General features: G+C 64.2%; 31 protein-coding genes and 2 pseudogenes. 18 read left to right on the top strand and 15 right to left on the bottom strand.

Annotated elements, in window-relative coordinates:
* Positions 1-628: MAB_1171c family putative transporter (locus tag ABT025_RS30935; RefSeq protein ID WP_351001658.1), on the bottom strand; the 628-nt coding region annotated here is incomplete at its 3' end.
* 3 nt (positions 629-631) lie between these two features.
* Positions 632-1,051 (bottom strand): hypothetical protein, encoded by a 420-nt coding sequence (locus ABT025_RS30930; RefSeq protein ID WP_351001656.1) that lies wholly within the window; start codon positions 1,049-1,051, stop codon positions 632-634.
* 838 nt (positions 1,052-1,889) lie between these two features.
* Here ABT025_RS30930 and ABT025_RS30925 point away from each other — a divergent pair.
* A complete protein-coding gene (locus tag ABT025_RS30925; RefSeq protein ID WP_351001655.1) occupies positions 1,890-2,327 on the top strand; it encodes a pyridoxamine 5'-phosphate oxidase family protein in 438 nt (145 codons plus the stop codon).
* Positions 2,328-4,223: 1,896 nt separating this feature from the next.
* On the opposite strand, the gene ABT025_RS30920 is transcribed toward ABT025_RS30925, so the two are convergent.
* Positions 4,224-4,763: a VUT family protein gene (locus tag ABT025_RS30920; protein ID WP_351001653.1), complete on the bottom strand. Its 540-nt coding sequence runs from the start codon at positions 4,761-4,763 to the stop codon at positions 4,224-4,226.
* A 150-nt stretch (positions 4,764-4,913) separates the two neighbouring features.
* On the opposite strand from ABT025_RS30920, the gene ABT025_RS30915 reads away from it, so the two are divergent.
* From ABT025_RS30915 to dpdD, 9 genes are all read left to right on the top strand, one after another.
* Complete coding sequence (locus ABT025_RS30915; RefSeq protein WP_351001650.1) at positions 4,914-5,120, top strand: hypothetical protein; 207 nt, start codon at positions 4,914-4,916, stop codon at positions 5,118-5,120.
* 202 nt (positions 5,121-5,322) lie between these two features.
* On the top strand, positions 5,323-8,601 hold the full coding sequence (dpdE, locus tag ABT025_RS30910; protein WP_351001648.1) for a protein DpdE: 3,279 nt from the start codon (positions 5,323-5,325) through the stop codon (positions 8,599-8,601).
* A complete protein-coding gene (gene dpdF / locus ABT025_RS30905; RefSeq protein ID WP_351001646.1) occupies positions 8,591-11,191 on the top strand; it encodes a protein DpdF in 2,601 nt (866 codons plus the stop codon). The genes dpdE and dpdF overlap by 11 nt, the downstream gene beginning before the upstream one ends.
* Positions 11,191-12,123, top strand: a complete 933-nt coding sequence (gene dpdG, locus ABT025_RS30900) for a protein DpdG (RefSeq protein WP_351001644.1) — start codon at positions 11,191-11,193, stop codon at positions 12,121-12,123. The genes dpdF and dpdG overlap by 1 nt, the downstream gene beginning before the upstream one ends.
* A complete protein-coding gene (gene dpdH / locus ABT025_RS30895) occupies positions 12,116-15,214 on the top strand; it encodes a protein DpdH (protein ID WP_351001642.1) in 3,099 nt (1,032 codons plus the stop codon). The genes dpdG and dpdH overlap by 8 nt, the downstream gene beginning before the upstream one ends.
* An 8-nt stretch (positions 15,215-15,222) precedes the next feature.
* Entirely contained in the window at positions 15,223-15,900 is a 678-nt protein-coding gene (locus ABT025_RS30890) for a hypothetical protein (RefSeq protein WP_351001640.1), read from the top strand.
* Positions 15,897-20,399 carry a protein DpdJ gene (dpdJ, locus tag ABT025_RS30885; RefSeq protein ID WP_351001638.1) on the top strand — a complete coding sequence of 1,501 codons (4,503 nt, stop codon included), beginning with the start codon at positions 15,897-15,899 and terminating at the stop codon, positions 20,397-20,399. Before ABT025_RS30890 ends, dpdJ begins: the two co-directional genes overlap by 4 nt.
* On the top strand, positions 20,396-20,914 hold the full coding sequence (dpdK, locus tag ABT025_RS30880) for a phospholipase D-like domain-containing protein DpdK (protein ID WP_351001636.1): 519 nt from the start codon (positions 20,396-20,398) through the stop codon (positions 20,912-20,914). Before dpdJ ends, dpdK begins: the two co-directional genes overlap by 4 nt.
* Complete coding sequence (dpdD, locus tag ABT025_RS30875; protein ID WP_351001634.1) at positions 20,911-22,947, top strand: protein DpdD; 2,037 nt, start codon at positions 20,911-20,913, stop codon at positions 22,945-22,947. The genes dpdK and dpdD overlap by 4 nt, the downstream gene beginning before the upstream one ends.
* 61 nt (positions 22,948-23,008) lie before the next feature.
* On the opposite strand, the gene dbpB (ABT025_RS30870) is transcribed toward dpdD, so the two are convergent.
* From dbpB (ABT025_RS30870) to ABT025_RS30855, 4 genes are read right to left on the bottom strand one after another with little or no spacing between them, the layout of a single operon-like run.
* On the bottom strand, positions 23,009-24,103 hold the full coding sequence (gene dbpB, locus ABT025_RS30870) for a DGQHR domain-containing protein DpdB (protein WP_190874357.1): 1,095 nt from the start codon (positions 24,101-24,103) through the stop codon (positions 23,009-23,011).
* A gap of 48 nt (positions 24,104-24,151) precedes the next feature.
* On the bottom strand, positions 24,152-25,396 hold the full coding sequence (gene dpdA, locus ABT025_RS30865) for a tRNA-guanine transglycosylase DpdA (protein ID WP_351001631.1): 1,245 nt from the start codon (positions 25,394-25,396) through the stop codon (positions 24,152-24,154).
* Positions 25,393-26,535, bottom strand: a complete 1,143-nt coding sequence (gene dbpB / locus ABT025_RS30860; RefSeq protein WP_124282443.1) for a DGQHR domain-containing protein DpdB — start codon at positions 26,533-26,535, stop codon at positions 25,393-25,395. Before dbpB (ABT025_RS30860) ends, dpdA begins: the two co-directional genes overlap by 4 nt.
* On the bottom strand, positions 26,532-26,960 hold the full coding sequence (locus ABT025_RS30855) for a hypothetical protein (protein ID WP_351001628.1): 429 nt from the start codon (positions 26,958-26,960) through the stop codon (positions 26,532-26,534). Before ABT025_RS30855 ends, dbpB (ABT025_RS30860) begins: the two co-directional genes overlap by 4 nt.
* A 571-nt stretch (positions 26,961-27,531) precedes the next feature.
* Here ABT025_RS30855 and queC point away from each other — a divergent pair.
* From queC to ABT025_RS30835, 4 genes are read left to right on the top strand one after another with little or no spacing between them, the layout of a single operon-like run.
* Complete coding sequence (gene queC / locus ABT025_RS30850) at positions 27,532-28,239, top strand: 7-cyano-7-deazaguanine synthase QueC (protein ID WP_351001626.1); 708 nt, start codon at positions 27,532-27,534, stop codon at positions 28,237-28,239.
* Between the two features lie 2 nt (positions 28,240-28,241).
* Complete coding sequence (gene queE / locus ABT025_RS30845; RefSeq protein ID WP_351001624.1) at positions 28,242-28,877, top strand: 7-carboxy-7-deazaguanine synthase; 636 nt, start codon at positions 28,242-28,244, stop codon at positions 28,875-28,877.
* Positions 28,877-29,233: a 6-carboxytetrahydropterin synthase QueD gene (gene queD / locus ABT025_RS30840; protein ID WP_351001622.1), complete on the top strand. Its 357-nt coding sequence runs from the start codon at positions 28,877-28,879 to the stop codon at positions 29,231-29,233. The genes queE and queD overlap by 1 nt, the downstream gene beginning before the upstream one ends.
* Before the next feature lie 2 nt (positions 29,234-29,235).
* Positions 29,236-30,003 carry a GTP cyclohydrolase I FolE2 gene (locus ABT025_RS30835; RefSeq protein ID WP_124282448.1) on the top strand — a complete coding sequence of 256 codons (768 nt, stop codon included), beginning with the start codon at positions 29,236-29,238 and terminating at the stop codon, positions 30,001-30,003.
* 630 nt (positions 30,004-30,633) lie between these two features.
* Here the strand turns inward: ABT025_RS30835 and ABT025_RS30830 are convergent.
* A pseudogene (locus ABT025_RS30830) lies at positions 30,634-32,010 on the bottom strand (IS1380 family transposase).
* Positions 32,011-33,002: 992 nt separating this feature from the next.
* Here ABT025_RS30830 and ABT025_RS30820 point away from each other — a divergent pair.
* Entirely contained in the window at positions 33,003-33,599 is a 597-nt protein-coding gene (locus ABT025_RS30820) for a transposase (RefSeq protein WP_351001620.1), read from the top strand.
* A gap of 541 nt (positions 33,600-34,140) precedes the next feature.
* Here the strand turns inward: ABT025_RS30820 and ABT025_RS30815 are convergent.
* The 6 genes from ABT025_RS30815 to ABT025_RS30790 form a co-directional block, all read right to left on the bottom strand.
* On the bottom strand, positions 34,141-34,395 hold the full coding sequence (locus tag ABT025_RS30815) for a hypothetical protein (RefSeq protein WP_351001618.1): 255 nt from the start codon (positions 34,393-34,395) through the stop codon (positions 34,141-34,143).
* Positions 34,396-34,585: 190 nt separating this feature from the next.
* On the bottom strand, positions 34,586-34,825 hold the full coding sequence (locus ABT025_RS30810) for a PadR family transcriptional regulator (protein WP_351001660.1): 240 nt from the start codon (positions 34,823-34,825) through the stop codon (positions 34,586-34,588).
* A 120-nt stretch (positions 34,826-34,945) separates the two neighbouring features.
* A complete protein-coding gene (locus tag ABT025_RS30805) occupies positions 34,946-35,512 on the bottom strand; it encodes a hypothetical protein (RefSeq protein ID WP_351001616.1) in 567 nt (188 codons plus the stop codon).
* Positions 35,509-36,765 carry a DUF7224 domain-containing protein gene (locus tag ABT025_RS30800; RefSeq protein WP_351001614.1) on the bottom strand — a complete coding sequence of 419 codons (1,257 nt, stop codon included), beginning with the start codon at positions 36,763-36,765 and terminating at the stop codon, positions 35,509-35,511. Before ABT025_RS30800 ends, ABT025_RS30805 begins: the two co-directional genes overlap by 4 nt.
* Entirely contained in the window at positions 36,762-37,508 is a 747-nt protein-coding gene (locus ABT025_RS30795; RefSeq protein WP_351001612.1) for an ABC transporter ATP-binding protein, read from the bottom strand. The genes ABT025_RS30800 and ABT025_RS30795 overlap by 4 nt, the downstream gene beginning before the upstream one ends.
* A gap of 71 nt (positions 37,509-37,579) precedes the next feature.
* Positions 37,580-38,005 carry a hypothetical protein gene (locus ABT025_RS30790; protein WP_351001610.1) on the bottom strand — a complete coding sequence of 142 codons (426 nt, stop codon included), beginning with the start codon at positions 38,003-38,005 and terminating at the stop codon, positions 37,580-37,582.
* Between the two features lie 325 nt (positions 38,006-38,330).
* On the opposite strand from ABT025_RS30790, the pseudogene ABT025_RS30785 reads away from it, so the two are divergent.
* Both ABT025_RS30785 and ABT025_RS30780 read left to right on the top strand, forming a co-directional pair.
* Positions 38,331-38,813: pseudogene (locus tag ABT025_RS30785) on the top strand (IS5 family transposase); the annotation flags it as partial.
* 7 nt (positions 38,814-38,820) lie between these two features.
* Complete coding sequence (locus ABT025_RS30780; protein WP_351001608.1) at positions 38,821-39,429, top strand: N-6 DNA methylase; 609 nt, start codon at positions 38,821-38,823, stop codon at positions 39,427-39,429.
* A gap of 630 nt (positions 39,430-40,059) precedes the next feature.
* On the opposite strand, the gene ABT025_RS30775 is transcribed toward ABT025_RS30780, so the two are convergent.
* A complete protein-coding gene (locus tag ABT025_RS30775; protein ID WP_351001606.1) occupies positions 40,060-40,716 on the bottom strand; it encodes a GNAT family N-acetyltransferase in 657 nt (218 codons plus the stop codon).
* 531 nt (positions 40,717-41,247) lie between these two features.
* On the opposite strand from ABT025_RS30775, the gene ABT025_RS30770 reads away from it, so the two are divergent.
* The gene (locus ABT025_RS30770) at positions 41,248-42,075 is read left to right on the top strand and encodes a glycoside hydrolase domain-containing protein (RefSeq protein WP_351001604.1); all 828 of its coding nucleotides are present in this window, start codon (positions 41,248-41,250) and stop codon (positions 42,073-42,075) included.
* Positions 42,076-42,232 lie beyond the last annotated feature (157 nt).

Genomic DNA, 42,232 nt, shown 5'->3' with positions numbered 1-42,232 from the left:
CCACCGGCTGAAGCCCTTCCGGCCGGCTGCTCGATTCCGCACCATGACTGCTCGGCCTCTGTATGCCGGGATCCATTTTCGATACACGGCCTAGACCGATGGCGGTCATCCAGAGCCCGGTGGAGTGCGGGCGTCGGGACATGCGGGCGTATCGGCGAGTCCACCGAAACGCCATGCCGAGGGCATACATGAGGTAGAGGCCAGCGCCGCCGTAGAAGAAGGCGATCTGGGGAATCGTCATGTCGGCTGTGCTGAAGCTGCCGGCAAAGACCTCGTGCGGCACCGACAGCGCAGCCACGGTGATCGCGACTGCGACGACCCCAATGAGCACGGCTTCCCTGCGTGCCCGCCGACGCCCCGCTTCTTCGTCAGCGGCGGAGTAGAGGTAGAAGCACATGAGGAAGTAGACCGTCAGGAGCAACAGGACGTTCTGGATCAGCTTCGCCGTCCCGTGGCCGGCGACGGTGTCGACTCCGGACGCGCCGCCCGGCATCGCTACGGGGTACGAGAGCGCAGCGCAGAACAGGCAGAGGGTGACCGAGCGAAGAGGTGCGTCATGCGGGCTTCGCTTCCACTGGTAGAGCTTCCAGACCAGTGCGGCCAGGAGCCCCAGGAGCAGGAGTTCCACGAGTTACAGCCATCCTCGCCGGTCGCCAAGAGCCGCCTCGACCCGGCGCAGGGCGGGATCATCAGCCGGAGGAGTGGAGTTTGCGAGCAGGGCCGACCACTCCAGGATGATCGTCGCCACGAGTTCGACGGAGCACTCCTCGCCGTCGTCGTACGAGCAACGCTGGGCGACACGCTTGACCGCCTCGGTCCCGAAGACCGGCAGCAGGGTGGCCCACCCCTCCACGTCGATGGCCGCCGCGTCTTCGTCAGGGGCGGTATCCGGCGTACCCGCCTCCACCTCGCGAGCGGAGTCCTCGGCTGCCTTCTCGTTCTCCGCCACGAGGATGTGTCCGACCTCGTGCAGGATGATCCCATCCTGGTGCAGCTCGGTCGTCTCCTGCTGGTACAGAATCACGTCGTAGGTGTCGTACTCCGCCCACATGCCCGAGGGGCCGGGCTTGGGCAGCGGAGCTGCACGCAGAAACAGCGGGCGCCCGCGCCGCCGGCTCAGCTTCTTGCAAAGGTTGTGAACGTCGAGCGGGGGAGTTACCCCGAGGTCTTGCAGCTCCCGCCGAATCAGACGGTGCAGATCCTTCTCCACCGTCCGGGCCGTGGCTGTACGCCAGCGCCCAAGGCGACGGCGTTTGACTCCGTCCTGAGCGGGAACCTTGGGCTCCGAAGTGGCTCGACCACTCTTATCCGACCACACTGAGTAATGCCTCCAACCGGCTGTTATGGCTCCCCCGAGCCGGGCGACACCGCGCCCATGTCGATGACGACCGGCTCCCGGCGCCGGAACCGACCGCGGTCGGTGCTCCTGCGCCCCACCAAGCCCCCTCGCAGGGGGAAGGGATGCCAGGGCATCCAGGGCTTCCCACCGCGCTCGGATGTCACGTACGCGAATACGCGCTGACACCCCGAGCGGGGCTGCCCCGTTGAGCTCCCGGGAACCTCTTTGGACAGTACGTGACGCTTCAGACAAGACATGGCCTGAAGAACATGATCGATTCGTGTAGACGGCAGGTAACTTCGCCCGGTCAAAGTGACGTAAAACAACCTTGTTTAATCCCGTACGAGGCCTTGAACTGCAGTTTTAAGGTCTGGCGTGAACGGATCAACTTTTTCGAGCCGTTGGGTGACTCCGTTATCAAGCCGAGACTTTAGGCGAGGCGAAGGGGTGCGCAAACGGCAGCGAAGTGGAAAAAATGGCTGCCGGGAAGGGGAGTGGCGGCGGTCACTCTGGGGCGGTTCGGGCAATTGAGGCGTTTACGCTTTCAGTCATGTCGAACGCGATATCCACCCAGCCGGACAGTTACCTGGAGTTCTGGAGTGAGCACCATCTGTGCACATTGACCACGCTGCGGCCCAATGGGCGACCGCATGTCGTGCCCGTCGGTGTGACGGTGGATGTCGACGCTGGAGTGGCCCGAGTTATCACCCACAAATCGAGCCGTAAAGTGGCCAACATTCTCGCGGGTGGGGGCGAAGCCCGCGTAGCCGTCTGCCAGGTCGACGGCGGCCGGTGGGCCACGCTCGAAGGGGTCGCGGAGGTGCGCACCGACGAGGCTGTGGTCGAAGAGGCGGTTGCCTGTTACGGAAAGCGATATGGCCGTACGCCAGCCCCGGACCCTGAGCGGGTGGTCATCCTGGTCTCGGTCGAACGGGCGCTGGGTCAGACCTTGGGCGCCCGACCTCAGACAGCCCAGGCCGCTGCGTAGCGTCAAGTGGCTTGCGGGATGGCAGGGGGCGTGAGTCTGCGTAGATCATGGAGTCGCCGTGGCTGTGCGCATCGGACGATGCCACAGCACAACGAGCCTTTCCGTCAGCAACTCGGCCGCGAACATCCGCTGTCGCCTGGCAACCGCGTGCCGCCGAGTCTTCAGGGAACCGGGCTCAGTGGCTTGGGCTGACACCATCTTCTGTGCGCGCTCAGCGACCTGCGCGGGCAACCCAGGCCTGGTCAAGGAGACGAGCCTCTTCTTCGCCATGGACACCGTCCTGGAGATGCTGCCTGAGTCGCCGGCCGTCGTTCTCACCCGGGCGCGCATCGGAATGGCTTCCTCATTTGCCCGAGGCCGGCTCTGGGAGCGATGGTGCTACGGCGACCGCGACGCACAGGTTGCCGCGACGGCCCTTGCACCGGGGTGGCGTACGGTCTTTGCCCCGCTCCTTGGATGAGGAGTTACTGCTGTTGTGCAGCCAGCCGCTGAGCGGCTGACTGCACAACCTTGATATGGCCAGCCGAGTCGGGCAGTTGAGTGATTCTTCCGCGACCTACTGGCCAACGGCACCCCGCACCAGCCAATAGCGTCCAGCCGTCATTCCACAGCCGCCAGGGTTGTTACTCCGCATCCGATCCTGACTCAGGATCCCGCTACCAAGGCCAGTAGCCCCAGCCCGCTAGCCCGAGCAGGAGGGATGCACCCGCCGCGATCACCGGCGAGACGTACACCGCCAAGACGGTGCGTCCGCCGATCTGAATGTGCACGCCTTCGCGTGGCACGACCGAGGCCGTGCCGGTCGGAACGTCCGAAATCAGACCGTTGGTAGCCGGATTCCTGGGGGATGACTCCCCGCTAGACGGTGTGCCATGGTAGGCAGTCACGAGATGTCCCTTCTTCGAAGCGCAACCACCGTCTCCCCGGCCTAGGAACCTGAAGACGGCGGTGCGCGACACTCGAGTCCTCCCGGATCCGGGAGGACGCAAAAGGGCCCCACCATTGGCATGGTGGGGCCCTCGTTGCTGCGACGACGCTATCGGAGATGGATGGGCAAGAGCAAGTGACTCAGACAGGTGCCGGGGCGTCACATAGCTTTGCTGCCAAGCGAGTTGTTTCTAGCTCCGATCATCTGGCGAATCTCTGGACCGCCGCATCGTTCGTGCTCAACCTCGTGCCGGCAGTAGAAACGAAATCAGCGTTCCCGTCCACGTCGAGGCCGAAGCCGTGGCTGCGCGCCTCGGGTATGAGGGGAACGTCCATGCCGCCGTCCCTTCTATCCGTGCACGAGTACTGCGCCTAGCTCCTTGGTTTGCTGGCGGCTTGTACAAGGAGACTCCACCTCGGACTGGAGGCGCCCCATGTACGTGGCAGCTACTCGCCACACCTCGTCCTTCCACATCTCGACAGTAGCTTGGCCACCCCCTGACTCGTGTAGCTCTTGTGGAACAGCCTGCCGATCAGGGTCTTGATCCCGGGCCCAGCGTCCACCGCTGTCATCGGTAAGCCGTGGGCCAGCGGACCCCGTTTCAGCTCCACCTCCAGACTCTCCCACTCCCGGGCCGACAGTCGTTCCCGCGACACCGGCCCCTTCGACTTCAGCGCCGCGATCCCGCCGTCGCGCCAGCGCAGATCGGCCGCGAATACCGCAGCATCATCACCGCGCTCAAACCGCTCGGCCGCCTCCAGCCTCAGTCGTTCCCGCTTCTCCTGCTCGACGGGTACCCACCCCGCTGCGCGTACCTCGTGATCCGTCGTACCGCAGGGGTCACGAACCGTCAGGCTCTACGAGTTCAACCTGAGTACTGTGCTGTCGCTGGAGCGGGGGCCGGATGGAAGAAGCGGGATACTCCATCCCCGAGGTGCAGGAAGAAGCGCCTCGGGTCCTGGCCAGGGTCAGTGATGCGTAGCCTCAGGAAGGACGGCCGCAGCGCGCTTTCGGCGACGGAGAAGCGTCAGGGCCGCTACCGCTGCGAGGGTCATCCACGCCTTGCCGAGGATCTGTCCCGGTAGGTACTCCAGGGAGTCGAATGCAAGCTTGAGGAACAGCAGGCTGTCCGACAGCAAACCGACTGCGTTCGAGGCGAGCATTGCGATCAGCAGGCCACGTTCCCGCAGAGGCTCATAGACGGCGAAGTCCATGCTTTCGGCAACGGCGAATGCCGCGGCTGACGCCATCGCGAGCGCGGGGTCTGCAAGGAAGTACGACAGGACGGTACCGATGACTATCGCCGCGAGGACCGCCCTGCGGCCGGCGGTCTCCCGCGCAAGGTCACGGAGGACGAGGGCCAGTCCGACCATGTAGACACCGGCTGGGGCCGCGTAGCCGAAGCCCACCGGGACGGCTCCGAAGTGTGTAACAGCAAGATTGGCCGCGGGAATGGTCGCGACATAGGCGACCAGGGTCGCGATAGGGGCAGGAGCGGGGACGTTCACGATCTTCTCTCTGTCTGGTGAAGCACGAGTTGCGCCAAATCCCTCCGTGAGCGGACGGCGGGGTAGGCGCCCAGACAGTACAACCCGCCACTGACGTCAGGTGTGTATCCCGCCCTCAGAACTCTGGCTGGAATCGCTCCCACGCCGAGGGTGCAGACAGCCCGCGCGGGCCACCGGGTCGGCATCCTGGAACAGACGGATCGCGCCAAGACGGATGAATCGCTGCAGTTCATCTGGCTCTCACTCTCTCGCTGCGGCGAGCGGCTGGAGCGGCCGCCGGAATCTGACGACCTTCTGTACCTGGCTCGCCCCGACCTTTCGAAGGTGTTCTTTCGGCCGTCTTCGATCGCCGCCTAGGACGTCAGACGAGATCAAGCGCGCTTCATTTGCCCGGTATTGACCCTATACGTCACGCGAGGGGTACCCGGAGGACGCTACCCCCTCACTCCATTTCGAATGTGCATACGAATTTCGAGCCTTGTCCGTTGAACCTGTTGTCAGAGCCTGCGCATAGGCTCATCCCCGTTGGTAAACGAGCAGGTGGGGGGCGAGAAGAAGGATGTCTTCGGGCTTCACAGTCGGACACCTCGTTGCATTTCGGGGGGCTCCTGGGATAGGACGGGTCGGCGCGGTAACCGGCGGCTCGCTGCGCGTGGACTTCTTCGAGTCCACGGCCGAGCCCGAGGTAGAGTCACAGACCGTCCCGGTAGCCGCTTGCGAGCGCGTGCGACTCAAGCCGGAGACCCGCGTATTCCGGCGCAACCCCAGCACCGGAGAGTGGCTGGCCGGGCGGGTAAGGGACCACACAGGCGGCCAGTACTACATCCGGTTTCCCAACACCGACTTCGACATGCCGCTACCCGAGTCCGAACTCCGCGTGCGGTGGAACAGGCCGGTACGCGACCCTCTTCAGGTCCTGGTGTCTGGAGGCAACGAATCCGGACACCTCTACAACGCGCGCATCCCAATGCTGCACAACCTGGTCACCCAGCGCGCAGCCAGCGCCAGCACCCCGGCTCTCCTGGCGGCCGCTGTCGAGACCTATCCTCACCAGGTTCGCGCCGCGCTGACCGTGCTGTCCGACCCTGTCCAGCGGTATCTCCTCGCAGACGAAGTCGGACTCGGCAAGACCATTGAGGCCGGGTACGTGATTCTGCAGACCTTGATCGACGATCCGCAGGCGCGCGTGGTCATCCTCACCTCTGACTCGCTGCGCCGACAGTGGGGAACCGAGCTGCGCACGAAGTTCTTCACCGATGACTTCCCGAGGCGCGTACGGATCACCTCGCATGAATCCCCCGAGAAGTGGGAGCAGTACCAAGAGAGTGCTCTTGTCGTGGTCGATGAAGCTCATCTACTGGTGCAAGACCGTGACGATACAGATCCCACATATCGGGCACTGCGCGATCTCGCGCACTCAGCGTCGAAGCTCTTGCTGCTGTCCGCCACGCCAGTTACTTCCAGCCACACCACGCACCTGGGCCTCCTGCATCTGCTTGATCCCGACGTATACAAGTGGAGCGAGCGAGAGGCGTTCGAGCAGCGGTACAGCCACCGCGCCGAGTTGGCCGACCACGTCCTCAGCCTGAACGCAGACTTCCACCCACTGCTGCCGTCCACGATCGACATCACCAAGGCGCTGCTGCCTCAGGAAGACACCCGCTTCGAGCACCTGGCGGGCCAGGTGCTCGACCTCCTCGACGCGGAGGGGAGCCTCCTCGATGAGACGGGGATGCCGGAGCTCTCGGCTCGCGTCACCGCGCTTCGGGCGCACATCAGTGAGACGTACCGACTGCACCGCCGCGTGATCAGGCACCGCAGGTCGAACGTCCTGCGCCAAAACGACGACTCGGCGGCCGTCCCTTACGAGGTGCGCGGTCGTGCCGAGCCGGCAAAGCTGACGGCCGAGTCATACTCCCCGGCCGCGGACAGCCTCCTGGAGTGGCAGACCCAACTGTGGGGCCATCTCCTCGATGAGGGGCTTGAGAGTAAGCGCAACGACTATGCGCTTGCCCTGGCCGTGCTCGCGTCCCGTCTCGGTGGCGCGTCTGCTGACTATCTCGACGCCCTTCGATGGCGGGTCCGTGGTGACGAAGGCGCCGCTGACCGCGCCGGCCTGAGTGCCCGCGAGCGGAACCACGTCTCCAACGTGCCAGTGGCGCCCCACGAGGCAAAGAACCTGGCGAGTCTCGAATCAGAGATCGCGGACGAGGATCGCGCTTCTGAAGTCGACGCTCTGATCAACACCCTTCTCCCCGCGCTGCGTAAGGGAGGACACATCATCGTCTTCTGTGGCCCAGGCTCACTCGCTTCGGCGCTCGCCACACGCCTGCGCGCACGCTTCTCCAAGGTCGGCTTCTTTGAGCACACCCGAAGCGCGGGCCCTCACGTGTCTGAGTTGGCCACTGCTGCATGGCGGAAACCCAGCGAAAAGGCTGCCGTTCTCATCGCGGACGACACTGCAGAGGACGGGCTGAACCTCCAGGCCGCCCAGACCGTAATCCACGTGCGGTTGCCATGGTCACCCAATCAACTTGAGCAGCGCCTCGGCCGCACCGACCGCTACGTTGAGTCCCACCAGCAGCGCCAAGCACCACGCCAGTTCGTGCTCACGGACACTGAAGCACACACCGAAGCGTGGCTGTCCCTGCTCACTGATGGGTACCGCATCTTCGACGGGTCGGTGTCCACGCTCCAGGATGCCATCGCGGAAGGTCTCGCTGATGTCTGGGCGGAGGCGCTCGAGCATGGGCCGGAAGGCTTGCCCGGTTTCGCCGAGACTGTTCACGAGAAACTCGCCAAAGCCCGCCGTGAGATCGACAGCATGGACACCCTTGAGTCGATCTTCGACACATCCCCTCACGACATCGACTTCGCCGAGCGGCTGGCGACGTTCGAGGCCAGCTGGGGCGCCACCCGTACAGACATGCTCGGATACACCGGACAAGACGGCTCGGACGGGATCAAACTCCGCCACGCCGAGCGCAAGATCAATGACGTGATGTGCGAGGTCTTCGACCTAAAGTCGCGCACGCTCATCTCCCCTCACCTCTACGACCGCAAGAACCTCACGGATGAGATGGCCAAGGGCACGTTCAGTCGGTCTGAGGCGCTCAAAGCCCCCGGCACACGTCTATTCCGTATCGGGAGTCCGCTCGTCGACACACTTGCCAACGTTGTTTGGTTCGACGACCGCGGTCAGGCCACGGCCTTCTGGCGCGCTGATGTGAATCACCGGGGAGAGCCGGAGCCCTACTTCGGCTTCGACTACCTCGTCGAAGCCGACATCTCCTCGGCGCTCACGCTGGCGCTGGCGCTCGTGCAAGAGCCCCGCGACGCGGAAGCAGCTTTGAGGCGCCAGGCTGAGCAACTCCTCCCACCGTTCACGCTGAAGGTATGGGTGCCGGCCGGAGCTGCCGAGGCCCTGGCCAACGGAGACACTCAGAAGTGGCTGGATGCCCGCTACAGGGCCACGGACCACAACTACAACTCCGGAAACATCCACGAGTTGATGGACCTGTTCGACGGGCAGCCCGGATACGAAGCATCTGCACGTGGTGCTGAAACAGTCGCCCGAGCGGAACTCAGGCGAGTGACCAACCTGGCCGACAAGTGCGACCTGGCCCAGCAACAGGGACGGGCACGCCTCACGGTCACGAGGGCACAGGCGGAAGCCCGCCAGGCAGCGGGTCGACTCTTGGGAGGCGAAGAGAGCTACCTGCTAGATGTTGATATCACTGACGCGCTGGTGCAGGGACTGAGCGACCCGAAGGTTCGGCTCGTTTCTGCGACGTGCTTGGTGAAGACGGGGCTCAGGAGGATCCGTCGTGGCGACTGACAATTGGACCGGCGCCAAGAGGCTCTTCAACCACCTGTCGGAGCACCGGGACCTTCAGCACCTCCCAGAACTTCCCGAGGCGAAGGGGACGCTGCGCAGGCTCCGTGATGCTCTGGCCAGTGAGTCCAGCGGGTGGAAAGACGTTGCCTCGCTGGCTCGGCAGATCTTGCTCGAAGCTCAAGCACGAGAGAACACAACGGGGTTCACGGTTCCTCTCCTCCCACGGCTGCCTACCCGCGAACAGTGGGAGGAAATGCGCTGCCAAACCGGGATGCGCGATGGCGGCGCCGACTTGTGGGTAAGCGCGCTGCCGTGGCATCCGCCCGTCCCCGACGACGTTTCCCGCCATGCGGCTCAAGAGGATTTTCGCCAGGTCCATCTCGGCGAGGACTCGCCACACCGTCGCAAGCTGGAGTCATATCCGGCCGACCCGTTCTTCGCGACCGCCCTCGGTGATGATCATAGTCACTATGTGTCAACCGGCCAGCGACAAGCCGCCAGGGCTATCGCGCTTGCCGAACCGGGGAGCACCACGGTCATCTGTCTCCCCACGGGACATGGGAAGACCGCAGTTGCGATGGCCCCCGCGCTTCTGGCGAGCACGAGCAGCGGCGTGTCGGTAGTCGTCGTGCCTACGAGCGTTCTCGCAGCAGACCTGGAACGGCGCGCCTTCAAGATCCTTGAACGGTACGGACAGCACAGCCCCACACGCCGGTACGCGTACACCAGCGGCCTGTCTCCCGAAGACAAACAACAAATGCGGGACGACATCGCCGCAGGCCGCCAACGGCTCGTGTTCACTTCGCCTGAAGCGCTCGTGCGGAGCCTGAAGGGACCTCTAGAGGACGCCGCTGAGGCCGGGTTGTTCAACTACTTCGTGATTGACGAAGCACACCTGGTCGAGCAGTGGGGCAACAACTTCCGTACCGAGTTCCAGACCATGTCGAGCCACCGTCGCATCTGGCTCAGCAAGGCCCCGGCAGGCCGGCAACCAGTCACCGTCGCGATGAGCGCGACACTCACTGGGCAACAGGTGGAGACACTCGACACACTGTTTGCCTCGCCACAACGGGCGAGGATCGTCTGGGCTTCCCAACTTCGCCATGAGCCGAGCTACTACATTGACGCCTTCGAGAGCGAAACCGACCGGCAGACCGCAGTCCTTGATGCCGTCTCGTACTTGCCGAAGCCGATGATCCTCTACACAACCAAGGTCGAACATGCGCAGGAGTGGGCGGGCCGTCTTCACGGCCACGGGTTTCGCCGCGTAGCGAGCGTCACCGGTGACTCCACCGATGCCGAGCGCCGCGACGCCTTGGAGGGATGGGGCGGCAAGACAGCCGAAGACGACGTGGAGACACGCTTCGACATCGTGGTTGGTACTTCTGCCTTTGGCCTGGGCGTCGACCTCGACGACGTAAAGACGATCGTGCACGCTTGCCTGCCAGAGACGGTGGACCGCTACTACCAAGAAGTCGGCCGAGCAGGACGCAACGGAAGCCCTTCAATCGCGTATCTGGCCACCACGCGCAATGACGAAGAGATCGCCAACTACATGAGCGACGAGGTGGTCATCGGCGCCCCGCGCGCGTGGCAGCGGTGGGAGGCAATGTTCCACAGCAGGACTACGATCCAAGATCGTCACCGCGTCAGTCTCGATTCCTACCCCCCTGACATGAACGAGGGCTTTCAACGGAACCGGCAATGGAACATCCGGATCCTCAACCTCATGGTGCGATCAGGGATTGTGGCCGTCCACCCACCAGAGCCACCCGGAAGGGATGAAGGTGAGTCGGATGTCGTCTGGAAGGCACGACTTGACCAGTTCTACACGACAGCTGATGGCTACGCAGACGTGGAACTCCTCGACTCCGACGCAAGAAACAGCGAGTACTTCCTTGCTCGCTTTGAAACTGAGCGCCAAAAACTGCTACGCGGTCGCGCTTCGGCCCTGCGAGAACTGAAAGTAGCTCTGCGAGGCAATCAATGCATCGGCGAAGTGCTGGGGTCGTACTACCGGGTCCCGCATGGCGAGGGCTTTCGCCGCACAGGTATCACCTGCCGTGGATGCCCTCACTGCAGGGCCACTGCCAAGCTTCTGCCTGCAGGCTTCTACCGGCTCGCTGGGGAGCCGCGCCCTCTGCTACCCACATCCGAGCACCATGGGCGTCTCCCCCTGATGCCGTACTTCGGGGACCATCAGTGCTTGAGCCTGTGGTGGCAAAACGCCGACTACCAGGCCTTGGCGGCACGTCTGGTAGAGAGCCTTGTCCGTCGCAGGATCGCCGTGGTCGGGGGGCCGGGCATGGATACCCACCTCAGAAGCCAACTGCAGACAACAGCGCGGACTCGCACCGTGATCGTTGACGATGACGGCGCTCTCCTGTCGGACTGGCATGGCCCTGTTATCTGGATGGCGGACGCGAACGCAGTGTCACCCGGGCCTGAAATTGCGACGCGATTCGCCTGGGATGCACCGACCTACCTGATCCATCCACGGATCATGCACCACCCCGAGCGCCGAGATACGCCACTCGTCGATGTCCACCCGGCGAACTTGTCGATCCGCCGTGCCTTGGAGGAACTCTGATGACTCTCCTGAACGTAGACGCAGCCATTCCCTCTCAGACATGGGCTCTGGTGCGCCTTCTTTCCTACCTGGGGAAGAGCATCGCCATGGACGAGGCACGGGCGCTGGTCAGTCCTCCTTCTTTGCGCTCAGAGGACACGTCGACCAAGCCGCCCTTCGACTGTGCCCTCAGCTCCCTGCAGGTCCTGGGGTTGGTGCAGGTCGATGCCGATCGGCAAGAGCTATCACTGGCCGGCTCGACCAAGACTCTCGCCAGCAGCGATGATCTGGAGACCTACACGCGTATCCTGCGCCACGCAGTCCTCAAGGCGGACTACAACGCAGAGTTGGGGGCTGACAACGACGCGACAGGGCCTCGAGACCTGACTCGTGCACTGGCCTGGTTCCTGGTGCACGACCCCATGGGGAAACCGATTGATTGGGTCGCCGCGCAACAACTCCTGGATGAGAAAGACGGTAAGGACCGCAGGCTGTTGAAGGCCGACGTGCTGCCGCTCTTTGCCAACAACACCCGATGGGTCCGTTTCGGGTATTGGGCAACTGCCGTTGGCCTTGCCGCTGCTCCTGTCATTCGCACTGAAGGCAGCGGCCCACTGGTCCCGGACTGCACCCTTGCCGTCAAGCAAACAGTGCTCGAGTTGTGGCAGCCAGCCCAGCGCGTCAATGCCGTTGAGGCATTGCAGGTTCTGCGAGAGCACTTGCCGGTGCTGCCTGGCGGAGCACACTCGCTCGCGGTGGGGATCCCCAGTCCGGGCGACAGTGTGGCCGGCACTGCGCTCTCGTTTGCTCTCCTGCGTGGCCACGACGAGAAGTGGCTTCGCTTGGAGCATGACGATGATGCTCGGAAGATCCTTCTCCTGCACGATCCTGAACGGCCCGCGAGTCCACGCCCCGTTAGCGACATCACGATCCTGGAGCCCACCGATGGCTGACTTCCGCAGGATGCTCTGCTGGGAACCAGCAGTGGCAGCCTCCACCATCAACACTGAGGCGGTCAGCCCTTCGCGGTCGGTCTTCTTGGCCACTCATGCGCCGTTGCGGATCAAGCGCGCCCGGATCATGGACGGGAAAGAACTCGCCATCGAGGGCGACCCGATCGGTGAGAAGGCAGTCCTCAAAGACTTCATGGCGCTCCGAGCGGACAGCGGAGCCCTGCTTATGCCGGTCGTCGGTGAGTCTGGCTCAGGTAAGTCGCATCTAGTCCGATGGGTGCGCGAGCAACTGGCCGTGATGGAGGAGGGCGCGGACAAAAGAGAGGTCATCTACCTCGAGAAGTCCAAGACCAGCCTCAAGGCAGTCGTCAGCACCCTGATCGCGAAGGCTGAGAGTAACGAGCTGGCTCAGCTCAAAGAGGACATCAACCGGTTTACCGAGGACGTCGACGAGGAGTCCCTGGCGAGGCGCATCCTCAATGAACTGAGCGAGGCGCTCGAAGGTACTTCCCCGAACTCAGAGTCACGCCCTTTGGCTCGAATGCTTGTGGGTCCCGGCAAGCTGGCTGCGGTGCTTCTCGATCCCCACGTCCGTGCGGAGTTGCTCGCCCCCGGGAAGTTTGTGCCTGAACTGGCTCATCAACTGATTCACAATCGCCGGGACGGGCAGGCGGACCGCCCCGAAGGGTTCAGCGTCAGCGATCTTCCGCTCGATATTCGAGACATCCAATCCGCGTCGGGAATGGCGCAACGGCTGCTCGGCACAATGAGTACACGCGGCGACCTTCAGGGCATTGCGGTAGACCTACTCAACAGGCACCTCGAAGCTGCTATCAAGAGTGCTGCTAATCTTGGGGCAGGTCGGCTGCTCGATGCGATGAAGCAGGTTCGAGAGGAGTACCACCGGCAGGGCAAGGAGATCGTCCTACTCATCGAGGACTTCGCTCTTATCCAAGGTGTCCAGCGAGACCTCCTAGATGCCGTGGTAGAAGCGGCGAACCGTGAGGGCAAGACGACTCTCGCCCCCATCCGCACACTCATGGCCGTGACCACGGGCTACTTTCAATCCTTGGATGAGACAGCCCTAACCCGCATCCAGGCCGGCACGGGCTACGTCTACCATCTGGACGTTCCTTTCAGTCCGGAGGAGACAGGACGCACAGAAATCGCCTCGTTCGTCGGCCGCTACCTGAATGCTGGGCGTTTGGGCCGCGATGAACTGGAGCGTGCGGGCAACGACGAGGTCCCCAACAAATGCGCGACCTGCCCGTTGCGAACGGAGTGCCACGAGGCATTCGGAGTAACCTCTGACGGCTACGGCTTGTACCCGTTCAACGAGTCATCTCTCGTAAGGGCCGTCCACTCAACGGCAGACCAGGCCAAGCCTTGGTCCTTCAACCCCCGTGTCGTGCTGGGCAGTGTCGTGCGACCGGTCTTGGTTGAACACGCCACTGCCATGCAGCAGGGCGAGTTCCCCGACCCCATGTTCCGGCAACGGTTCAGGCCGACCAAGCTCGACAAGTTCGTCAGCCGCGACGCGCTCGGCTTCGTAGCCGAGAATGATCACGACCCTGCCTCTGCGGAGCGGCGGAACCTCGTGCTCGAGTTCTGGGGAGACGCCCCTGAGCATGCGAACAGCCTCAACCCAACCATCCTGGAGGCTTTCTCCCTGGAGCCGCTGGGTGGTGAAGAAGGGCAAAGCCGTCCGCCTGCTTCTGCAACCGTCCGGGAGCAAACGGGTGCCAGCGAGTCGAAGCCTGAGACAGGAGCGAGTGGCAAACGCGACGAGTTTCCCAGGGAACTTCAGCGAATGCTGGGGACGGTGGACGAGTGGCTCACCCGCGAAGGCGGCCTGGATACTGCCACCGCAAATCGGATCCGAGTCGTTGTTTCCACTGCGGTCTTGCAGAGGTACCAGTGGAACTCACCTCTGATGCGGGAGGTGGGTAGCACCGAGTTGCGGAGGGCGGCCTGGCCGACCAAGGCAACCATCGTCTCCATCGAGGGCGCGAAGGAAAACTTGCCCGGCGTCGAAAATGCCCCTATCACTTTCTCTCGTCGCCCAAAGGACAGTTGGTTCTTCGACAGCCTGCTGAAAGCTGAGCGGGAGCTCCCGGCGCGAGCCGAGGACATCCGACGGCTGGCGTTCCTGGCAGAGAAGTACGGCCGAGATCTCACTGCACGGCTGCAGCGGCACATGGAGGTCACCGACCATCACCTCGTTGCGGGCTTCCGCGCATCGCTTCTTGGCGCGGCACTGGCTGGCAAGGCATGGCCCGGAATGTCTCTTTCGCGGCTCATTGCCGCCGCGCTTGATGACGGGCAAGAGTGGCGTCGTGAGGACGGTGGTATCCGTGGAGAGAAGTGGATGGACGTGCTCCGTGGGCACCTCAGAGCGCGTCCTGAACTTGTGAAGCAACTCCGTTACGCCGTCGGTATCGCCCAGGGCACCGGTGCGGTGAACATGGTTGATGCCGCACGCGTTCTTCCTCTGCTCGACAGGGCCGCGTCATCGTGGAACTGGGATGCCGAGACGCTGGACATCCCTAAATGGGTGAAGCCGGCCGTCACCGGGTTCGCGTCCTGGACAACCATCCTCGAGGACCAACTCAACCGCCACGAAGAACTACTCAACTCGATTCGAAGCTGTCAGCCTCGGGGTACCACTGGCGTACAGACCATGGCTGCAATCCGCGACGTTCTCGGTGCTGCGCGAGAAGTGGGACTGCCGCTGACGGCCGAACAGACACGTCAGTTCGATGCCCTGCTTCAGGGTGCCCAGAACGCGGACTGGAAGGTCATCTCTGCACTCGAAGACGACCTGGCCAAGGGAGGCGACGACAGCCGCGACTCCTCAACTCGTTATCACGCGCAACTGGTTGCCGTTGTCAAGGACCGTGGTGACTCGCTCAAGCTGATTCAACAACTGCTCATTGCCAGTAACGACTGGCTGGACGCTGCTCTTGTCAGCGCCGAGTCACGGTCTAGTGGCTCCGCAGGTGACAGTGCCGCGGAAGACGTGGGGCAAATCTGTGTGGAGTGGCAGGCGCTCACCGCTGTCCCGTCCGCCGAAGACGACGGGGAGGACTAGTGACCAACTTGTCTGTGTACGACAAGGCCGTACAGCTGCAAAACCGTGCCCGCCAGATTGCTGCAGGCGCCGTCGGGGAGAAGGAGGCCGCTCGGGTTCTGAGCCGCTCGAAGGAACTCCGCGCGGGGCTGGCCGAACTCAGAACCCAAGTTGGACTAAGTCATACGCTTGCGGCCTTGGGGGCAGCGCACAAGCCCGACCTATCAGGCATCGATGCCGCCCGCACAGCCTTCGAGCGGAAAGCCCTCAACGGGTTGCCCAGTGACGCGGTCTTCAACACGGCCAGGAAGAAGGTTCAGGAACTCGCGGGCAAGCTGAAGGGTGATAGCAGCGCGGCATGGGTCACCTGGGCAACGGTACAGGTCGCCGCCCTTCCCCTGGCCCGGATCCCCATGCTCTCGCACGACGAGCGCGAGGCCGCACGCAACCGGGAGAGGGAACTCCGTCAGGCGGTGGCAACCAAGAACCTGTCTAAGGCGGACGTCACGCTCTTCACCAGCACGTACGCCCTCCTCGCGGAGTCCCTGCACGACAAGAGTGATCCCCCCAGTGAGCTATTGAGACTCCTGGAAGTGCTTGAGAAGCGCCCCAGTCCCACGCTCCGCGACGTCACAGACGACGACATTGCGCTGCTGCGTCAGTTCGAGATGGACATCCACATCACCTTGCAGAGGACGGGCGCGTGACAGAGCACCTCGACGTACGCTTCGCGAACGAACTCCTGAACCATTTGGAAGACCGTGAACTGCCACTGCTGGCCTGGGGCGTCACGGAGGCGGCCCTCTCTAAGGCCGAGGTGATAGAGACCATAGACAGTCTCTTGCACAGTCACGAGGCTGCCCCGGCCGACATGTCCGTCGACGCTGTGCTGGAAGAGTTCCTGCTCCGTGCCTTGCTGTTCGAGGTGCCGGTGCCTGTGACGTCGCCGCCGCGGTATCGCACCCGCTTGGCGGAGTCACTCAGGCTCACAACTGGTCTTCGGCAGCTCTTTGCCCGAGGTGGCTGGGCGCAGGAGGAACGGCCTGGCTGGTGGCAGCATCAGCGGCGCCTCGTCGCTGACTACCGACTGCACGTAGCGCCGCGACGCTACCCACACCGAGATATACCGGCATCCGACGCTCTCCGCGAACTCGCGCAGCTACCCCACTGGGGGGAGGCGCAAGAGCGCGTGGCGGCAGCCCTGGTGAGGGGCCGCAAACTGGCTCGCTTCCAACTGGACGCCACTTGTTGCGTGTTCACCTCGCTCAGCTCTCAGAGGTCCAAGGGAATTATCGTCGGCGCTGGCACGGGTAGCGGCAAGACACTCTCGTTCTACTTGCCGGCCTTCGCAGCGATGGCGGAACACGCGCACCCGGGTGGGGCAAAGCGCGTTCACACGCTGGCGCTCTACCCCCGCAAGGAACTGTTGCGCGACCAGCTTCGAGAGTCGATCCGCTCTGTCGAAGACGTCGAGGAGGCGCTGCACGAGAGCAGGCGACGTCCTATCCGCGTTGGCGCACTCTACGGTGACACCCCGTGGAATGCCCAGGACCGGAGGTTGGAACCGAACTCAGGGCTCGCCACTGCCTGGAAGCGCACTCCCCACGGCGTCGTGTGCCCGTTTCTGCCCTGCCCCGCCCAGGACTGCGGAACTGGGGAACTCCAGTGGACAGACGAGGACCGAAGGCGAGGCCGGGAGCGGCTGACCTGCACCAGGTGCGGCTACACCTTGAAGGACGGGCGCCTGGCGCTCACCCGGGAGTCCCTCAAGAAGAGCCCGCCGGATCTGCTATTCACCACTACGGAGATGCTGAACCGCTGTAGCGGTGACAGCTACCTGGAGTGGTTGCTCGGGTGGCGCGGCAGTAACTCCGCTCCCTCCCTCGTGCTGCTCGACGAGGTCCACACCTATAGCGGTCTTCACGGCGCGCAGGTGGCATTACTGTTGCGACGCTGGCGTGAGGCAGCACGCCGCCCCATGACGTTCGTCGGTCTCTCTGCGACCCTTCGTGACGCGGATAAGTTTTTCGCTCAACTTGTCGGCCTTCGTCCGAGCGATGTCGACCCAATTGAACCGGCCGACGAGGCCATGAAGTCCGAGGGCCGTGAGTACGCCCTGGCGCTGCGCGGCGACCCGGTGTCCGGAACAAGCCTGCTGTCTACGTCGATCCAAACGGCCATGCTCCACGGCCGCATGCTCGACCTGGTTAGGAAGCAATACCTGTACGGATCCACGGGCTTCCTTTTCACGGATGATCTGGACGTCACCAACCGCTTCTACAATGACTTGCGCGATGCGGAAGGCGGGCAAAACCGGGCAGGCCGCCGCAACGGCCGCAGGCCAGTACTTGCGGGCCTGCGTTCTTCGGAACGTAACGAGCATGCTGCGCGCTACATGGACGGTCAGTCCTGGGACATCGCCGAGAAGATCGGGCATGACCTCGACCCGACCCTGCAACTCCACCACCTGCATGTCGGCCGTACGTCCTCTCAGGACGTCGGGGTCGACCATGACGCGAACCTGACCGTAGCGACAGCCGCCCTCGAAGTCGGCTTCAACGACCCACGCGTAGGCCTGGTACTCCAGCACAAGGCGCCCCGTGATGCAGCCGCGTTCATCCAGCGCCGCGGTCGCGCAGGCCGCGAGCGCGGCACAAGGCCGATCACTGTGGTCACGCTCTCGGACTACGGCCGGGACCGACTTGCGTACCAGGCGTACGAGACCCTCTTCGCACCTCAGGTAGCTGCACGAAGCCTGCCGATCGGCAACCGTTTCGTACTCAAGATCCAAGCCACCCAGGCCCTGTTGGACTGGGCGAGCCGCAAGCTACGTTCCAAGAAACTGTGGGCCGACCCCCGAAAGATCCTCAAAGCCCCTACGGGCCATGCCGTGCGCAATGAGGACCGGCCAGGTCACGACATGCTGACATCGCTGCTGCAGGCGATCCTCGACAAGCCTGATCTGCAGGACGAACTTGCCCAACACCTGGGGAGGGCTCTGCTGATCGACGCAGACGAGGTCCAGGCCCTACTGTGGGAGCAACCTCGATCGCTGCTGCTGTCTGTCGTTCCCACCGCGCTGCGGCGGCTGCGCAGCGACTGGTCGTTCCAGCGCATTGATCCGGGCGCGAAGGAAGGCTCCCTCCTACCCGAGTTCATCACGCGCTCACTCTTCGAGCCGCTGAACCTGCCCGAGGTCGAACTGCTCTTGCCGTTCAGTACGAACGACACGTTGGAACAGTTGCCAATCGCCAGGGCGCTACGTGAGGCCGTACCAGGACGCGTCAGCCGACGATTCGGGCACCGCCGTGATGAGCACCGCACATGGTTGCCCGTTCCGCCGGCCGGCAGCAGCACTCTGCCGCTGACCCAGATCGTGCAGCATGCCGATCCTGAAGGAACCTGGCACCCCGATGGTTACGCATCAGAGGGACTTCAGGTCTTCCGGCCCACGCAGTTGAAGCTGGAGCAGCCAGGCCAGGAGGTCTCCGACCGGTCGCAAGGGCTCCCCATATGGGGTACTCAGATCGTTGTGTCCGAGGAGGCGCCACCGGCCCCGGCGGACATTCCGAACCCGTCTCTCTGGCACGAGCGCGTGCAGGCCGTCCGCTTCGCCACGCACGCTGCCGGCAACCCCATCGAGATGCGGCGCATGACCATCGGCGCCGACTGCCAAGTGGCGCTCGAGCGCGGAGAAGTCGAGACACGTAAGGTCTACTACGAACTGCACGGCAAGCCAGCTGCCCTAGGCTTCAGACTTGGCGTCGACGCTGTGCAGATCCTGCTCAGGCCCCTGAACACCTCGGAACCTGCGGTCAGGGAGTACCTGTCGTCTCCGCAGTGGCGGTCACTCGCGTTCTCGTACACCTTCGCCGAGGACCCTGCGCTCGAGGACGTCGCGAACAAGTTCCAGCGTGCATGGCTTGGCCAGGTCTATCTCACGGCCTTTGCGCTCGAAGGCATCAAGCAATCTCGCACCGCCGAGGAGAACCGAGCAGCACTAGCGCACGGAGCGTGGACTGGGGAACTGTCACGCATCCTGAGCGTCCTCTACCGCGACGACAGCGACGCCGACCACGCTGTCGAGAATGCACGGCTGATCGACGGGCTCACGGAGTTGCTGCGAGACGCACGGGTGCTCGCCGCTGTTGACCGTGCGGCGGAACACCTCGTTGATCCGAATACTGCTGTCCGGACTGAGGACCTGGCTCAGCGCACCTATCGCGACACGGTGGCCGCGGCGATCCTCTCCGCTGCGCAGAGAGCCTGCCCCGACTCGCAGGACGGGGACCTGATCGTCGACGTGGCGCCCGGTTCCACCAGCAGCGCGCCCACTGTCGTGTGGCTCAGCGAGACCTCCGTAGGCGGTCTGGGGGTTGTAGAGAGCCTGGTGCGCTTCTACGGGGAAGACCCTCGCCGTTTCTGGGGACTTGTCACCAGTGCGTTGGCCCCAAGCGACTACGAGTACGTAGACGCCACACTCACCCAGTTGCTCCGTCACCTGGCCGACGAGCCTGGGGGGGATGCCGCAGAAGCCATGCGCGCATTGAGAGGAGCCGAGGATGCCGAAGCGGCCCAGAAGGCCCTGAACTCTCTCCTGGCCGCGTGGGAACAGTTGGACGGCCGTCCCCGTCGCACTGCGGTCTCAGCGTTGTCGACCCGCCTTCTCCGGCCGGGGACCGGACCCGACACTGACGCGCAAGCTCTCGCCATGGTCGATGCGTGGGCCGGACTGGAGCAGAGGCTCGGTGTAGAGGTCGACGCGAACGTCATTGCCTTCGCGGTCGGCGACAACCGACTGAACGTCGGCGGGAACAAGCGGCTGACAGCCGACCAGGCATTCAGCATGCTCTGGCCTCGTGGACGACAAGCTCGCACGCAGGATCTCCAGCACTACCAGCCCTACGCGGACGCCCCCGTACTGGATCGGCTGCTTGTGCGCGAGGCTCACAACGACCGCCTGCCCGAGGTTGACGTCACGACGAGCGATTGGGTCCTGGCATACCAGAAGGCCATGACCGACAGCGGCGCCGCGGACCTCATCTGTCCCGCAGGCGAGTCGCAAGCCCTGGCGGAAGCCCTAGTGCGCGTGCCGGCGCTGCCGGTGGACCGGGATGTCCTGCGCGTCCATGGCGAGGTGCGCGGCTACGTCAGACATCGAGACGAGCTCCGTGTACGGGTGGAGTTGCGGGAGGCAACCCAGTGAAGGATCTGAGCAGAACCGTGCGCACAGGTGCTCGTACAGGGCTGCGCATCGACTCGATACTGTCCGCTGCGCTGATGGCAGAGATGCTCAACCCGAGCAGTGACTTGTGGTTGGTCTCGCCATGGATCACTGATGTCCAGGTCATCGACAACAGCCACGGCACCTATGACGCATTCTTTGGTGACGTCCCGCCCAGCGGATGGCGGCTGTCAGACACGCTCCTGCGCATCGCTGGAGCCGGGGCCCGTGTCCACGTGGTCACGCGCCCTGACGCGCACAATGATGCGTTCCTGCGTCGGATCGAGGCCCCAGAACTGGACGGCGTGCATGTCCAGCGCGACCCCGACATCCACGAGAAGACGTTGTGTGGGCAGGAGTGGATTCTCACCGGGTCGATGAACTACACGGTGCGCGGCATGGCGAAGAACGATGAGTTGGTCACCTACAAGGTGGGCGGGCCGGATGCTGGCCAAGCGCGGCTGGACCTGACACAGCGGTGGAGGAGTGGCTCGTGACGCAGCCCCAGAATCAGCAGCGAGAAGCCCTCGAAGGGTTCTTGCACCGGTTCTTCGGTCCAGGAAACGGCGTCTGGCCGGGCTTCGATCCGGACTACCGCTACAAGGACCGCACGCTGCCGTTCGTCGAGGCCATTCGACGCGACGACGACGCGCCTGTGGTCCTTCCACGCGTGTATACGGACCGTGATCGATTCGTCGTGTACGTCATTGCCCGGGAGCCTGGTGAGCGAGCAAAGACGGCTGAGTTGATCCGCGCTTTCGCTGGCCCGACGTACATCGCGTATGACGAGCAGGTCGGTATCCAGCCCGCCTGGCTGGACCCCGATGATCCCATCGAGCAGGCTATCCGCGACTTTGCTGGTGATCGGACCACTTTCCGTCTGGAGACGGGACGCACTCTCGAGCATCGCCGGAACCTGGCCTGGGCGCTGGAGTTGATGCAGAGGACCGAGGCTCGCCGTCCTCCCAGGATGTGGCGGGTGGCCAAGCCGATCGGCCGGCTCCTTGCAGAGTTCGACGCATCTCTATCCGCGGGCGCCGAGGCCGCATCGAGCGTGGTTCTTGACCATCTGGCAGCGGCTGGTGGTGTTACCGCAGCCAACCTTGCAAGCTTGAGGATCAAGCGGCTTGATCGTCTCGGCCGCAGCGAGGCGATCCTTCAGCTCCCTGAACTGCCGGACGCTATCCGGCAGGATCCTCCCCTCCCGGTCAAGGAAGCGATCTTGAACGCCGTGTTCGCGGCGTTGGAGGAACCTCTCGCGGTGGGCGATCTCTCAGCGGCACGGGCGAGGCTCGAAGAGCGGGGGCGGTTCGTCCCTGCCTTGCTGGATGCCGATGCGCGCAAGCTCGGCACGCAGGCCGTCACCGTTCTTCTGATGGCGGCCACCGTCCTTGAGGATCTGCCTGCTCTGCGTCGTCTCATGGACGCCGTGCAGAACGGGGCCCGCATAGGCGAACTGCCCTCACTGATCTGGGAGGACGCCCAACGCTTCCTGGCCGAAAGCGATGACGCGGCAGCACCTCGTGTCGTCGCAGAGCCTGTGCCACAGATTGCTGGAAGCGACGCGTCGGAAGCGTTTGCGACCATCGACTCCTGGCCGACCTTTCTCGCTGCGGTAGCCGCGGGCAGCAGCGAGGGCCAGTCGGCTGTTGAGGAGCGCAGTTGGACTGCGTGGTCTCCGCCGGCAGTTCACGATGCGGCCCTCGCCGGGTTCCTGGACGGGCTGGAGAATCAAGCTGCTGAAGAGGCCTGGCGGGCGGTTGGGGCGTTCATCGATGCTGTCGGATATGCAGCTCCGGCGGGTCTGACCGCCCATGCGTTCATCCGGAATGCGGTCGCCTTCGACCGGTTCGGTCCAGGTGACCTCGCCGTGCTCCAGGCGCTCGCGGAGATCGCACTCCGAGCTGGCCCGTCAGCGGAAACCTACGCCGAACTTCTCGATGAGATCGGCGCCTATCGCAGCCGATGGGTCTCCCCTGAGCGGGCATCAATTGCGTTGGACTTCGTTGACCGACTGTTCTTGGTCGCATGCCCTGACGCGGAGGCTCGCAGCAAGCTCGCATACGACCTGCTTGAGCCGCTCTGGCGGCATCAAGGTCGTCTCAACGAAGCTGACTTGGCGTTCGCCAAGCGTCTCTCAAGGGAACTCGGTGTCGACTTCCCTTGGCAGGACCGGGCCGGCTCTGATAGCGAGCGTGAGTTGTCGCTCTCGGACCTGCCGCCCATGAGAGTGTTGCTGTACTCCCTGGACGAAGCTGTGCTCGTGCGCTGCGCCGAGGAGATCAAGCAGTTTGCCCCCGCAGTGGACGCCGCCATGGCCAGTGATCACGTCGGTAGTGCTCAACTCCGGCAGAAGGCTCGTTCCGCTGATCTGGTCGTCATTGCAACTCGCTGCGCGAAGCACGCTGCAACCGGCTTCATTACGCAGCACACCCGCACCAAGTACATCCACTATGCAGACGGCAGCGGTTCAGCATCCATGCTGCGAGCAGCAGTGAACGGTCTTCGCTCCGTTGCAGCTAACCGCTAACGCACTGGTGGTCTCCCCGATCTGTTCAGGGAGACCACCAGATGATGCCGCAGAGCTTTGACTACTTGCTAACTAGGGCCTGCAGGTGGGTGCTGAGGAGTCGCACGTCGTTGGCCGTGTTCTGGAGACCGTTCCAGCTACGTTCCTGACCATCCGAGAACTTCCACGTGCCGGAAGTCCAGGCCACGTGCTTCTCGAGTCGGCGCAGGGTGATGCGGATCTTGTCCCAGTTGACCTTGTCGAACGGGACGTCTGTGGTGAGTCGGTCCATGACATAGCCCATGGCCTGGATGCCCACACCATGGGTCAACCTCGACTCCTTGGGAGGCTTGTTCCACGCATCCTCGAAGAGGTTCTCCACTGCCGTCCAGAAGGACAGAAGGTGCGCCAGCATCGCTTCCTCGTCCCCGGTACCGTCCTCAGCGTTCCGGTACTGATACAAGGAACCCTCGTAGATGCTGTGCTCCAGCATCCTCAGAATGCTGTTGTCCTTGATGTTGCCGGTAGGCGATGTGGGGCTGCTGATCCTTCCACAGAAAGGACCGTCCCCCATATTCAAAAGGACCATGATCTTCGCGGCGAGTTGACGGCGCGCGTACGAGCGCGGCAACTTGGCGGTGGTCTCCGGCAGGAGTTCATACACGAGCCCCTTGGGCAGTGGCTTGGTCGAGTTGACCAAGATGAACTGCGACCGCTGCTCTTCCTGAGACGCAATGAAGCCCACGGCTGCGACGGGGAACTCTGCAAGGTCAGCGTCCCTGATGGCCGCGCTGCGCTGCTGACCGTCCACGAGCCAGGCCGGCTTCTCTTCATCAGCCAGTGATTCGTCGACCGGGATGATCAACTCGCCGGGGATGGAGTAGCTCACACTGCCGCCGCGCACCGCGGGTTCGAACGTGACGCGATCATCGAAACCGAGAACCACAGCGTTGGGAAGCATCGCCCCCTCGGACTCAAGGTAGCGGCGGATCGAGCGGATGTGGCTTTGGACCTCGGGCCGCTGGTACCCCTGCAGCTTCTTCTCGCTGTCGCGGCGGATCCGCGAGACGGCGGCAAAGTCTTCCAACTTCTTGCCGTCGACAGCGAAGCAGTAGATCTCCTTGTCGCCTTGGAGCACCTTGAGGGCGGGAACCTTCAGTACGTAGCGGTCGGCCACATCATCTCCTGTTTAAGTTACTTTGAGTGCTATGCGAGGTCTAGACGATTATGTGAGTGGAAGCTTGCGCATCTTGGCTTCGAGTACCGTCATGTTATGGAACCCACGGCGCTTATTTCGCTCTGTTCCACGGAAGATAACCATGTCGATCTTGTGCTTCTTGCAGAGTTCGCATCGGCAGTGATTCCAAGGGCGGTCGATAAGAGTGTCCCTGTAGTCATCAACCTTCTTCAGCTTCTTAGCGTCACCGATGAGAGATTGATAGGCGCGCAAGGCATCGATGACCTCCTGCACATCAAAGTTCTCGTCGGCTTCATACTGGCGAAGCAATTTGAGGCATTCCCGTTCGGCCTTAATGGCTGCCGGCTGCGACACCACGCCCGCCAAGATCAACTTCTTTAGGGTAGGGTTCCCATCAACCTGGGGAACTCTGATCGCTAGGTATGAGCGGTCGGCGGTGTGGTAGTTATTTCGCTCGTCCATGAAAGCTTGTCGGAATGCTGACGTACTGTCGAAGCTGGTGACATGATATTTGGCGAAGCGTTCCATGCTGGCGATACGGGTGATTCCGAGTAGATGGAACTCGACCCCACTCTTGCGAACCTCAGAGATCGCTTCCAAGCAAGCCAGTATTTCCGGCGTCTTCAGCGGAACCATGCCACCCAGGGCGATTCGGTTGTAGCCCATTTTCTGAAGTTGGACGACGCTGTCCGCATAACTGGCCGGGCTCCACCCCTGCGCCGCGCCAACCGGTTCCAGATGCTGCTTCCTGCCCGTGACCAGGCGATTGTGACTCTCGGTAGCTTTGATGAACTTTTCTGCCAAGTCGAGCGAAATCTCACGACGCTTTACCCACGCCGGGTCAACGTCCTTGTCAGGGGCATCGGGTCGATAACCGAAGATGACATGGTCGATACTGATTCCTGAGTTGAATCGGCACTCCGTGTAGTAATGGAGGACGTCCTCAATTCTGTACGGGGGGTACTCTTCATTGATGTAGTTGAAGGCTCCGCAGTCGCCGAGACTTTGCATCGGGTCAGGTAGCCCGAAAAAGGTCTTCACGCCGTCGCGGTAGAGACGGTCCCTCTGAGGGGCGCTGTATTTCCCGGCTCCCTTAACCGATCCGTCTACGATGGCCTTGCTGACCAGTATCCCATCGTAGGGCGCGGGCTTTACTGCCTGATGGGCGTACAGGTCATCCCTCTGGCGGACTCGCTCGTCTGGGTACTCATCATTGATGAAGTCGTACCTGGGGTAGATCTGATCTTGGCTATCTGGGAAGTAGAACTTCACGAAGCACCCATCCTCGAATCGCGATAGACGCGAATCAGATAGTTTGACAGGATACTGATATGGCGGGGAGTGTTCTGCAACTCGTTCCAAGGGGTGTTGATTTCAGGCCAGCGCCCCTTGGTCCAATGGCAGTGCGGCTTAATGAGCGCCAGTTCAGTCATGACCCTGTCGCTAATATCTGGCGAGTCGATATCGGCATCAAACAAGACTCGCTCCATAACCCGATCCATGAGGCGGCCCAGCGACCTGATTCCGACACCATGCATAAGGCGGCTCTTGGCGGGAGGAAGTCCCCAAGCTTCAGGGAAGGTGTCCTTCACTGCCGTCCAGTAGACAACTAGAATCTTCCGAATGCTCGCAGTGTCGGTGGTTCCGTTGGCTAGGTTTTTGTACGAGAAAAGGACACCGGAAGGTGACAATGATTCCGTGATCGCAGTGATGAGGCTGTTGTCTTTGACGACAGTGTCTGACTTCTTATCGGGCGTCGTTGACGCCTGCTTAACGAGCCCCTTGAAAGGTGAGTCATTGTCCTGGTTTAGTGCGTTAACGAGGATCGCGGGAAGCTTTCGAGCGGACAGCCTGGTCGGAAGTTGGGTGTTCACTTCTGGGAGGAGTTCTGACACCAAATTGCTCGGAAGAGGAGACACCGTGTTGACGCGCAGGAACTGATCGCGCTGGATGTCAAGATCTTCGGCCACAAATCCTGCCACTGTGATCGGAAGGGTGGTTCGCCGAGTGAGTGCAAGCGCGCGGCTTCGCTGCTGACCATCGACGATCAGAGCCGGACGAGGCGCGTCCCGCGACTCCGGTAGCGGAATCTCAAGGGTTCCGATGGTTGCCAGTCCGTCGCCCGGATTGGGGCCGCGACTACCTTTAAACCGTACCGTGGTGGGCAGGGCGAGGATGAGCCCATTTGGGAACAGCACATCTTCACCGTCGAGGTACTCCAGAATTTGCTTAACGTGCTGCTTTTTTTCGGGACGTTGATAGCCAAAGAGCTTGCCGGCCTCATCCCGGGAGATCCGTGCAACATCGGCTACGAGATCGATTTCTCGCGCTTCCAGGGCAAACAGGTACAGGGGAATATTCGGGTTCTGCTCAATGCGCAGGGCTCTGCGCTTGATGACGTTCTCTGTCACCGTTCCCCCATAGCTCGGATGTACAAGTTGGCGAACCTACTCTGCTCGCATGCCTGGTTTCCGTCACGTAGAGCACGCAGAAGTCGCGACCGCGAGATGCCAGGATGCGACGCGTTCTCACGCTTGATGAACGCCATGACGTCCTCGTCGGATATGGGCGTCCGGTTGTACCGCTCAGGCTCAGCTACGTCTGAAGCCCACCGCTGCCACGAGTCACTGGTGGCAGTCGAGGTCAGCCTGCCGTCCTCACAGTGTTCAAGCCATGAGGCGGCCATGCGAACGTTCAGGCTCGTCAGAGTGCCGCCGAGTGTGCGTCGCAGGCCCGCGTTAGAGGGGACTCTCTGGATGCCGGGGATCTTCTCGACGCCTCCCACTAGCAGGACTTCGCCCCCGACGTCGGCCAGCCCCTGGATATCGGCCTTCATGGCATTTGCGTACACCTCGGACAGGACCATGAGGACCGGGCCCTGTCGGCCGAGTTCCTCTAGGGTCTTGCGGCCAGTTCCTTCTTGAAGGTGCCCCCACCACTGGGCACTGTCAGCCGTAGAAGCGGTGACGGAGTCTGCGTGTCGAGTACTGAAGGTCGCCGCGTAGGCAGGTGCCGACGCCGATACTGGCTGGAGGCCGAGGCCGGCCGACGCCACCCACAGTTCCGCTTCAAATCTGGCCTTCGCGGCCGCGGCAGTTAGCCGACGGGCCTGTGTCCAGTGATCGCCGCGGTAGAGCTCGCTTAGGGGCTTCGTGTTCGAAGCCGTCTCGACGCGCTCTCTCCACGCTGCGGAGCGGTCCTTCACGCTGCCGGCCGGTAGCGATCTTGCATGGAGCGTGGTCTCCGGCACAACGGCCTTACGGTCCGTGCAAGTGACCACCAACGATAGTTGCCTCACGCAGTCCCACTCCCGACGGCCTTAACTAGTAACTTGTTGCGGTTACTCTACCCGTCAGTTTTGGCGCTAGGGTGCACCAGTACACGCAGAGCTAACTAGGGAGCAAGGCATGGGACGTCCCGCGATCGTTCTACTGAGCGGCGGCCTGGACTCGACGACAGTTCTGGCCATCGCCAAGGACCAGGGCTACACGCCGTACGCGCTCAGCTTCCGGTACGGCCAGCGGCACAGTGTGGAACTGGAAGCCGCCAAGCGCGTGGCAGAGACTCAGGGCGTAGCCCGCCACGTCATCGCAGACATCGACCTGCGAGTTTTCGGTGGCTCCGCTCTTACTGCTGATATCGACGTCCCGAAGCACGACTCGCTGGACGACGCCAGCAACAGTGACGCAGGCAGCAGCGTGCCCATCACCTACGTGCCGGCACGTAACACGATCTTCCTGTCGTTCGCCCTGGCCTACGCGGAGACCGTTGGCGCGAGCGACATCTTCACCGGCGTGACCGCCGTCGACTACAGCGGCTACCCCGACTGCCGTCCTGAGTACATGGACGCGTACGCCAAGATGGCGAACCTTGCGACCAGGGCTGGCCTTGAGGGAACTCAGGAGCTCAAGCTCCATTCCCCCCTCATTGCGATGTCCAAGGCCGACATCGTTCGAGCGGGCCTGCGCTTGGGTGTCGACTACTCCCAGACGTCCAGCTGCTATGACCCGGATGAGCAAGGTCGGGCCTGTGGCCGTTGCGAGACCTGCCTGCTCCGCCTAAAGGGGTTCGCCGAGGCTGGTACCACTGACCCCGTGCAGTACCAGGGCGTCTGAGAATGACCTATCTGGTCAAAGAGATCTTTTACACCTTGCAAGGCGAAGGGAGCCATGCGGGCCGACCCGCTGTCTTCTGCCGATTCTCGCGGTGCAATCTCTGGACAGGTCTTGAGAAGGATCGGCATCGGGCGATTTGCCAGTTCTGCGATACCGATTTCGTTGGAACCGACGGCGAAGGTGGTGGCCGATTCGCGTCCCCTGATGACCTCGCCCAAGCAGTCGAGCAGGCGTGGCCTTCAACTGCCCTGGAACACCGCTTTGTGGTGTGCACCGGGGGTGAGCCGCTTCTGCAGCTTGACGAGGCAGCCATCGAAGCTCTGCACGCCAGGGGTTTCGAGGTTGCGGTGGAGACGAACGGCACCCGCGTACCGCCGCCGGGAATCGACTGGCTCTGTGTCAGCCCGAAGATCGGGTCTGACGTGGTCGTCACAAGCGGCGACGAGTTGAAGCTTGTCTATCCGCAGTTGGGCGGAGAGCCGGGCCAGTTCGAGAACCTCGACTTCCAATTCTTCCGTCTCCAGCCCATGGACGGACCCGACGTAGAAGCTAACACCCGGGCCACTGTCGACTACTGCATGAAGAACCCGCGCTGGATCCTCTCTCTCCAGACGCACAAGTATCTGGGAATTCAGTAATGGAAATTTTTCGCGAGTTCACGTTCGAAGCGGCGCACCGCCTGCCCAAGGTTCCAGAGGGCCACAAGTGCGCGCGCCTGCATGGCCACTCTTACAAGGTCATCGTTCACGTAGAAGCCCCCGTCGACCCCGAGGCCGGTTGGGTCATGGACTTTGGTGACGTTAAGCGAGCCTTCAAGCCGCTCGAAGCTCAACTGGACCACTACTACCTCAATGACATCGAGGGCCTAGAGAACCCGACTAGCGAGGTTCTCGCCCGCTGGATCTGGGGGCGCCTGCAGCCGACCCTGCCCGCACTCTCAGCCCTCACCGTCCGCGAGACGTGCACATCCGGTTGCACCTATCGGGGCGAGTGAGCATGCACGACATTCAGAATGAGACTGACTCTCGCGGCATCGAGATCAACGAGGTCGGCATCAGTGGCCTTCGGTATCCCGTGTACTTCGAGGATGGCTGCCTCCGTCAGGACGGCATTGCGGATATCGCGATCACCGTGCGGCTCCAACACGACCGCCGAGGCACGCACATGAGCCGCATGGTCGCTCTCGCGCACGACCACCTTCAGAGACTCGACCCCCGGCAGTTGCCGCAGGTCCTCAAGGCCGGAGCGGAACTGTTGGATGCGCCCGCGGTTACTGTGACGATGGCCATGCCTATCAGCACGACCGTCGTAGCGCCGGCCAGTGGCCGTGAGTCGAAACAGGTTCACGACGTCTGTATCGAAGGGCGCTGGAACAACGGCGACGTGACAGTAGCAACGGCAGTGACCAGCGAGGTCACCAGCCTCTGTCCATGTTCGAAGGCAATCTCCGACTACGGTGCGCACAATCAGCGCAGCCGGATTACGCTCAACGTGACGGGTCAGGGAGACACCCCGTACCCCCTGCCGGTGCAGAGCGCCGTGAGGTTGTTGACGTCTTCCGCTTCGGCTCCCGTAGTGCCTTTGATCAAGCGCGTAGACGAGCGTGTCCTCACCATGCAGGCGTACGACCACCCTGTATTCGTCGAGGACATGGCCCGCGACGTCAGCCTTGCGTGCCGGGATCGAGGCCTTCGCCACTCAGTGCGCATCCGCAACCTCGAAAGCATCCATAGCCACGATGCTGTCGCATACGTCGCTGGATAAGACCGGCAGCTTTTGGAGCTTGATCTCTACTCATGTAACTGGCCCGGCCCGGACCCCGCGCTCGGGCAGGGTAGGTCCAGGTTTCCGGTGTCATCTTGAGCACCCCCTGGGGCGTCTCGCGGTTGTGGCCCTGGTCGAGCCGGACCTTGGGGGTGTACGCCGTCGGCTCACACGCAGACGAAGTCGCGGTCAGACAGGTCGCGCTACTGGAAGGCGGCGTGGTTGTCGCCGACAGGCCGACCGTCGAGCTTAGGAACTCTACTCGAGGGCGGGCACGAAGCCCACGGAGCGCAGTCCGTGCAGGCAGAGGAGCGGCCGCACCTCGCTGACATTGGGCGGACTGCGAAATCCGCGATCTGCAAGGTTGTGATCCTTTTGCGACCTGACTGCTGTGATCACAAACGCTGCCTGTCCGCAGTATCGCTCGGCGGTGACACGCCGACCCAACGCTTTTGGCAAAGACCCGTTAACCTCGAAGTTTCGTGACGGTCCGCCGATGGAGTCGGTGGGCCGTTTTCGTGCCGTGGGCTGAGAGTGGGCAGGTCGAGGGCCCGAGTGTCGTCTCGGGTGGGCGCCGGGTTCCACTGATCCGGTGTCGGGCTGCTGTCGTAGGGATGGGAAAGCCACTGGTCAGCCGGGGTTCGGCAGGAGTGCGAGCCGTTCGAGGGCGTAGGTGATCACGTGGGTCCAGGGCCAGTGCCGGGCCAGGCGGAGGATCTGGCGGCGGCCGGTGGTGACGAGCTGTCCGGCCGCGGTGAACAGACGGAGCCGTAGTCGGCGGGGTTCCCAGAGGCGGGCCTTGCCGGTCAGTGCGAGCATCGGCATCCAGGCCAGCAGGTCGAGGGCGATCTGCACGATCTCCAGCCAGATCCGGTTCTGGGCCGTGCGGTGCAGGGGCAGATTGCGCAGGCCGGTGGCCCGGGCGTTTCGGATGCGGTCCTCGGCCCGGGCCCGCAGCCGGTGACGGAGCTCGAGTTCGGCGATCGGCCGGCCCGAGGTGTTGGTGGCGAAGCACGTCAGCCGCATGCCGTCCGCGTCGGTGAGCCTCAACTGGGCCCCGGGGTGCGGTCGTTCCTTCCTGACGATCAGCCGCATGCCCTTGGGTCAGCCGTCCTGGACGTCGCCGGTGAGTTCGGCGACCCAGGCCCCGTCGCGGACCTCGCCGCCGGTCTCGACGGCCGCCGTCCAGGCCGATGCCGGAACCTTCAGCACATGCTGGTGGACCTGCTCGGTGACCGTCATGCCGACCGAGTAGGACAGCCACCGGCCCCGCTGGGCGAGCCAGGCGACGAAGTCGTGGGTGCCGCCCGCGGAGTCGGTGCGGATCAGGGTCCGGTGCCCGCGCCGGTACTTCTTCGGTAGCTGGGCCAACGCCATTTGGGTGGCGGTGATGTGGTCGGCCGCCGTGTTCGAGCCTGCGTTGCCCGGTCTGAGCAGGGCCGCGACCGGTTCACCGGTGCCGCCCGGTCCGTGGTCGACGAACCCCATCAGCGGGTGGTGACCGTAGGTCCGCTTCCACGTGGGTGCGGCGTCCTCCTTGTCCGAGTGCGCGATCACCAGCACCCCGTCGAGGTCCACGGTCACCGTCCCGCCCGCATCAGGCGCTTCCCGGCCGGCCAACCGCCAGACCTGCTGGCGGACTTCAGCCCGCGTAGCACGGATCGCGGTCAGGGCCCTCTCCCCGGCCGCGGCAAGGGTGTCGATGAGGCGGGAGACCGTCGGGTCGGAGGCCACCGGCCCGAAAACGGCCGGCTCCGCCCGGAGCATGGCGACGTCCGCGAGGCAGTCCCCGCCCAGCGCGACCGCCAGAGCCATATCCAGCAGGATCTTGCCCGGATCGTGCACCGCCCGAGCCTTCCGCCACGGCGTCAGCGCCGCTGATATCGCGGTGTCCAAACCGGCCTTGCGAACGGTCTCGACCAGCAGTACACCCCCGGCCTGCGAGACCACCGCCCGGCCACCACCCTCGATACGGACACGCGGGTACGACCCGATACTCTTCTTCACCTGAGAAGTGCCTCCGGCTGGAGCAGGAACAAGGACCTAGACAATCCTCATTCTTGCTGGTCAGAGGCACTTTTCGCTTACCTGGTCACCCGTCGGACAGCCCGCTTCACGAAAGCGCGAGGTTAACTACGGAACGTAACCACGCGCGGTGTTCTGGAACTCATGAAGTTTGTCGCAGCCCAGGGTGATCCGTTGCCCCTCGGATCCGAGGCCCGCCGTACGGCTCGGGGGTCTGTGGGCGCGTTGAAGCGGAGAGGAACTGGTGCGGCGAACGCCGCACGGCCCCCAGTCCGAGCCGGATCGAGCGGGATCCAGCCGGACAGAAACGGGATGTATTGTCCGTTGTTTCGGCATCGTCGCAGGTGAGAGCCGTCACTCTTATGGGTTCGAGTCCCACCCGCCCCACCAGTTTTACCCTGCGGAAACGTTCTGACCTGCGGAAACGTGGATTTCATAGCTGTTTCCCGTGCGGTACTAGCCGCGCGCCGTGCGGTACTGACCCGCTGTCGCTGGGTGCCGGCTCACCTTAGATGCGTCTGACCTGGCCTTTTGTTCCGGTTCCCTGAGGGAGCGTCGTGGCGCGGTCCCACGGCCGACGCGGGAGGCTGCATGCTCCGTCCGTGATCGGCCCATCGCATGACGTCTCCGCTGTCCCTGCCGTGCCCGGTCTCCCAGGAGATACCGCGTGCATCGGCTGTTCACGAGGATCTTTCGGCGTGCTCTCGCTTCCATGGTCGAGGAGTTGGCGATGCCGTGGCGGGCTTCCGTCGAAGGTCGCTGTCATGCTGCACGACGTGGCGCCCGGAAGCGGACCGCGGGCGTCGGCGCCCGCCGCCGGGGGTGCTCGTAGGGCCGCGTTGCCGCCGGGGATATCCCATCGGCAGCGCCCACCCCTCGGTGCCCGGGGGCTCGGTTCGGGCCACGGTGAAGTGTACGAGAGAGGAGTCGGCCCGCTGCTCCTCCGGACAGTGGGCCGACTGGCGACTGGCCGAGTGCCGGCGAGTGAGCGTTGGCGTGCTCTTGAGGCCGACGGCGGCAAGTCACGCGACGGGCGCAAGCGCCACATCCTCACCGACGCCGAGGGCCTGCTCCTGGAGGTCACCGTAACCACAGCCGACGTTCACGACTCCAAGGCCGCCCCCGCACTGCTGGAGACGTTCATGGACCAGCCGGGCCGGCTACTGAAACTGGTATGGGTCGACAGCGCCTACCGGGGTCCGGCACTGGCGCAGGCGTTCGCCCGCCACGGAGTCCGGATCGAGGTCGTGCGCCGCTCCGACGGACAGCGCGGCTTCGCCGTCCTGGCCCGCAGGTGGGTGGTGGAACGCACGCTGAGCCGGCTCTCCCGCTCACGCCGCCTCAACCGCGACCACGAACGCCGACCCGACCACCACACCCAGATGGTGTGGTGGGCCGCCGTGATCAGACTGTCCCGCCGCCTGGCCGGGGACGCTCCGCGCTGGTCGGAGAAACGCCCCGACCGGCTACCGAAGGCGCGGGCAGGAACCGCCTGTCCTTCGCCCGCACCAGCCAGCCCCGCTTCTCCAACACATAGGCACGGTGACGGATCTTCTCCACCTCGTTCTTGATCTCCGATTCCCGGCCCCCCGCCCGGGTCAGTTCCACCCCGTTCACCGGCCCCGGAGCGGCCACCACCGCGGCGAACACCTCCTGATATTGGCCGCTGAGCACCACTTCACCCATGCCCGACCGCCACACCGGCGGCCGCTCACCCTGCCCCGTCCTGGGGCCGCCCGATCCCACGGCAGCAGCCATCCCACCGGACGGCACGGAACCCGACGTATTCACCGGGTTCTCCGCAGCCAGCACCGACACGAGCTCCTCACGCTCCACCCGGGCTCGCTCGACCCGCTCCCGCGCGGCATGCACCTCCGCCTGAGCCTGCTCCAGGACCTCCGTCCAGGACTCCAGGTTCTGCCTCGCCCGCGCCTCACGCTGTTCCATCAACCCAGCACCGCTGGCATCGCGACCTCCTCGATCACCAACAAGCCGCCCGCTGCCTGCCCCTACCTCTCCGCCATCACGCCCCGCACACGAAGAAGCCCCTGCTCATCGAACAGGGGCTCCCATTGCCACAACGCACTCAGCCGCCGTCAAAACAAAGCAACATCAACAAGGTCGGTCAGGACCGCCTTCCGCAACCGCCAGCAAACGCCTCCCGCAATCATCGACATAGCCAAACCGCAACAGCCCGACGCCGACGACGCCGCCGACGACGCCGACGCCGACGCCGACGTGAATGTGGCCCGAGCTCTGCGGTCGTGACCCGGTCACGGGCTCCTGTGTGACACCGCATTCACGAATGCGCTGTGCTTCTTCAGTCGCTGACTGCTGCATCGAAGTGAGCCACACGAGATCTGCCATCAGCCGCGACCTCACGAGACTGTCCACACAGAGAGACTTCACCGGATCAAGCGCTCCAGCGCCGCCCGGTGGCAGCCCTCCTGAACAGAGAGAAGGTCTTCCAATACCTGCGAGCCCTTGGAGATCAGAGCCGCGACGGAAGCTTTGAGGATCAGCGCTGATGCCTCCGCCAGCGTCGGTGACAGTGGAGTTACGGCCCACCGTTCGGCGGCTGCGCGAGGCCAGTCGGCAAGAGTCTGTACAGCGTTCGTGGAGGCCCCGCGATGGCGGGTCCCTCCCCGGTGACGGCGATGAGACAGTCCCGTTCAAGGCGTATCAGAGTGGTGTAGACCTGGGCGTATGCGAGCCTGGAATTGTGTTCTGACAGGGCATCATATTCATGCTTGAGTTGGTAGCCATGTGCGGGACCTACGGCAAGTAGCGCAAGCAGCGCGTGCGGGACCGTGTCCAGCGACCTGCCCGACCTGGCCTGCGCGGGGTGTTGAAGGCGGGACCATCAGGTCCCGCCTTCAACGGTGAGGCACGGTGGGCAGGCGTGATCCGCCGGAATCTAGATGCGTCGCGGCAACAGACGAAGAGCAAGCGCGAACACAAGAGCCGACACCAGCCACGCGGCGATGCTTCCCGGCGGGTAGAGAGGCAGAGCCCACCAGGCATGCATGGCCGCTCCGCCGCCCTGGTAGGCGCGTCCCGCCACGATGTTGAAGATCAGGAACATCAGGGGGACCGCGGCCGCCGCAGCCTCGTTCGCGAGGTAGCGGAAGGCGAGGGCGATTCCCAGGAGCAGCATGACGTTGCGGGCGACGTCCCAGCCGACGACCGGTCCCAGCAGGTGAGCCAGGACCACGCCGGCGATGACGACACCACGATCGATCCAGGCAAGGGCGATCACCGCGGTGCGTTCCGCTTCCCACAGCCCACGGTCCAGGCAGTACATGGTGGCAACGACCATCAGCCACGGCGCGAAGTAGGCGACAGGGGCGCCTCCGGAGACACCGGCGGTCAGGCTTGGGACGGCGATCTCACTCGATCCCATCGTTTCGCAGAGCGCGACGAGCAGGAGCAGCGACAGAGCTACGGCCCACCACCGGCGCACTGTGCTGAGGTAGAGCCTCATGACGTGGTCTCCGAGGGGCAGAGCGTCTTGCTGGTGACCTGCTCGTTGAACCACCTAACCTGCTCGCCGACCGGAAGCCGGCGCACGTGCTGGAGCTGGGTCCACGCCTCGGGTACCGTGGCCTGCCGGATGTCGGCCTCGTCCACACCGATCACGAGGTCTGCCCACGCCGCCGCCAGTGATCCGGGGGCCTGGCAGTCCGCGCCGCCGGCCGCGATCGCGGTCCCCGCGACGGCCGACTCCGCAAGGCTGTAGGCGAAGTCCTGCTGCTGCCCGATGGGATGAGCCGGTGGAAGTGACCAGTACAAGGGCCACACGCCGGGCCGGAGTGACGCTCGCGACGACGTGACCCTGAGCTCGTCAGGAGCGGCCACGCCGGCCGTCGCCAAACGCTTCACGGGAGCTGCTGCTTCACGGCGGAGCTTGTCCAGGTACGGCTTGTACTCCGGCGGTACGCAGATACGCGGAGCACGCCCGGTGCAAGCCTGCGCGACTGTCCGCATGCTCGTGGGATGCGTGTAGCCCCAGCCGGATACGAGAGAGTGGCCCGCCATCAGGCTTGCAATTACCGCACAGATTCCCAAACCGATCGTCCAGGGATGACGGCGCGCCGAAGCCGCGCACCCGGCGGCGAGAACGAAACCCGCGGTGATCAGCCAGGGGATGGTGTACACGGATGGTTGGCGCAGATCGGTCACCGTGGAGGTTCCGTCGATGAAACCTCCCAGGTGTCGTACCCATGCGTTGGCCGTTGCCTGTGGCATGGCCAGCCACATCCAGCACCCCCCGGCGATCAGGGCTGCGGCGACGCTCTTGGGCATGAGCTGTCCGAGGAACCAGCCGATGAGCGCCCACTCGGCCGGAACGATCAGCAGGTGTGCCACCGCGAGCCATCCGGCATCTTCGGGCCACACGCCCACCCAGACGCGGGCACAGATCAGGGCGGTCGCGATGAGCGCAAGGTGCAGGGTGAGAACGGGGAGCGACGCGGCAACGAGTCTGCGTACGGCGCCACGTGTGCTGGTGGTGTTCAGCGCGTGGACGCTGCGGTGCCGGCCTGCCTCCCACGCCGCGGCAGCCGCCGCGGCAGGGGCTATGACCGCAAGCGCATAGCCCGCAAGTTCGCCGGACTCCACGCCGTAGTGCGAAGGAACGCTGTAGACGGCGCTGTTCACGTACACATAGATGAAGAACACTCCTGGTAGGAGCAGCCAGGGTGCGGATGAGGCGCGAAGGTTTGCCCAGGTGATCACTCGACGCCCTCCAGCAGCGAGGAGTAGGCACTCTCCAGGCGCCGGCCTTCGACGGCGTCGTGCCGGGCATGAGACGCAAAGGCCTCGACGGAACCGGTGAACCGCGGCCGGCCCGACTCGAGTACGACGACTTCGTCGTAGGCCTGATCGATGTCCGCGATGTCATGCGTGGAAACGATGACACTGATTGTCCCGCGGAGCGAAGCAAGAAGGTCGATGAAAGTACGCCGCTGTTTCGGATCGAGCCCCACAGTCGGCTCGTCGAGGAGGAGTATTTCGGCGCTGTGGACAAGGGCTTGCGCAATCGCGACGCGCTGTCGCTGACCGCCGGACAGCGTCTTGATCCTGTGATCGAGCTTGTCGGTGAGGCCGACCCGGTCAACGGCCGCTGCTGCCGCATTCCATGCCTCGCGCTCGGTCATCCCCTTCAGCCAGCCGGTATAGGCGACGTGCTCCCGGCAGGTCATCCCGGACAGGAACTCAGGACGTTGTGGCAGCCAGGACACTTTCCGCCTGTATGAGGAAGTATCCCGGCGGCGGGCCGGGTTGATGCCCTGGTAGCTGATCACGCCCGCCTGTGGAGTGGTAGCGCTCGCCCCGAGAGCGAGGAGGGTGCTCTTGCCTGCACCGTTGGGGCCCAGGAGAACCGTATGACCGTCCGAGAAAGTCAAGTTCAGCTGGTCAAGGACGGGCCTTGACCTTCTCCGGTAACGGAAGGTGCAGGACTGGTATTGCAGTGACACGACGCTCCTTCAACACGCAAATCCTCCGTACCGCCACAATGTCGTGGCGGTACGGAGGCACAGAAAGCCGATTAGAAGTAGACACCAACCTTGGTGACCCACACGTGGACACCGTTGTACTGGTAGTTCACCGCGAAATAGAAGTCACCGGAACCCTTATTCGTCCAAGTTCCGCTGGAGGTACCTCCACCGAAGCAAGCCGTGTACTGAGCGGTGGAGTACTCCGGGTCGGGACCGGTGACGTCCTTCCTCGGAGTGACGCCAACGGTCTTGTTCTGGTAGTCGTCTCTGCAGCCCGTGAACTTGATGTTGTTGGACGCACCGTCGTCGCTCCAGCGGTGAGACTCGAATCCGCGAGCGCCACCGCTGATGCTACTGGTCCAGGAGGCGGCCTGCGCAGGCATGGCGGCGATGCCGACTGTGGCCACGGCACCGATGCCGGCAATGGCTATGCGTCGTCCTTGACGGTTCACAGCAGCGCGGAAGTTCGTGTTCACGGCATCTCCTTCAATGTGAATGGTTTGGACCGCTGGATGTTAGTTACAGTGAACTACTCACGGAAGGCGCTGCCGGGAACCTCCGCGATGATCCATTACGTCCATTTCGTGCGCAGGCAAGTGCATTTAATGCACCATGAAGCGATCTCTTGGTGCGTCGAAAATCAGCCATTCGGTGAGGAAGGCGACTCCGCCGCGAGGTTCGATGCGACCCTCCCGCGAGGGCGGGACATTTGAATGGCTGACTAGGTTGAAGAGCCTCGTCACCTAGGCCGTGTTTTAGAACTGGGGTCCCTGTCTCGCCTCGTGCCGCGATGATCTCGGTGTGGGGCGAGGGGATCTTTCAGATGACCAGTGGGCGGTGCTGGGGCCGTTGTTGCCGGTCGCGGTGTTGGGCAGGCCGTCGCTCGGCCGGCGACGGTTGATCGACGGGATCCGTTGGCGGGTGCGGACTGGTGCTCCGTGGCGGGATCTGCCACCCGAGTACGGTCCTTGGCAGACGGTCTATGGGCTCTTCCGTCGCTGGCAGCACGATGGCGTCTGGTCGGCGGTCCTGACCGGGTTGCAGGCCCGGGCGGATGCCTCCGGTTTGATTAATTGGGACGTGAACGTCGACTCCACGATCTGCCGGGCCCATCAGCACGCGGCCGGTGCCCGGCGGGACGGCCGAGCCCGGAAGGAACCGCCGGGCGGCAAGCAGGCCGAACCCGGCGACCATGGCCTGGGCCGGTCCCGCGGTGGCTGGACGACGAAGATTCACCTTGCCTGCGAGCAAGGGCAGAAGCCGTTGTCGCTCCTGGTCACAGCAGGTCAGCGTGGAGACAGCCCGCAGTTCACGGCGGTGCTGGAAGCCATCAGGGTTCCCCGTCTCGGGCTGGGCCGGCCGGCTGCCTCAGGGCGCACGGGCTGCGGTCTTTGTCCCCGACGGTGTCCTCTTCGGCAGTGGTGCCGCTGCCACCGTTTGCCAGGCCCTGCTCAAGAATTGCGACGTCCACACCCTGCTGCGGCTCCCCACTGGCATCTTCCGCGGCACCAACTCCAAGTCGAACATTCTCTTCTTCACCAAGTACGTTCCTCGACCAACCGGCGAGCCTGCCACGCGCGAGCTATGGGTGTATGACGCCAGGACCGACAACCACCACACGGACACCGGCAGGCCCCTCACGGAGGACGACTTCGCGGACTTCCTCGCTGCCTACCGGCCCGGCGAGAGCGACCATCGAGGGCGCATCCCGTCCCCGCGCTTCCGCCAGTACCCGGTGGATGAACTTCTGGAGAGGCCGAGTGTCAGCCTGGACCTGAAAGCCAATCTCGCCGCGACCCTTGACGATTTCGGTTCTCCTGGAGAGACCGCCTTGTCCATCGCTGACCACCTCGACGAGGCGGGCAAGCGCTTCCGCGCGGTGGCGGAGAGCCTCGCGTAAGGATGGTCGAGGTTCCGGCCGGGGAGCCGGCCGTGCCACTGGGCAGTTCTCTTGCGTAGGGTTGCAGCCGCGCTCTGTGGCGTGGTTGGGGAGAAAGCGTGCCCAAGCCTGATCCGGAAGAGTGCCACCAGGACGTCGTGCGGGATGCGAGGGGCCGCGGCGGACAGCGACGACGCACATGGCCCGGGACGACCATTCAGGAGAGCGCGGAACTGTGCGAGGCCCTGGCATCCCGCTTCCGGGCGCGACACCCCGGCCGACTCCGCTCGTAGCAGAGCGTGACTGTGGCGAACAGGGGGAGAGGCGGTATCGGAGCCGGCAGCATGCACCATGGGTGAGCCGTGGGGTTGGCTGCCTTGCAGCAGGTGTGCCGGGTGGGCCGTCTCCTGCTGTAGGAACCGGGGGTGCCTCGTAGCCGTGCGGTACGTACCGCACGGCACCGTGGTTGACGGGGATCGAGGGGGACGGAGCGGGACGCAACAGGATGTGAATGTCCGTCTCTGTGGCGTTTCCGCAGGTGAGACGCGTCTCCATTTTAGGTTCGAGTCCCACCCGCCCCACCGAGTATCCCCAGGAAGAATCGTTCTGACCTGGGGAAACCTCCCACGTCCGAGCGACGCCCCTCCGTGCTCATGCCTCGACCCGGTCCGGGTCTCGCGTGGCACCGGTCAGCGGGGCCAGGACGCGCCAGCCCGCACTCTCGTACAGCGCCCGGCCCTCCGGCGTCGCGCCCAGCACGCCCGCCGTGGCGCCCTGTCCAGCCGCTGCGGTGGCGAGCGTGCTCATCACCAGGCGTCCCAGGCCGCGGCGCCGGTGGGCCGGGGCGGTCTCGATCTGGTCGGCAACGGCGGTGGAGCCGGTGACGGCTATCTGCCCCCGCGCGGCGAAGGTGCCGTCCGTGGTGCGCACCAGGGCCCGGACCACGCCGTCGCGGCTCCAGGTGTGCAGCCGGTATCCGGTGGGGACCTCGGCCGGGGCGACGCGCAGCGAGGCGGACATGAGGAAGCCGGGACCGCCCGCGAGGGACCAGCCGGGGGCCAGCCAGGGGGTCAGCGCCTCCGGCGGCACGAACGTCTTCAGCCAGACGCCCGACGTGGGGGCGTTCTCGGTGATCCTGCGGACGGTCGCCTCGTCGGCTGCGGTCAGGACGTGGCGCATGACGTGCTGGGGCAGGCCGACGTCGATGGTGAAACCCCCGGGGCAGGGAGCCGGTTCGGCCGCCCCGCGCGAAACGGCCCAGCCTTCGACCCACGCTCCCACGGCTTCGGCTGTGTTCGTGAAAGGCAAGGTTCCTCCTGATGTAAGTGTCAGTCTTGAAGTCAGACCATTACATCAGAAGTGGGAGGGGTCCGGGAGAGGTCAAAGGCCGCCGGTGGAACGGGGTGTCCGCGAGACGGATCGACAGCGGTCGGCCCGCCGTGACTCCGGCGCGGGTGACCTTCCGCACGCGGCTTCGTCCGGTAGAGATTGCGGGCGGCGGGGAAGTAGTGTGGCGAACGCCTGGCCGATCCCTGTTCGAGCCGAACCGAGGAGAGGCGAGCCGGCTGACAACGGGCCGTCATGTCCGTTGTTTCGGCGCCTTCGCAGGCGAAGTGGGTCACGTGAACGGATCCGAGTCCCACTCGCCTCATCGAGCAAGCCCAGGACAAGCGGTTCCGGCCTGGGGAAACGCAATCCGGGGCGATCCTGCCCCGGGCGGGTGCCTCGCGGGGGTGGGGTGCGGGCGTGAGGTTTGGCAGGGCCCTGGTGCGGCCCCTGCCGGCCGCCGTCCGCGGGTGTGTCGCTTGCGGCTGTGAGCCGTACTGAATGGGGTGGGGAATGTCCAGACACAGGCTGTCCAGGAAGAGCCGTTACATCGCGTGGGCGACCGCGGGTGCTGCCGTGGTCGCGGGTGCCGGGTTTGCGGCACAGACGTCCATGGCCGCCGGCGCCTGGCCCGCGCAGAGGACCTACACCGGCCGGGCGTTCGACGCCTGTACCGCGCCCTCGCTGAGCGCGATGAAGGCGTGGCACACGGGGTACTACGGCGCCGCCGCCGTCTACATCGGCGGGAAGAACCGTGGCTGTGCCCAGCCCAACCTGACCAAGTCCTGGGTGAAGTCGGTCAGCACCACCGGATGGAAGCTCATCCCGCTCTACGTCGGCGCGCAGCCGCCCTGCCAGAAGAGCGCGAACAAGGAGAGGTTCACCTCCTCCACGGCCGCCTCCGTCGGTGCGAGCAACGCCAAGGACGCGATGGCCAAGGCATCGGCACTCGGGATGAAGGCCGGCAGCCCCATCTACCTGGACATGGAGCCGTACGCCATCACCGACAAGGCGTGCAACGACGCCGTCCTGTCGTACGTGCGCTCGTTCACCAGGACCCTGCGCAACGCCACCTACCGCGGCGGCTTCTACGGCTTCAGCAGTTCCAGCGCCAAGGCCATCGCCACCGCCACGAACAAGACGGACCTGCCGGGCAACCTCTGGTACGCGCTGTGGGACAAGAAGAACACGACCACCGCGGACTGGCCGTGGAAGCCGACCCAGTTCACCGACCACAGCCGCGCCCACCAGTACATGGTCAACAGCAAGGAAACCCGCGGCGGTTACACCATCACCGTCGACCGCAACGCGTGGGACGCCCCGGTCGCGATCATCGGCTGACGGACGCGGGGCGCCCTGCCGCCGCCCACTGCCTCGGCGCAGCCGGGACCACGCGGTCCCGGGGGGGCCCCCCCCGCGGGGTAGAGGGGGGTTAGGGGGCCGCGGGGGGGTGGGGGGGGGGGGCGGGCGGGGCCCCCCCCAACACCCGGACGGGGTG

It is taken from the genome of Streptomyces sp. NPDC002809, from assembly GCF_040295435.1.
Classification (GTDB): Bacteria; Actinomycetota; Actinomycetes; order Streptomycetales; family Streptomycetaceae; genus Streptomyces.
This window is presented reverse-complemented; position numbering and strand designations above follow the sequence as displayed.

Bases quoted from the DNA above. Each gene is read 5' to 3' on its own strand.
- ABT025_RS30930 (WP_351001656.1), bottom strand. From the start codon at position 1,051: ATGTGGGCGGAGTACGACACCTACGACGTGATTCTGTACCAGCAGGAG.
- ABT025_RS30855 (WP_351001628.1), bottom strand. From the start codon at position 26,960: ATGAAGGCCGATATCCAGGGGCTGGCCGACGTCGGGGGCGAAGTCCTG.
- queC (WP_351001626.1), top strand. From the start codon at position 27,532: ATGGGACGTCCCGCGATCGTTCTACTGAGCGGCGGCCTGGACTCGACG.
- ABT025_RS30805 (WP_351001616.1), bottom strand. From the start codon at position 35,512: ATGAGGCTCTACCTCAGCACAGTGCGCCGGTGGTGGGCCGTAGCTCTG.
- queD (WP_351001622.1), top strand. From the start codon at position 28,877: ATGGAAATTTTTCGCGAGTTCACGTTCGAAGCGGCGCACCGCCTGCCC.
- ABT025_RS30770 (WP_351001604.1), top strand. From the start codon at position 41,248: ATGTCCAGACACAGGCTGTCCAGGAAGAGCCGTTACATCGCGTGGGCG.
- dpdE (WP_351001648.1), top strand. From the start codon at position 5,323: ATGTCTTCGGGCTTCACAGTCGGACACCTCGTTGCATTTCGGGGGGCT.
- dpdG (WP_351001644.1), top strand. From the start codon at position 11,191: ATGACTCTCCTGAACGTAGACGCAGCCATTCCCTCTCAGACATGGGCT.
- ABT025_RS30815 (WP_351001618.1), bottom strand. From the start codon at position 34,395: ATGGCAGATCTCGTGTGGCTCACTTCGATGCAGCAGTCAGCGACTGAA.
- ABT025_RS30925 (WP_351001655.1), top strand. From the start codon at position 1,890: ATGTCGAACGCGATATCCACCCAGCCGGACAGTTACCTGGAGTTCTGG.
- dpdH (WP_351001642.1), top strand. From the start codon at position 12,116: ATGGCTGACTTCCGCAGGATGCTCTGCTGGGAACCAGCAGTGGCAGCC.
- ABT025_RS30835 (WP_124282448.1), top strand. From the start codon at position 29,236: ATGCACGACATTCAGAATGAGACTGACTCTCGCGGCATCGAGATCAAC.
- queE (WP_351001624.1), top strand. From the start codon at position 28,242: ATGACCTATCTGGTCAAAGAGATCTTTTACACCTTGCAAGGCGAAGGG.